The 55,961-nt window shown below is 62.9% G+C and carries 53 protein-coding genes (2 of these 53 only partly in view); 23 read left to right on the top strand and 30 right to left on the bottom strand.

All coding sequences use genetic code 11. The features are described from left to right. On the top strand, positions 1-1,432 hold the 3' portion of the coding sequence (locus JMY24_RS13305; protein WP_128594259.1) for an ABCB family ABC transporter ATP-binding protein/permease. 458 nt of this gene lie to the left of the window's left edge; only the last 1,432 of its 1,890 coding nucleotides appear in the window; its start codon lies beyond the left edge, outside the window; its stop codon occupies positions 1,430-1,432. A 58-nt stretch (positions 1,433-1,490) separates the two neighbouring features. On the opposite strand, the gene murU is transcribed toward JMY24_RS13305, so the two are convergent. Both murU and JMY24_RS13295 read right to left on the bottom strand, forming a co-directional pair. After that, complete coding sequence (gene murU, locus JMY24_RS13300) at positions 1,491-2,198, bottom strand: N-acetylmuramate alpha-1-phosphate uridylyltransferase MurU (protein WP_193424953.1); 708 nt, start codon at positions 2,196-2,198, stop codon at positions 1,491-1,493. A gap of 9 nt (positions 2,199-2,207) precedes the next feature. Beyond that, positions 2,208-3,329 carry an aminoglycoside phosphotransferase family protein gene (locus tag JMY24_RS13295; RefSeq protein ID WP_128594261.1) on the bottom strand — a complete coding sequence of 374 codons (1,122 nt, stop codon included), beginning with the start codon at positions 3,327-3,329 and terminating at the stop codon, positions 2,208-2,210. Between the two features lie 221 nt (positions 3,330-3,550). Between JMY24_RS13295 and JMY24_RS13290 the strand changes: the two genes are divergently transcribed. The 4 genes from JMY24_RS13290 to rsmA all read left to right on the top strand — a co-directional run bounded on the left by JMY24_RS13290 (position 3,551) and on the right by rsmA (position 9,265). Beyond that, positions 3,551-5,917, top strand: coding sequence for an LPS-assembly protein LptD (locus JMY24_RS13290; RefSeq protein ID WP_128594262.1), 2,367 nt, complete (start codon positions 3,551-3,553; stop codon positions 5,915-5,917). A 67-nt stretch (positions 5,918-5,984) separates the two neighbouring features. Next, a complete protein-coding gene (locus JMY24_RS13285; protein ID WP_193424956.1) occupies positions 5,985-7,349 on the top strand; it encodes a peptidylprolyl isomerase in 1,365 nt (454 codons plus the stop codon). Positions 7,350-7,354: 5 nt separating this feature from the next. Next, positions 7,355-8,365 carry a 4-hydroxythreonine-4-phosphate dehydrogenase PdxA gene (gene pdxA, locus JMY24_RS13280; protein ID WP_201702209.1) on the top strand — a complete coding sequence of 337 codons (1,011 nt, stop codon included), beginning with the start codon at positions 7,355-7,357 and terminating at the stop codon, positions 8,363-8,365. A gap of 69 nt (positions 8,366-8,434) precedes the next feature. Next, positions 8,435-9,265, top strand: a complete 831-nt coding sequence (rsmA, locus tag JMY24_RS13275) for a 16S rRNA (adenine(1518)-N(6)/adenine(1519)-N(6))-dimethyltransferase RsmA (protein WP_128594265.1) — start codon at positions 8,435-8,437, stop codon at positions 9,263-9,265. 140 nt (positions 9,266-9,405) lie between these two features. Here rsmA and JMY24_RS13270 read toward each other — a convergent pair whose 3' ends face one another. Continuing rightward, positions 9,406-10,332: a DMT family transporter gene (locus tag JMY24_RS13270; RefSeq protein WP_201702207.1), complete on the bottom strand. Its 927-nt coding sequence runs from the start codon at positions 10,330-10,332 to the stop codon at positions 9,406-9,408. Positions 10,333-10,668: 336 nt separating this feature from the next. Between JMY24_RS13270 and JMY24_RS13265 the strand changes: the two genes are divergently transcribed. The 3 genes from JMY24_RS13265 (at position 10,669) to JMY24_RS13255 (ending at position 12,726) form a co-directional block, all read left to right on the top strand. Then, positions 10,669-11,781, top strand: coding sequence for a porin (locus tag JMY24_RS13265; protein WP_128589394.1), 1,113 nt, complete (start codon positions 10,669-10,671; stop codon positions 11,779-11,781). A 122-nt stretch (positions 11,782-11,903) separates the two neighbouring features. Next, positions 11,904-12,290, top strand: coding sequence for a lactoylglutathione lyase (gene gloA, locus JMY24_RS13260; RefSeq protein WP_020069654.1), 387 nt, complete (start codon positions 11,904-11,906; stop codon positions 12,288-12,290). A gap of 40 nt (positions 12,291-12,330) precedes the next feature. Further along, a complete protein-coding gene (locus tag JMY24_RS13255; protein WP_128594266.1) occupies positions 12,331-12,726 on the top strand; it encodes a DUF4440 domain-containing protein in 396 nt (131 codons plus the stop codon). A 76-nt stretch (positions 12,727-12,802) separates the two neighbouring features. On the opposite strand, the gene JMY24_RS13250 is transcribed toward JMY24_RS13255, so the two are convergent. The 11 genes from JMY24_RS13250 to JMY24_RS13200 form a co-directional block, all read right to left on the bottom strand. Further along, the gene (locus JMY24_RS13250) at positions 12,803-13,690 is read right to left on the bottom strand and encodes a M48 family metallopeptidase (RefSeq protein ID WP_128594267.1); all 888 of its coding nucleotides are present in this window, start codon (positions 13,688-13,690) and stop codon (positions 12,803-12,805) included. Between the two features lie 44 nt (positions 13,691-13,734). Then, positions 13,735-14,493, bottom strand: a complete 759-nt coding sequence (locus JMY24_RS13245) for a lysophospholipid acyltransferase family protein (RefSeq protein WP_128594268.1) — start codon at positions 14,491-14,493, stop codon at positions 13,735-13,737. Between the two features lie 40 nt (positions 14,494-14,533). Continuing rightward, positions 14,534-15,088 (bottom strand): D-glycero-beta-D-manno-heptose 1,7-bisphosphate 7-phosphatase, encoded by a 555-nt coding sequence (gmhB, locus tag JMY24_RS13240; RefSeq protein WP_027777871.1) that lies wholly within the window; start codon positions 15,086-15,088, stop codon positions 14,534-14,536. Positions 15,089-15,098: 10 nt separating this feature from the next. After that, complete coding sequence (gene glyS, locus JMY24_RS13235) at positions 15,099-17,201, bottom strand: glycine--tRNA ligase subunit beta (protein ID WP_128594269.1); 2,103 nt, start codon at positions 17,199-17,201, stop codon at positions 15,099-15,101. Positions 17,202-17,216: 15 nt separating this feature from the next. Then, positions 17,217-18,224 (bottom strand): glycine--tRNA ligase subunit alpha, encoded by a 1,008-nt coding sequence (gene glyQ / locus JMY24_RS13230; protein WP_084690169.1) that lies wholly within the window; start codon positions 18,222-18,224, stop codon positions 17,217-17,219. 246 nt (positions 18,225-18,470) lie between these two features. Then, positions 18,471-18,758: a hypothetical protein gene (locus JMY24_RS13225; RefSeq protein WP_236597397.1), complete on the bottom strand. Its 288-nt coding sequence runs from the start codon at positions 18,756-18,758 to the stop codon at positions 18,471-18,473. A gap of 26 nt (positions 18,759-18,784) precedes the next feature. Next, entirely contained in the window at positions 18,785-19,507 is a 723-nt protein-coding gene (locus JMY24_RS13220; protein WP_128594270.1) for a peptidoglycan recognition protein family protein, read from the bottom strand. A 2-nt stretch (positions 19,508-19,509) separates the two neighbouring features. Next, positions 19,510-20,145 carry a PAAR domain-containing protein gene (locus JMY24_RS13215; RefSeq protein ID WP_236597396.1) on the bottom strand — a complete coding sequence of 212 codons (636 nt, stop codon included), beginning with the start codon at positions 20,143-20,145 and terminating at the stop codon, positions 19,510-19,512. A gap of 133 nt (positions 20,146-20,278) precedes the next feature. Continuing rightward, positions 20,279-21,889 (bottom strand): FMN-binding glutamate synthase family protein, encoded by a 1,611-nt coding sequence (locus JMY24_RS13210; protein WP_128594271.1) that lies wholly within the window; start codon positions 21,887-21,889, stop codon positions 20,279-20,281. A gap of 129 nt (positions 21,890-22,018) precedes the next feature. Then, positions 22,019-23,164, bottom strand: a complete 1,146-nt coding sequence (gene mnmA / locus JMY24_RS13205) for a tRNA 2-thiouridine(34) synthase MnmA (RefSeq protein ID WP_128594272.1) — start codon at positions 23,162-23,164, stop codon at positions 22,019-22,021. A 58-nt stretch (positions 23,165-23,222) separates the two neighbouring features. Continuing rightward, positions 23,223-23,702, bottom strand: a complete 480-nt coding sequence (locus JMY24_RS13200; RefSeq protein ID WP_128587377.1) for an NUDIX hydrolase — start codon at positions 23,700-23,702, stop codon at positions 23,223-23,225. Between the two features lie 399 nt (positions 23,703-24,101). Here JMY24_RS13200 and JMY24_RS13195 point away from each other — a divergent pair, with 399 nt between their 5' ends. Genes JMY24_RS13195 through JMY24_RS13185 form a run of 3 tightly spaced genes read left to right on the top strand, consistent with a single transcriptional unit; the run spans position 24,102 to position 27,054 of the window. Further along, positions 24,102-25,244 (top strand): Re/Si-specific NAD(P)(+) transhydrogenase subunit alpha, encoded by a 1,143-nt coding sequence (locus JMY24_RS13195; protein WP_128594291.1) that lies wholly within the window; start codon positions 24,102-24,104, stop codon positions 25,242-25,244. Between the two features lie 26 nt (positions 25,245-25,270). Further along, entirely contained in the window at positions 25,271-25,600 is a 330-nt protein-coding gene (locus JMY24_RS13190) for an NAD(P) transhydrogenase subunit alpha part 2 (RefSeq protein WP_128587374.1), read from the top strand. Next, entirely contained in the window at positions 25,600-27,054 is a 1,455-nt protein-coding gene (locus tag JMY24_RS13185) for an NAD(P)(+) transhydrogenase (Re/Si-specific) subunit beta (RefSeq protein WP_128594290.1), read from the top strand. The genes JMY24_RS13190 and JMY24_RS13185 overlap by 1 nt, the downstream gene beginning before the upstream one ends. A gap of 124 nt (positions 27,055-27,178) precedes the next feature. On the opposite strand, the gene JMY24_RS13180 is transcribed toward JMY24_RS13185, so the two are convergent. The 3 genes from JMY24_RS13180 to JMY24_RS13170 form a co-directional block, all read right to left on the bottom strand. Continuing rightward, on the bottom strand, positions 27,179-27,919 hold the full coding sequence (locus tag JMY24_RS13180; protein WP_201702205.1) for a helix-turn-helix transcriptional regulator: 741 nt from the start codon (positions 27,917-27,919) through the stop codon (positions 27,179-27,181). 87 nt (positions 27,920-28,006) lie between these two features. Next, entirely contained in the window at positions 28,007-28,390 is a 384-nt protein-coding gene (locus JMY24_RS13175; RefSeq protein WP_128594287.1) for a VOC family protein, read from the bottom strand. Between the two features lie 340 nt (positions 28,391-28,730). Further along, positions 28,731-30,020, bottom strand: a complete 1,290-nt coding sequence (locus JMY24_RS13170) for a THUMP domain-containing class I SAM-dependent RNA methyltransferase (protein WP_128594286.1) — start codon at positions 30,018-30,020, stop codon at positions 28,731-28,733. Positions 30,021-30,414: 394 nt separating this feature from the next. On the opposite strand from JMY24_RS13170, the gene JMY24_RS13165 reads away from it, so the two are divergent. After that, entirely contained in the window at positions 30,415-30,777 is a 363-nt protein-coding gene (locus JMY24_RS13165) for an immunity 8 family protein (protein WP_128594285.1), read from the top strand. A 164-nt stretch (positions 30,778-30,941) separates the two neighbouring features. On the opposite strand, the gene JMY24_RS13160 is transcribed toward JMY24_RS13165, so the two are convergent. From JMY24_RS13160 to JMY24_RS13145, 4 genes are read right to left on the bottom strand one after another with little or no spacing between them, the layout of a single operon-like run. Further along, positions 30,942-31,694 carry a PqiC family protein gene (locus JMY24_RS13160; protein ID WP_128594284.1) on the bottom strand — a complete coding sequence of 251 codons (753 nt, stop codon included), beginning with the start codon at positions 31,692-31,694 and terminating at the stop codon, positions 30,942-30,944. Further along, positions 31,691-33,349 (bottom strand): PqiB family protein, encoded by a 1,659-nt coding sequence (locus JMY24_RS13155; protein ID WP_128594283.1) that lies wholly within the window; start codon positions 33,347-33,349, stop codon positions 31,691-31,693. Before JMY24_RS13155 ends, JMY24_RS13160 begins: the two co-directional genes overlap by 4 nt. After that, positions 33,342-33,992, bottom strand: coding sequence for a paraquat-inducible protein A (locus JMY24_RS13150; RefSeq protein ID WP_020069671.1), 651 nt, complete (start codon positions 33,990-33,992; stop codon positions 33,342-33,344). Before JMY24_RS13150 ends, JMY24_RS13155 begins: the two co-directional genes overlap by 8 nt. 7 nt (positions 33,993-33,999) lie before the next feature. Further along, positions 34,000-34,779 (bottom strand): paraquat-inducible protein A, encoded by a 780-nt coding sequence (locus tag JMY24_RS13145; protein WP_201702203.1) that lies wholly within the window; start codon positions 34,777-34,779, stop codon positions 34,000-34,002. 375 nt (positions 34,780-35,154) lie between these two features. Here JMY24_RS13145 and JMY24_RS13140 point away from each other — a divergent pair, with 375 nt between their 5' ends. The 4 genes from JMY24_RS13140 (at position 35,155) to JMY24_RS13125 (ending at position 38,510) form a co-directional block, all read left to right on the top strand. Continuing rightward, complete coding sequence (locus JMY24_RS13140; protein ID WP_201702201.1) at positions 35,155-35,715, top strand: cytochrome b; 561 nt, start codon at positions 35,155-35,157, stop codon at positions 35,713-35,715. 8 nt (positions 35,716-35,723) lie between these two features. Next, positions 35,724-36,287, top strand: a complete 564-nt coding sequence (locus JMY24_RS13135; RefSeq protein WP_128594280.1) for a YceI family protein — start codon at positions 35,724-35,726, stop codon at positions 36,285-36,287. 63 nt (positions 36,288-36,350) lie between these two features. After that, positions 36,351-36,923 (top strand): YceI family protein, encoded by a 573-nt coding sequence (locus tag JMY24_RS13130; RefSeq protein WP_128594282.1) that lies wholly within the window; start codon positions 36,351-36,353, stop codon positions 36,921-36,923. A gap of 309 nt (positions 36,924-37,232) precedes the next feature. Beyond that, the gene (locus JMY24_RS13125; protein ID WP_201702200.1) at positions 37,233-38,510 is read left to right on the top strand and encodes an MFS transporter; all 1,278 of its coding nucleotides are present in this window, start codon (positions 37,233-37,235) and stop codon (positions 38,508-38,510) included. Between the two features lie 164 nt (positions 38,511-38,674). On the opposite strand, the gene secF is transcribed toward JMY24_RS13125, so the two are convergent. From secF to queA, 5 genes are all read right to left on the bottom strand, one after another. After that, the gene (gene secF, locus JMY24_RS13120; protein ID WP_110402672.1) at positions 38,675-39,625 is read right to left on the bottom strand and encodes a protein translocase subunit SecF; all 951 of its coding nucleotides are present in this window, start codon (positions 39,623-39,625) and stop codon (positions 38,675-38,677) included. Between the two features lie 18 nt (positions 39,626-39,643). Next, complete coding sequence (secD, locus tag JMY24_RS13115; RefSeq protein WP_201702199.1) at positions 39,644-41,704, bottom strand: protein translocase subunit SecD; 2,061 nt, start codon at positions 41,702-41,704, stop codon at positions 39,644-39,646. A gap of 116 nt (positions 41,705-41,820) precedes the next feature. Continuing rightward, on the bottom strand, positions 41,821-42,150 hold the full coding sequence (yajC, locus tag JMY24_RS13110; protein ID WP_007179286.1) for a preprotein translocase subunit YajC: 330 nt from the start codon (positions 42,148-42,150) through the stop codon (positions 41,821-41,823). Between the two features lie 197 nt (positions 42,151-42,347). Further along, a complete protein-coding gene (gene tgt, locus JMY24_RS13105; RefSeq protein WP_128594278.1) occupies positions 42,348-43,538 on the bottom strand; it encodes a tRNA guanosine(34) transglycosylase Tgt in 1,191 nt (396 codons plus the stop codon). 103 nt (positions 43,539-43,641) lie between these two features. Next, entirely contained in the window at positions 43,642-44,709 is a 1,068-nt protein-coding gene (gene queA, locus JMY24_RS13100; RefSeq protein ID WP_201702198.1) for a tRNA preQ1(34) S-adenosylmethionine ribosyltransferase-isomerase QueA, read from the bottom strand. 167 nt (positions 44,710-44,876) lie between these two features. Here queA and recG point away from each other — a divergent pair, with 167 nt between their 5' ends. From recG to ubiA, 7 genes are all read left to right on the top strand, one after another. After that, positions 44,877-47,228, top strand: a complete 2,352-nt coding sequence (gene recG, locus JMY24_RS13095; protein WP_128594275.1) for an ATP-dependent DNA helicase RecG — start codon at positions 44,877-44,879, stop codon at positions 47,226-47,228. A gap of 146 nt (positions 47,229-47,374) precedes the next feature. Continuing rightward, complete coding sequence (locus tag JMY24_RS13090) at positions 47,375-48,334, top strand: LysR substrate-binding domain-containing protein (RefSeq protein ID WP_128588319.1); 960 nt, start codon at positions 47,375-47,377, stop codon at positions 48,332-48,334. A 173-nt stretch (positions 48,335-48,507) separates the two neighbouring features. Then, the gene (locus JMY24_RS13085; RefSeq protein WP_164853394.1) at positions 48,508-48,645 is read left to right on the top strand and encodes a hypothetical protein; all 138 of its coding nucleotides are present in this window, start codon (positions 48,508-48,510) and stop codon (positions 48,643-48,645) included. 82 nt (positions 48,646-48,727) lie between these two features. Next, positions 48,728-50,182: a catalase gene (locus tag JMY24_RS13080; RefSeq protein WP_201702197.1), complete on the top strand. Its 1,455-nt coding sequence runs from the start codon at positions 48,728-48,730 to the stop codon at positions 50,180-50,182. Between the two features lie 74 nt (positions 50,183-50,256). Next, on the top strand, positions 50,257-50,418 hold the full coding sequence (locus tag JMY24_RS13075) for a hypothetical protein (protein ID WP_164853396.1): 162 nt from the start codon (positions 50,257-50,259) through the stop codon (positions 50,416-50,418). Between the two features lie 240 nt (positions 50,419-50,658). Next, a complete protein-coding gene (locus tag JMY24_RS13070; protein ID WP_027777895.1) occupies positions 50,659-51,147 on the top strand; it encodes a Dps family protein in 489 nt (162 codons plus the stop codon). 283 nt (positions 51,148-51,430) lie between these two features. Next, entirely contained in the window at positions 51,431-52,294 is an 864-nt protein-coding gene (gene ubiA, locus JMY24_RS13065; RefSeq protein WP_128594294.1) for a 4-hydroxybenzoate octaprenyltransferase, read from the top strand. 138 nt (positions 52,295-52,432) lie between these two features. Here the strand turns inward: ubiA and proC are convergent, their stop codons facing one another. From proC to glcE, 4 genes are all read right to left on the bottom strand, one after another. Next, positions 52,433-53,248 (bottom strand): pyrroline-5-carboxylate reductase, encoded by an 816-nt coding sequence (gene proC, locus JMY24_RS13060; RefSeq protein WP_128594295.1) that lies wholly within the window; start codon positions 53,246-53,248, stop codon positions 52,433-52,435. A gap of 108 nt (positions 53,249-53,356) precedes the next feature. Beyond that, positions 53,357-54,055 carry a YggS family pyridoxal phosphate-dependent enzyme gene (locus tag JMY24_RS13055; RefSeq protein ID WP_128594296.1) on the bottom strand — a complete coding sequence of 233 codons (699 nt, stop codon included), beginning with the start codon at positions 54,053-54,055 and terminating at the stop codon, positions 53,357-53,359. A 36-nt stretch (positions 54,056-54,091) separates the two neighbouring features. Further along, positions 54,092-55,318 carry a glycolate oxidase subunit GlcF gene (gene glcF / locus JMY24_RS13050; protein WP_201702196.1) on the bottom strand — a complete coding sequence of 409 codons (1,227 nt, stop codon included), beginning with the start codon at positions 55,316-55,318 and terminating at the stop codon, positions 54,092-54,094. 7 nt (positions 55,319-55,325) lie between these two features. Then, positions 55,326-55,961, bottom strand: partial view of a glycolate oxidase subunit GlcE gene (gene glcE / locus JMY24_RS13045; protein ID WP_201702195.1) — the 3' portion only. Its footprint extends 453 nt past the window's final position; the window shows 636 of its 1,089 coding nt (coding positions 454-1,089); the start codon falls outside the window, past its right edge; the stop codon is at positions 55,326-55,328.

Genomic DNA, 55,961 nt, shown 5'->3' with positions numbered 1-55,961 from the left:
CGAACGCGGTACGCGCGGCATCACGCAGCTCATTTCCTATTCGCTGTACAGCATTCTGCCGACGCTCGTTGAAGTCGGGCTGGTGCTCGGGTTTTTCGTCGTCAAATACGAAGCCTATTACGCGGTGGTCACGTTCGTGGCTCTCGCGGTGTATATCGTCTTCACGGTGAAAGTGACTGAGTGGCGCACGCATTTTCGCCGCACGATGAACGAGCTCGATTCGAAGGCGAACTCTCGCGCAATCGATTCGCTGCTCAACTATGAGACCGTCAAATACTTCGGCAATGAAGAGTGGGAAGCGAGCCGCTACGACGAAAATCTGAAGCGCTATCGCACGGCGGCCATCAAGTCGCAGCGTTCGCTGTCGGCGCTGAATTTTGGACAGCAGGCGATTATCGGCACGGGGCTCGTGTTCATTCTGTGGCGCGCGACCGAAGGCGTGATGGCCGGTCGCCTCACGCTCGGCGATCTCGTGCTGATCAACACGTTCATGCTGCAGCTTTATATTCCGCTGAATTTTCTTGGCGTGGTGTATCGGGAACTGAAGCAAAGTCTCACGGACATGGACCGCATGTTCACGCTACTCGGGGCCGCGCAGGAAGTGCCGGATCTGCCCGACGCGCCCGCGTTGCAAGTGAGCGGCGCGCAGGTGCGCTTTGACCGTGTGAACTTCTCCTACGAACCGGCGCGCCAGATTCTGCACGACGTGAGCTTTACGATTCCGGCCGGCACCACGACGGCGGTGGTAGGCCATAGCGGCTCGGGCAAGTCGACGCTCGCGCGGCTCATGTTCCGCTTCTACGACCTGGAGCGCGCGACGGGCGGCGCGATCACCATCGACGGTCAGGACATTCGTGACGTGGCGCAGGCTTCGCTGCGTGCTTCGATCGGCATCGTGCCACAGGACACGGTGCTATTCAACGATTCGATCTATTACAACATCGCTTATGGACGGCCGTCCGCGACGCGCGACGAAGTGATCGCGGCGGCGCGCGCCGCGCACATTCACGAGTTCATCGAAGGACTGCCGAAAGGATATGACACGCCCGTCGGCGAGCGTGGGCTGAAGCTCTCGGGCGGCGAGAAGCAGCGTGTCGCGATTGCGCGGACCATCCTGAAGAACCCGCCGATCCTGTTGTTCGACGAAGCCACGTCGGCGCTCGACTCGCGTTCCGAGCGCGCCATCCAGCACGAGCTCGATCAGATCGCACGCGAACGCACGACGCTGATCATCGCGCACAGGCTTTCGACGGTGGTGCACGCACAGCAGATCATCGTGATGGACAAGGGGCGCATCGTCGAGCGCGGCACGCACGCCGAACTGCTGCGCGCGAATGGCCTCTTCGCTCAGATGTGGGCGTTGCAGCAGCAACGCGCGGCCGAGGCACCGGAGTCGGCGGAGATTGTGGGCGCGGGGAATGGCGAGCCGTGACGCGGCTGACGGCGCGCGTATGGCGCCGCGCTTGGGGCGTGCCCTGGCGCGGCGTCGCTCAGCGCTCGACCAGCCGCTGATCGAGCGCCTGAAGCTGCGCCGGTGTCCCGACGTTTTCCCACAAGCCTTCGTATAGCTCGCCAGTCGCGAGACCGCGTGCAATCGTCTCGCGATAGTACGGCGTGAGCGCGCGCCGTGTACCGCGCGGCAGATCGCGGAACATGCGCGTGTCATAGAGCCCGATATTGCCGAACGTGAAACGCGGCTCGGCGTCGAGCGACAACACGCCGCCCGTGAGCGCAAAGTCTCCGTTCGGATGAAACGCCGGATTCGGCACCATCACCAGATGTATGCCCGGCTCCGCCAGCGACTTCATTGCCTGCGCACGCGCATTCAAGGCGCGGTAATCGAAATCCGCGTACACGTCGCCGCTTACGGCAAGGAACACCTCGCTCACGCCGTTATCTTCGATAAGCGGCAGCGCGTTGACAATGCCGCCCGCCGTCTCGAGTGCTTCATGCTCGGGCGAATAACGCAACTGCACTTGCCAGCGCGAACCGTCGCCGAGCACGGCTTCGATCTGCTCGCCGAGCCACGCGTGATTGATGACAATCGTCTCGAAGCCCGCGCGAGCGAGCCGCTCGATCTGCCACACGATCAGCGGCTTGCCGCCTACTTCGAGCAAAGGCTTGGGGCACGCGTCGGTCAACGGACGCATGCGCTCGCCGCGACCCGCGGCGAAAATCATCGCTTTCTTCAGGGACATTGTGATGGATCAGAACGTGTAGCCGACTTCGTTCGCGCGGCCTTCGAGATCGTCGAGCAGCTTCGCGAACGGACGCAGCGGCGCATAACGCTCGGCCACCTTGCGCGCATAGCCGATGAAGCGCGGCAGATCCTTCATGTAGTGCGGTTTGCTGTCGCGGTAATTGATGCGGCAGAAAAGACCCAGCACCTTGATATGCCGTTGCAGTCCCATCCACTCGATCTGGCGGTAGAACTCGCCGAAATCGGGATCGACGGGCAGGCCGGCTTTCTTTGCGCGCTCCCAGTAGTACACGAAGCAATCGAGCTCGAACTCCTCGTCCCAACTGAGGAACGCGTCGCGCAGCAACGACGCGACGTCGTAGGTAATCGGGCCATACACCGCGTCCTGGAAGTCGAGCACGCCGGGGTTAGCCTTGGGGCTCGATTCGCTCGCTTCGCTCGCCGCGTTCGGCGCGGCGCAGACCATCAGATTGCGCGGCATGAAATCGCGCAGCATGAACGCTTGCGGCTGCGCCCGCGCGCTCGCTATCAGCAATGCGAACGTGCGGTCGAGCAGGCCGCGGGTCTTGTCGTCGACCTCGCGACCAAGGTGCCGGCCGATGAACCACTCGGGCATTAGCTCCATCTCGCGGCGCAGGAAGGCTTCGTCGAACGGCGGCAGCACGTCTTCGCGCGACGTGAGCTGCCAGCGGATCAGCGCGTCGAGTGCGTCGCGCATCAGCGTGCGGGCGCGGCGCGGGTCGTTGCCGTTTTGCGCGGCGGTGAGCGCGCCGAGGTACGACGCGGTGCCCAGATCGGTGACGAGCATGAACCCGGCGTCGAAGTCGACCTCCAGCACGCGCGGCACGTGCACGCCGGCGTCGACGAGCAACTGCGCGATCTGCACGAATTCGCGGCACTTTTCAGGCGGAGGGGCGTCGACGGCGATCAGCGTAGCGGCGCTTTCGCCTTCCGCCGCCTTACCGGCGAGCCGGAAATAGCGGCGAAAACTGGCGTCGGACGAGGCCGGCGCGAGCGTGCTTATGTCGAGCGCATAGCGCGTTGCATGGCCTTGCAGCCAGGCCTCGAGCAGTTCGAGGCGGCGGTCGGCGGGGTGGTGTGTGAAGTCTTGGGAAGGGGGCAGCGTCATGAAAACCGGCGGCAAATTCAGGGGGGCAACGTCTTGCCATATAATACCCCACGACTTTTTTGACGCGACTCACGCCAGCTTTCGCGTATTCCGCTTTACCGCCCGCCTCACCGTTCGAAGATTGTAAATATTGATGTGCAGCCGACTGTCACGGTCGTGGTGTGCAGGCGGTGGATCGTGACTGCAGAAGCTGACGGACGGGCCGATTCGCCAAACGATACATGCCGCCTAGACAGCTTTCCCAAACGATTCCCTCTTGTGCCGCGGCGCCGCGCAAAAGGCGGCTCGTCGCGGCGTTGATCGCCGTTCCGGGTCTCATGCCCGCGCTCGCTCACGCCCAACTGGTCGGCGAGGCCGCGCAGCCGCAGCCCATCGACCCGCCCTGGGGCATGCAACTCGCCCCGCAACTCGAAGATCATGCGCTGCAGCCGGGACAGAAGCCGGCCACGTTCGTCCTCGGCGATTCGACCAACGGCACTACTGACCAGGACATGGCCGTCAAGGGCTCGGCTGAGGTGCGCCGCAGTACGGTCGTGATCAAGGCCGACGCGCTCCATTACGATCAGGACACGGACATGGCCGACGCGTACGGCCAGGTCCGCATGAACAACAACGGCACCACGTTCGCCGGACCGGAAGCGCACATGCGCGTGGATTCGAGCGAAGGCTTCATGACCGCTCCGAAGTATCACTTCAACGTGACGGGCGGCTCGGGCAGTGCGGAGCGGGTCGACCTGCTCGATAACGAGCGCTCGGTGTTCACGAGGGGCACCTACACCGCCTGCGCGTGCGCGGACGATCCGGCGTGGTACATCAAGGGCAGCGAGTTCGACTTCGACACCGGCGCCGACGAAGGCGTGGCCCACAACGGCGTGCTGTTCTTCCAGGGCGTGCCGGTTTTCGCGTCGCCGTGGCTGTCGTTTCCGCTGTCCGGCGAGCGGCGCAGCGGTATCCTGCCGCCCACCTTCTCGCTCAGTTCGACGAACGGCTTCGAACTGTCGGTGCCGTATTACTTCAACATCGCGCCAAATCGCGATCTGACGGTCACGCCGCGCATCATCTCGAAGCGCGGTGTGCAGTTGCAGAGCACGTTCCGCTATCTTTCGCCCACGTATTCCGGGTCGATCAGCGGCGAGTTCCTGCCGGACGACCGGCTGACCAAGACGAACCGCTACGCGCTGTACATCCAGCACAACCAGAACTTCGGCAACGGGTTCGGCGGCTACATCTACTACAACAAGGTTTCGGACAACACGTATCCGGAAGACCTGTCGTCGTCGGTCAATCAGTTCATGAACGGCACCCAGCTCCTGTATCAACAGGAAGCCGGGTTGACGTACAACAACGGCCCGTGGTCGGTGCTCGCACGCGAGCAGCACTGGCAGACGCTGACGCCGTCGGTCGCGCCGTATGGCCGCGAGCCGCAGTTGAACGTGAAGTACGCGAAGTACAACGTGGGCGGCTTCGACTTCGGCGCCGAAGCGGACTACACGAACTTCCGCATCACGACCGCGGACATGACCGAAGGTCAGCGGGTGGTGTTCAACCCGTACATTTCGTACTCGGTCGTGGGGCCCGGCTACTTCGTCACGCCGAAGGTGCAGTGGCATTTCGCGTCGTATAACCTGCACAACATCAGCAGCGACGTGCCGGTCGGCACGCCGAAGAATTTCACTGAATCCATCCCGACGCTGAGCTTCGACACCGGGCTCATTTTCGACCGCTCGGTCCGGCTCTTCGGCGAGGATTACATCCAGACGCTCGAGCCGCGCCTGTACTACGTGTACACGCCGTTTCGCAATCAGGAGTCGGCGCCGCTCTTCGATACCGCCGAATCCGACTTCGGGCTCGCGGAAATCTTCACGCCGAACACGTTCGTCGGCAATGACCGCATTGCGGACGCGAACCGTCTGACCGCGGCCATCACCACGCGCTTCATCAACCCGGCAACGGGCGACGAACGCGCGCGTTTCGTGATCGCGCAGCAGTACTACTTCCAGGATCAGCGTGTCACGCTGCTGCCGAATCAGACCAGCACGCAAGCCACGCATTCGGACCTGATCGTGGGCGCGTCGCTCAAGCTCGGGGCTGGTTTCGCGTCGGAAACCGCGTTCCAATATAATGCCGACAACAATCAGCTGGTCAAGACGAGCGTCGGTTTCGGGTTCAGTCCGGCGACAGGCAAGGTGCTCAACGTCGGGTATCGCTACACGCGTGCGAACACCACGCTGGAAAACCAGCCTATCAATCAGGTGCTGGTGTCGGGGCAATGGCCGCTCACGCATCGGGTGTTCGGGGTTGGGCGGTTCAATTACGATCTCGGCGGGCATCGGATCGTCGACGGGCTCGTGGGTTTGCAATACGACGCGGACTGCTGGACGCTAGGCGCGGGTATTCAGCGCTACGCAAACGGCCTGAATACGTCGGGGCAGCATCAATCGAGCACGCGCTTTCTCGCGCAGTTGACGTTCAAGGGCTTGTCGAGCGTCGACAACGGGCTGATTTCCGCGTTCCGCAGCAGCGTGGCGGGCTACACGCCGCTGCCGCCACCGCCGCCGCCCGAGTCGCGGTTCATCAATTACGAATGACGCTCGCCCGGTCGTTCATCGAATGCGAAAAGACGGGCCAGGCGTGCCCGACATCATTGGAGTATCTGTGGCAATCATGAAAAAGCTTCGCTTGGCAACGCTCGCGGCAGGTCTTGCCGCCGCGGCGTCTTTCCTGTCGGTTGCGCCGGTTCAGGCGCAGGCGCTGGGCGGCAACCGCGGCGGCCAGACCGTCGACACAATCGCCGCAGTGGTCAACAACGGTGTCATCACGCGGCGCGAGCTCGAAGAGCGCGTGGGCCTGATTACCCGCCGCCTGAACCAGCAGAACGCCCCGATTCCGCCGGCCGATCAGTTGCGTCAGCAGGTGCTCAACCAGATGGTGCTGGAGCGCATCCAGTTGCAGAAGGCGAAGGAAGACGGCATCAATATCGACGACGCAGCGGTGCAGAAAACGCTCGAGCGGCTCGCTCAGGCGAACAACCTGTCGCTCGACGTGTACCGCTCGCGGATCGAGGCGCAAGGCGTGCCTTGGGCCACGTTCACGAGCGACGCACGCACCGAGCTCACGCTTTCGCGTCTGCGTGAAAAGGAAGTGGACAGCAAGGTCACGGTGTCGGACGCGGAAGTCGCGAACTACATTGCCAGTCAGCGCGGCCCCAATGCCGGCGCGACGAGCGACCTGCACATGCAGCACATCTTGCTGAAGGCGCCGCTGAACGCGCCGCAAACGGATATCGAAGCGGCTCAGAAGAAGGCCGAGGCATTGCTCGCCGAAGCCAAGGGCGGCGCCAACTTCGAGAAGCTCGCGAAGTCGAATTCGCAGGCGCCGGATGCATCGAAGGGCGGCGACATGGGCTTTGCCGCACCGTCGAAGCTGCCGCCGGAATTCGTCAAGGCGGCCTCGGCATTGCGTCCGGGCCAGGTTAATCCGGAAGTGATCCGCACCAACGACGGCTTTGAAGTCGTGCGCCTCGTCGACCGCCGCAGCGGTCAGGGCACGAGTTCGGACGCGCCGAAGCTCGTGCAAACGCACGTGCGCCACATCCTGCTGCGCGTGGGCGACGGCATGTCGGAACCGCAAGCGCGCCAGAAGCTGCTCGAAATCAAGAAGGAAATCGCCGCGGGCGGCGACTTCTCGAAGTTTGCCCACACGTATTCGCAAGACGGTTCGTCGTCGCAAGGCGGCGACCTGGGCTGGATCAGCCCCGGCGAGACGGTGCCCGAATTCGAGCGCGCCATGAACACTTTGCAGGACGGTCAGATCAGCGACCCGGTGCGCAGCGAATACGGCTATCACCTGATTCAGGTGCTGGAACGCCGCGAGTCTGAAGGCTCCGTCGCGCAGCAAATGGATCTCGCTCGCCAGGCCATCGGTCAGCGCAAGGCGGAGCAGGCTTACGCCGACTGGCTGCGCGAACTGCGCGACACCGCGTACGTCGAAGTAAAACCCGATCTGTCTCGCGTTCAATAAACCTCATGAGTTCTGCCGCCCAGTCAGCCAGCTTGCCCTTGCACATTGCGATCACCACGGGCGAGCCGGCCGGCGTCGGTCCCGAGCTGACCGCGCAGGCGCTCGCGGGCGCGACGGCACACTGGCCCGGCGCGCGGTTCACCGTGCTGGGCGACGCCGCTCTTGTCGCCGAACGGGCGCGGGCGGTCGGTGTAGATTGGCAGGCGCTCGTGGCCGACGCGCCGCGCATTCAGGTGCAGCATCGGCCGCTCGGTGCGCCGGCGGTTGCCGGTAAGCTCAACGCGGCCAATGGACGCTACGTGCTCGATCTGCTGGACAGCGCAATCGACGGCGCAATGGCCGGCACATTCGACGCGATCGTGACCGCGCCGCTGCAAAAGAGCACCATCAACGACGCGGGCGTGCCCTTCACCGGCCACACCGAATATCTCGCCGAGCGCACGCGCACGCCGCGCGTGGTCATGATGCTGGCGGGCACCGGCAAGCGTCCGTTGCGGGTTGCGCTCGCAACCACGCATCTGCCGCTGAAGGACGTCTCGGCCGCGCTCTCGGTCGAGGGCATCGTCCAAACGCTGCGCATTATCGATCACGATTTGCGGCATCACTTTGGCTTGCCGGCGCCGCGCATTCTCGTCACAGGTCTGAACCCGCATGCGGGCGAGAACGGTTATCTCGGTCGCGAGGAAATCGACGTGATCTCGCCGGCGCTCAAGCTCGCGAACGGTGAAGGTATCGACGCGCGCGGTCCCTATCCGGCGGACACGCTGTTTCAGCCGCGTTATCTGGAAGAAGCCGACTGCGTGCTGGCGATGTTCCACGATCAGGGCTTGCCGGTGCTCAAGTATGCGACGTTCGGCGAAGGCATTAACGTCACGCTTGGCTTGCCGATCATCCGCACGTCGGTCGATCACGGTACTGCGCTCGATCTCGCCGGCACGGGCCGCGCGGACGCGGGCAGCCTGATCGCCGCCATCGACACGGCGGTTCTAATGGCGCAACATCGCCGCGCGGGCTGATTCAACGTCGCATCGGCGCCTCGCGCGTAGTCATTTCTCAAGCAGTTTTCTTTCTTTAGCGTTTCTTCGATGTCCACCAGCAGACAGCAGCAGGGCCGGCACCAAGGCCATATCGCGCGCAAGCGTTTCGGGCAGAACTTCCTGGTCGACATGGGCGTGATCGATTCGATCGTCAATGTGATCGGGCCGCAGCGCGGCCAGCGCATGGTCGAAATCGGGCCGGGGCTCGGCGCGCTGACCGAACCGTTGATCGAGCGTCTGGCGACGCCCGAGGCGCCCTTGCACGCTGTCGAGCTGGACCGCGATCTGATCGGGCGTCTGAAGACCAAGTTCGGCGAGCTGCTCCAACTGCACGCCGGCGACGCACTCGCGTTCGACTTCGGCTCGCTCGCCGCGCCCGGCGACGAGCCGTCGCTGCGCATTGTCGGCAACTTGCCGTACAACATTTCGAGCCCGCTGTTGTTTCATCTGACTGCGTTCGCGCATCGTGTGATCGATCAACACTTCATGCTGCAGAACGAAGTGGTCGAGCGGATGGTGGCCGAGCCGGGCACCAAGGCCTTCAGCCGTCTCTCGGTGATGCTGCAATATCGCTACGTGATCGACAAGCAGCTGGACGTGCCGCCCGAGGCATTCCAGCCGCCGCCGAAAGTCGATTCGGCAATTGTGCGAATGATCCCGTATGCGCCGCACGAACTGACGCCCGTGGACGAGCGCGTACTCGGCGAAGTGGTGACGGCGGCCTTCTCGCAGCGTCGCAAGATGTTGCGCAACACGTTGGCCGCGTTGCGCGATACCGTCGACTTCGACGCAATCGGCTTCGACCTGCAGCGCCGCGCCGAAGACGTGCCGGTGGCCGAATATGTGCGCGTCGCGCAGATCGTGGCGGGTAAGCGTTAAGGGTTAAGCGGTGGGCGTTGGGTTTGGAGCGCTGAAGTTCGTGGGCTAAAGCGTCGGCAGGAGTTCCGAGCCGTTAAGCCAGGAGCACCAGGAGCGCCAGGCGTTCAGGCGCAATGGCTCTGAGCGAAAGCTCAAGCCACTCACCGCTTGCCCGGCGCATTGACCAGCGCGATGCCGGTCAGCACGAGCGCCGCGGCCATCAGAAACCTCAAGCTGAATGACTCGCCGAGCAGCAGCACTCCGAAGGTCACCCCAAACATCGGCGTGAGAAACGAGAACACCGACAGGCGCGACGCGACATAGCGCGTGAGCAGCCAGAACCACACCAGGTAGCTGACGAACGCGACCACCACCGCCTGATACGCGAGGCTCGCGAGTGCTATCGGCGTGACCGTGTCGACGTGCGCCTCGCCGAACGCAAGCGCCAGCGCCAGCAGCACCACCGCGGACACCGCCAGTTGATAGAAGAGCGTCTTGCTCGCGCTCGAGTGCGCCAGCCGCGTCGCGCGCACCACGACGGTCGTCGCCGCCCAGGCGATGCCTGCGAGCACGCCGAGCGCGTCGCCGGCCACGGCGGCCAGCGACGAACTGCGCGCCGCTGCGCCATGCAGGAAGCCATCGGCGAAAGCCAGCGTCATGCCGGCAAACGCCACGAAAATGCCGAGCCACTGAATGCGCCGCATCCGCTCGCCTTCGACGAACCAGTGCAGGCCCAGCGCCGTAAAGCAGGGCGCGGTGTACAGAAAAACCGCCATGCGCGACGCGCTCGTCAGTGTGAGTCCGAGAAAGATGCACACGAACTCGGCCGCGAACAGCATGCCCGCCAGCAGACCGGCGCCGAGCGTGCCGTCGTCGCGGAAGAGCGGCGTGCCGCGCGAGCGCGCCCAGCCCCAGACCAGCAGCGTGGCGATGGCGGAACGCAAGCCCGCCTGAAAAAACGGTGGCAACGCGGCGTTGGCGCTTTTGATCGCCACTTGCTGGAATCCCCAGATCGCGCACAAGCCGACCATCAGCAGGATGGCGAAGCCATCGGGGGCGCGGCGCGTGCGAAGTGCGGTGGTGCTCATGGCGATGTGGTGACGATAGGGGCAAGACGGGGTTGTCCGGCGCAGCGCGTACGATACCAAACCCGCTCACGCGTCCATTCGATGACCCCACCGCCTACGCGTGCTTCCGACAAGTCGCAAGTCATTTGCGAATTCAAGGACACCTGCGCAACTCCCGCGCAACACCTATTTCTTACCATCCTGATTTCGCGCTAAGGTTCGACGACATGTTCTGTCGGTACGTTCGTACGCGCTGCGTCGCCGAAGCGGGATTCAGACAAGCCGGCCACCGGGCGAGGCGCCGCGTAAACAAACAAACTCTATCCGCGCAAAGCGGAGCCTGTACGAGGAAACGGCATGAAGACCCTCAGCAGAGGCGCGGCGGTCGTGGCGTTGGTATCGTTCGGTTGTCCAGTTGCGCAGGCCCAATCGAGCGTGACGCTTTACGGCGTGGTCGACGAGAGCGTGCGCTACCTGACCCATGTAAACAAAGCGGGCGACTCTTCACTCGGACTGGGCACGGGCGGCATGACGCAAAGCCGCTGGGGGCTCAAAGGCGTCGAGGACCTTGGCGGCGGCTGGTCCACCTTTTTCAAACTCGAAAATCGCCTTTACATCAACAGCGGACAGAGCGATCCGACCTTGCCGTTCTTCAACGAAGCGCAGGTCGGTGTGCGCTCCACTTCCTACGGGCAGGTGATTTTGGGCCGTCAGTACAACGTGATGATAGAAGGCATCACGGTAGGCGGTTACGGCAGCAATCCGTGGATTCCGTACGACTTCAGCTTCCAGCCTGAGGTGACGATGACGGGCGGCATCTGGACCAGTAACCAGGTGCAGTATCAGGCAAAGTACAACGGCTTGAGCTTCGCGGCGGGCTACGCGTTCGGCGGCAACGCCGGCAATTCGTACGGCAGTCAGATCGGCGCGGCGGCCGCTTACGCGCCCCCGGGAGGACCATTTACCGTCGGCGGCGCGTACGAGGAGTCGAAAGATTCGGTCAACGGAGCCTCGGCCAAAGCGTGGACGTTCGGCGGCTCGTACACGTGGGACAAAACGCGCTTTTCGCTGGGTTACATCGTCAATCGGGCCGACGCCGGTTTCTCCACTTTCGCCAACGGACCGTTTACGGCCGCCGCGCTGACAGCGTTGAAATACACGGACTTTTCGCGCCGTCGCATGTTCATGGGTGGCATCACACAGCAGGTGGGCAACGCCTGGCACCTGGCGGCAAACGTCTGGCGCACGCTGCAGGACGGCAAGACCGCCGCGAAGGACGGTTCCGCATGGCAATACCAGCTCGTCGCGGACTACAACCTCTCAAAGCGCACTGACGTCTATGTGGAAGGCGACTATTCGCTGTATCGCGGCGATCTGATCGGCGCGCAACTGCAAGGCGTGAATGGCGTCGGGCTCGCGCAGAAAGGCTCGCAAATCGGCCTGATGGCGGGGCTGCGGCATCAGTTCTGACATCGAGGTTACATGGCAGCGCGGCGTGCGCTTCACGCCGCCCGCTGCGCGGCGCGTCCCTGCAACGACGGTCGATTCCGGGTACATTTACGCTCTCGACATCAAGCAACAGGGAGTACACGATGCGCCTGCTTCACACCATGCTCCGGGTCGGTGACCTGGACCGTTCGATCGCGTTCTACACTGAACTGCTCGGCATGAAGTTACTGCGCCGCGAAGATTATCCGGACGGGAAGTTCACGCTGGCGTTTGTCGGCTACACGGACGAGCGCGACGGCACTGTCATCGAACTGACGCACAACTGGGACACGCCGGCCTATGACCTCGGCAACGGCTTCGGGCATCTCGCCGTCGAAGTGGAAGACGCCTATGCCGCATGCGACAAAATCAAGGCGCAAGGCGGCACGGTTGTGCGTGAAGCCGGGCCTATGAAACACGGCACCACCGTGATCGCATTCGTCACCGATCCGGACGGCTACAAGATCGAGTTCATCCAGAAGAAGAAATAAACGTCGGCGCCGGCGAGCCGGGGTCTCATCCGATCACGTAATGAACAACAATCCCTACTTCAACGAACTCGACGCGATCCACGTCGAAATCGAGGCCTTGTTCGACGGTTCCGCGGACGACCTCGCGCTCGAACGGATCATGGCGCGCTTCGCGCCGCAGTTTACGTTGATCATGCCGTCCGGCGCCGTGCTCGATCACGCCGCGTTGCGCGAAACGTTCGCGAGGCTGCGCGGCACGCGGCCGGGCTCGCAGATCGACATTCGCCACAGGGAGATCGTCGTCGAATATCCGTCGGGCGCGGTCGTGAAATATCGCGAGTATCAGCGGGACAATGCGGGCAATGCGAACGTGCGGCGCTCAACCGCAGTGATGGACGTCGACGCGCAAGGCAAGGTGACGTGGCGTCACCTGCATGAGACGTTTTGCACGGAATAGGGCGGGCGGCGTCAATCACTATCGACGCCGCGTAAGCCTTTCACGGCACTGCGGGGAAGCAGGAGAAACGCCGGCTCTAAAGCGTCGGCAGCAATTCCGGCGGATGCGACTTCAGCGTCTGCCGCGCTTCGCGGAATTCCGGAAAAATCGATTCGACCGTTTGCCAGAAGCGCGGGCTGTGATTCATTTCCCGCAGATGCGCCAACTCATGCGCGACGACGTAATCGATAATGGAAAGCGGAAAGTGAATCAGCCGCCAGTTCAGGCGAATCTTGCCGTCACTCGAACAACTGCCCCAGCGCGTGGCCGCTGAAGAAAGCGCATACGCGCGATAGTTGACGCCCAGCTTTTCCGCGTAAATAGCGAGGCGCTCGCCGAACACACGCTTCGCTTCGCTCTGCAACCAGCCTTGCACGCGGTCCTTGATCTGCTGCGGATCTGCTTGCAGAGGCAGCGGCACTTGCAGGGCGGAGTCGGCCGCGCTAAACGCGAGCGTGCCTTGCGGCGCGCCGAGCTTCACGCGCACCGGCTGCCCGAGATAGGGCACCTCGGCGCCGTCTTTCCAGTCGACCTTCGGCAACGCGCGCTGCTCGACGCGCGTTTGCCATTCAATCAGCTTCGTGAAAATCCAGCGCTGTTTTTCGGTGATCGCGGTTTCGATATCGGCGAGCGTGACCCAGCGCGGAGCGGTGATCGTGAGGCCAGTGCTGTCGATCGCAAAGCCGATCGAGCGGCGCGCCGAACGCTTGAGCGCGTAATGCAGCGTGCGCGAGCCGATGACGAGACTGCGCAGCTTGCTGCCGTCCGGTGCAAGCGGCACGGCAGGCTGCTGACCGTGAGGCGTTGCCGAAGGCGCGGACGGTGAAGGGGACGACGAAGTCGACCCCGGCTCTGCGAAGAGCGGGAGATCGAGTTGCCGGTTATCGAGCGCCGCAGCGGGCTGCGGCGTAGGAGACTTCTGCATCGGATTCGGCTTCGCGCAAGTACGCCTTCGAGGGCGTGGGCGCGTCAGATAGGTGCGGCGGCGGAACTGCTTCCCGCCGCGCGATACGCAGTAGGATCGATGCGACGCATTTCAGCTTCGATCCACTGTTCGACGCGCGTGTTCACTTCATCGGGCGTGAGCCCCGTCGTCTCGATCGGCTTGCCGATCGACACTGTGACTATACCCGCATATTTGAGAAACGAGTTGCGAGGCCACACACGTCCGGCGTTGTGCGCGATTGGCACGACCGGCGCGCCGGTTGCAATCGCAAAGCGCGCACCGCCGGTTTTGTACTTGCCCTGCTTGCCGGTCGGCGTGCGTGTGCCTTCCGGAAACATGATCACCCAGGCGCCTTCCGCCATGCGCGCCTTACCCTGTCTGATCACCGATGCGAACGCGTACTTGCCTTCTTTACGGTCGATATGAACCATCTTCAGGAGGCCGAGCGCCCAGCCGAAAAACGGCACGTACAGCAACTCGCGTTTGAACACGTAGCACAGCGGCCGCGGCATCAAGGCGGGAAACGCCAGCGTCTCCCATGCCGACTGATGCTTCGACAACAACACCGCCGGACCGTTGGGCAGGTTCTCCATGCCCTCGATCGTGTAGCGGATGCCGTTGAGCCAGCGCACCGCGGTGAGCGTTGCGCGGCACCAGCCGGCCGCCATCCAGTAGCGGCTATCGGCGCGCATGAACGGGAACGCAATGAAGCACGCGGTCGCGTACGGCACCGTGAACACGATGAAGTAAATCAGCAGCAGCAAAGAACGAATGAAGCGCATCGGCGTGGTCAGTAAGGGGTGGGGACGCGCGTGGTGCGCGTCACTCTTGAGCGTCGGCGAGAAAGTCGAGCGCGAACGCTCGCAGGTCGTCGTGGACGACCGTGCCATCCGGCAGGCCGCCGGCCGTGAGCGTTTTGCGGCCCTTGCCTGTGAGCACCAGATGAACCGGATGGCCGAGCGCCGCGCCCGCTTGCAGGTCGCGCATCGCGTCGCCGACCACCGGTGTGTTCTCGGGGTCGACCTCGAAACGCTCGTTGATCATTTTCAGCATGCCGGGCTTCGGCTTGCGGCATTCGCAGTGGTCTTCCGCCGTGTGCGGGCAAAAGAATACCGCGTCGATGCGCCCGCCCACGGACGCCGCCATGCGATGCATCTTGAGGTGCATCGCGTTGAGCGCGTTCATGTCGAAGAGGCCCCGGCCGATGCCCGACTGGTTCGTTGCGACGGCCACGCGATAGCCCGCCTGGCTCAGGCGCGCAATCGCTTCGAGCGAACCCGGCAACGCGACCCACTCGTCCGGCGACTTGATGAACGCGTCGGAATCGGCGTTGATCACGCCGTCGCGGTCGAGGATCACCACTTTTTTGGTCGGCATGGTGTGCGGCTCAGGCGGCGAGTCGGGAAATGTCGGCGACGCAATTCATCTGCTGATGCAGCGCGCCGAGCAAGGCCAGACGGTTTGCGCGCAGAGCCGGATCTTCAGCGTTGACCATCACGTCGTTGAAGAACGTGTCGACCGGTTCGCGCAACGCGGCGAGCGCGGTGAGTGCGCCCGTGTAATCGCGTGCGGCGAGTTGCGACTGCACACGCGGCGCTACCTGTTCCAACTGCGCATGCAAGGCCTTTTCCGCCGCCTCGACGAGCAGCGTGACCTGCACGCCGCCCGTAGCGGTAGCGCCTTCCGACTTCTTCAGGATGTTCGAGATGCGCTTGTTGGCTGCCGCGAGCGCTGCCGCTTCCGGCAACGCCGCGAACTCGCGCACTGCATCCAGGCGCGCGACGATATCGTCGAGACGCGTCGGGTTGAGCGCCAGCACCGCGTCGATTTCGCCAGGCGCGTGACCGCGTTCGCGCAGCAGACCACGCAGACGATCCATGCTGAATTCGTAGATGGCTTGCGTCGAATCCGCGACGTTCGGCACTGCGGCGAATTGCGCGTAAGCGGTGCGCAGCAGTTCGACGAAATCAACGGCCAGTTGCTTCTCGACCAGAATACGCAGCACGCCGAGCGCGTGACGGCGCAGCGCGAACGGGTCTTTCTCGCCGGTGGGTTGCAGGCCGATGCCCCAGATGCCGACCAGCGTTTCGAGCTTGTCGGCCAGCGCGACGACCGTGCCGGTTGCCGTGCCCGGCAACGCGTCGCCGGAGAAACGCGGTTGATAATGCTCCGAGCATGCGAGCGCGACTTCTTCCGGCTCGCCGTCGTGGCGCGCGTAGTACGTGCCCATCGTGCCTTGCAGCTCGGGGAATTCGCCGACCATGTCGGTGATCAGATCCGCCTTGGCCAGACGCGCGGCGCGCTTCGCGAGCGCCACGTCCGCGCCGATCAGGCCGGCGATCGCGCCGGCCAGCGCTTCGACGCGCTCCACGCGTTGCAGCGCCGAGCCGAGCTTATTGTGATACACGACGTTCGCAAGCAAGGGCACGCGATCGGCGAGCGGCTTCTTCATGTCCTGCTCGAAGAAGAATTTCGCGTCGGCCAAACGCGGGCGCACCACCCGCTCATTGCCTTCGACGATATCGCCGGGCGTCGACGTTTCGATGTTCGACACGATCAGGAAGCGCGAGCGCAGCTTGCCGTTCTCGTCCGTCAGCGCGAAGTATTTCTGGTTCGTCTGCATGGTGAGGATCAGACATTCCTGCGGCACTTGCAGGAATTCGTCCTCGAAACGGCATGCGTAGACTACCGGCCATTCGACCAGCGACGTCACTTCGTCCAGCAGCGATTCGGGCATCACGACCTGATCGCCGTCCGCGTGCGCGAGCAGATGCGTGCGGATGGTTTCCTTGCGGTCGGCGAAGTTCGGCACCACACGGCCCTTGTGCATCAGCGTGTCGGCGTACGAATCCGCGTGCTGGATCTGTACGAAACCTTCGGACAGGAAGCGGTGGCCGAGCGTGGTGTCGTCGGCGTCGATGCCGAGCGCGCTGACCGGTACGATCTGCTCGCCATGCAGCGCGGTCAGGCGATGCGCCGGCCGCACGAACTGCACGTTCGTGCCGTCCGGGCGCTGATAGGTCATCACCTTAGGAATGGGCAGCTTGGCGAGCGTTTCGTCGAGCGCGGCTTGCAGGCCTTCCGCGAGCGTGGCGCCCGGCGCGGCGTAGCGCAGGAAGAAGGCTTCGGCCTTACCGTCCTGCGCGCGCTCCAGGTCGTTCACCGAAAAATCGGGGAAGCCGAGGGCGGCGAGTTTTTTCGCGAGCGGCGCGGTGGGCTGGCCGTCTTTATCGAGCGCGACGGAAACCGGCAGCACTTTTTCGCGCACATGCTTTTCCGGCGCAACCGTGCGTACGTTTTTGATCGTGACAGCGAGGCGGCGCGGCGTCGCATAACGCTCGAATGACAGCTCGCCTTCGATCAGATCGCGCGCCGCGAGGCGCTCCGCAATGCCTTCGGCGAAGGCGTCGCCTAGACGGGCGAGCGCTTTAGGCGGCAGTTCCTCGGTCAGCAGTTCGACCAGCAGGGTAGCTTGATGGGATTGAGTCATTTCTTGATGTTCTCGTCAGTCCGGGTCGATCTTGCGTTCGACTTTCAGCGGCGGCGCCCACGCGGGCATGGCGGCGTCCTGCTCGTCGGTGGTGAGGCCGGGCACGGCGTGCACCGGATTGCCGAGCATCGGGAAGCCGAGCTTCTCGCGTGAATCGTAGTAGGCCTGCGCGACCAGACGCGACAGCGCGCGAATCCGGCCGATGTAGGCCGCGCGCTCGGTGACCGAGATCGCGCCGCGCGCGTCGAGCAGATTGAATGTGTGGCCGGCCTTCAGCACGAGTTCATAGGCGGGCAGCGCGATCTGCGCTTCGATCATGCGCTTCGCTTCGGCTTCGTAGCTGTTGAAGAACGTGAACAGAAGATCGACGTTCGCGTGCTCGAAGTTATACGTGGACTGTTCGACTTCGTTCTGGTGATACACGTCGCCATAAGTGAGGCGGCGCGTTTCCGGGCCGTTCGGGCCTTGCTCCTCCCACTCGGTCCAGACGAGGTCGTAGACGTTTTCGACTTTTTGCAGATACATCGCGAGGCGTTCGAGACCGTACGTGATTTCGCCGAGCACCGGCTTGCAGTCCAGGCCGCCGACCTGCTGGAAATACGTGAACTGGGTCACTTCCATGCCGTTCAGCCACACTTCCCAGCCGAGCCCCCAAGCGCCGAGCGTGGGATTTTCCCAGTCGTCTTCGACGAAGCGCACGTCGTTCTGTTTCAGGTCGAAGCCGAGCGCTTCGAGCGAGCCGAGATACAGATCGAGGATGTTTTCCGGCGCGGGCTTCAGCACCACCTGGTACTGATAGTAGTGCTGCAGACGGTTCGGGTTCTCGCCATAGCGGCCGTCTTTCGGGCGGCGCGACGGCTGCACGTAGGCGGCGCGCCACGGTTCCGGGCCGACCGCGCGCAGGAAAGTGTGGACGTGCGAGGTGCCCGCGCCGACTTCCATGTCGATCGGCTGGAGCAACGCGCAACCCTGCTTATCCCAATAGGATTGCAGTGTCAGGATGATTTGCTGAAACGTGAGCATGAAGTGCCTTTCGGGCATGAGGCCGCGCCGCGAGCGCGTGTGCGCGCGGGGCGGCCGTGGAGCGAAGTGCTAAACCTGCGATTTTAACGGAAAGGCGGGGGGGTGTCCGGTTTTGGGGAGGGCGGGGGCCGACATGCCTCGCGTGAGCCTGCGCAATGCGCGGACGGCGGCTTCACCGCAATTGTCATGTGATGACGTAATCTGCGCTGCGGCAGCTCCGTGCGTCTTCGTCTGCAGTGACTTCGCTTACAGGTAGCCCGGAATTCTCGCCTTGCATGCCTCAAGCGCTTCCGTACTTGAATCGGTTACGCCAAATCGGTATTTGCAGTAGTCAGCAAAATGCGAGCGGTCGGACGGAGGTAACCGGTCAATCGGTATATCGTCGCCTTCGTTCGCAAACGGATCATCGAACTCTATCTGCAGCGTCGGATGTCGCTTTATAAAGAATGTTGTTTGGATTTCGTGGTCGAGATAGGAGTGAACGTAACCGGAATACGCGACCGCCACCAGAGCTATGCCAGCGCCGATAGCCACTCCCAGCCATCTCCTGGAGATTACCTTCACGGCGCTCTAAGTCCGGTCGATTTCCGCATTTCATTCACAAGCGCCAAGCCGGCGTTGCCCGGACAGATTTTGCCTTCACCCAGTTGACCGGGAAATTCCCGGTGGCCGCCCAAGGTGGTGATATAGAAGAAATCCTGCAAGATGGCGATGAATGTCGCGAGCGACGACTTCTGGTTTTCGGGGACTTGCGGTTTCTGTTTCAGCCCCATCAGGTCAAGAAGTTTTGTCACCTTCGCCACGCCATCATGACCCTCACCGGGATCCGTCATGTTTTCCAACAGGACGATGCCGACGACTCCTGTGTTGTAGTTGTGGACGTGCTCGCCTTTGAAACGTATGTCCCGGCCCTCAAAGACATTCCCAAAACAGTCGAGCGCGTAGTGATAGCCGATATCGTCGCTTGAAGCGGCTACTCGACCCATCTGCATTTCCTGGATGTCCTGCAACTGCAGTGCGCCCGGCCCGCAGGTGAAGCTGCGCCCTGCGTGATGCAGAGCAATCTTCGTGTAGTTCCAGTCGTCGTGCATTCGGGACGCGCGGTTCTTGTGCGCAGCCCAATCTGACCGTTCGACAAAATTCATGCTGGCGTGGCGTACGCGATTAATGATCGCCTGACGTGTCGCCGCTCGGTTATTGACCGAGATGTAGATAGCCTCGGCTTCTTCGCTGTCCAACCTGGTTTGCCCGGAAGTCCAGTGCTGAATCGTATAGTCCGCCATTTCTACACTCCGGGGTGCGGTGACAGCTCGCGCTTCGGTGACGAAAAAACAATGTGGATTCGAAATGCTTGCGAACTGTTGGTCGCAAGCTCCGCGTACCCATCCCCATCCGTCTCGCCTGATCGTTGCTCGCCTTCGACATCGACAATGAAGGACCGATTTCTCAACGGCTCGCCCGTCACGCTATCGGCAATAAAAATGCGCTGGGAATACTTGTGAGACGACATAGACGAGGGTGCAGTGTGCGGCCACGCTGATTCATTCGCTAGAGGCGACAGCGCTAGTGCACCAGGATTCACTTGCTGATATGAGTTGTTTTGAGAAGCGCTCATGACAGGGGGCGGCTCACAGTTACACACGCAGATGTCGCCGTCCAACGCCGCTTCCTTGCCCATCATTGTGTCAGACAGGCGCGGCCCTTTTCCGGCGATTACGCCGACGGTCTTACAGGTTGGGCAATAGACCTTCGCACCAAGATAGGTCATTGCTGTCCCGAAGTGTGTACAGGTCTCCTCGCCTTCCAGAACAATCCCGCCAGCCGAAGAGTGGTCTCCCTGCTTCAAGTGGTACCGCCGCATGCGCTCCCCAGTGGACATATTGAACAGACCGTGGCTTGTCGCAGCGTTGGTGAGCAGCACCGACATTCCGCAGCACGACGGTCCGTCAATGTACGTTTCATCGCAGCACTTGTATATGAGACCGATTCTTAGCAATTCCTGTCTTTTCGCGGGCTGGCCTTCGCCTAGACTCAACGAGCATCCGTGTCGCCCCTCACGCCACCGCCAACTCCACCTTCGGCGAAAACGAATCGCTTTGCGCGACCGGCCACCACTTCTCATACAACGAGTAGCGGTATTTCCCGTTGAGCAGATCATCCGGCTCGAGATACTTCAGCAACTCGGACATCAACTGCACCTCATGCGACGACACTCGCCGCACGATGTGATGCGCGCGCAACTCGGCGGGATGCTTCAACCCGGCAGCCTGAATGATTTCCTTCAGCGCATGCAGCGTGTTGTGGTGGAAGCTGAACACGCGGTCGGCCTTGTCCGGCACGACGAGCGCACGCTGGCGCACCGGGTCTTGCGTCGCGACGCCGGTCGGGCAGCGTCCGGTGTGGCAGGTTTGCGCCTGAATGCAGCCCACCGCGAACATGAAGCCGCGCGCCGCGTTGACCCAGTCCGCGCCGATCGCGAGTGTCCTGGTGATGTCGAACGCGGTGATCATCTTGCCGCTCGCGCCGATGCGAATGCGTTGCCGCAAGCCGATGCCAACCAGCGTGTTGTGCACGAGCAGCAGGCCTTCCTGCAACGGCACGCCGACGTGATCGGTGAACTCGAGCGGGGCTGCGCCCGTGCCGCCTTCCGCACCGTCCACGACGATGAAGTCCGGCAGGATGCCCGTTTCCAGCATCGCTTTCGCGATGCCGAAAAACTCCCATGGATGCCCGATGCACAGCTTGAACCCAGTCGGCTTGCCGCCCGACAACGTGCGCAAGCGGTCGACGAATTCGAGCAGGCCGCGCGGCGTCGAAAACTCCGAGTGCGTGGCCGGCGAAATGCAGTCGCGGCCCATCGGCACGCCGCGTGTCTCCGCGATTTCAGGCGTGATCTTCGCGGCCGGCAACACGCCGCCATGACCCGGCTTCGCGCCTTGCGACAGCTTCACCTCGATCATTTTCACTTGCGGTTCGGCCGCCTGCTTCGCAAATTTTTCCGCGCTGAACGTGCCGTCGTCGTTACGGCAGCCGAAATAGCCCGACGCGATTTCCCAGATGATGTCGCCGCCGTGCTCGCGGTGATACTTCGACATCGAGCCTTCGCCGGTGTCGTGCGCGAAGTTGCCTTTCTTCGCGCCGAGGTTCAGCGCCATGATCGCGTTTGCGGACAGCGAGCCGAAGCTCATTGCCGAGACGTTGAAGATCGACATCGAGTAAGGCTGCGCGCGCCCGGCGCCGACTACGATGCGGAAGTCGTGGCTATCGAGCGTGGTCGGCGCAAGCGAATGGCTGATCCATTCGTGCGCGACGGCTTTGACGTCGACCTCGGTTCCATACGGGCGGCTATCGACGTCGTTCTTTGCACGCTGATAGACGATGCTGCGTTGAGCGCGCGAAAACGGCTTTTCGTCGGTATCGCCTTCGACGAAATATTGGCGGATTTCCGGGCGAATGAACTCGAACAGAAAGCGAAGATGGCCCCACAGCGGATAGTTGCGAAGAATTGCGTGCCGCTGCTGACCGAGATCGAACAGACCGAGCGCGACGAGCGCGAGCGGCACGACGATCCACAGCCACGACATGTGATGCGTCGCGGCGAGCGCCGCGCAAACGGCGAGGAGCGCGACCGCGCTCCACATGGCCAGATAACGTCGAGAAAACATTGGGACTCCGGTGCAGTGAAGATCGTCGCGGAGGGATCGCCGGCGCCGGCGGCGCGGACGGATCCGCCGCGAAGGAAAACGAGCGACTGCCCGTCGGGAAAAAGCGGACTGCCAGGGAGGCGAGCGGCTTTAACGCGCGCTCAGCAACGCCGCTTTTTGCGGCTCGCGCGCGGTTGGCTGCGCAGTAGCAGCATGTTCGATGATGCCGCCGCCGAGGCACACGTCGCCATCGTAGAGCACCGCGGATTGCCCCGGTGTGACAGCCCATTGCGCATCGTCGAAATTGAGTTCGAAGAGACTTTCGCCGTAGTTCGCTGTCGTGAACGTGCAGCGTGCATCCGCCTGCCGGTAGCGGGTCTTCGCGCCGCAGGCGAAGCCTTCCGCCGGCGGCTCGCCCGCGACCCAGCTCGTGTTGCCCGCGCTGAGCGTATGGCTCAGGAGCCACGGATGATCGTGACCTTGCGCGACGTACAGCGTATTCGACGCAATGTCCTTGCCCGCCACGAACCACGGCTCGCCGCTGCCTTCCTTGCTGCCGCCCAGACCGATGCCCTTGCGCTGCCCGAACGTGTAGAACGCGAGTCCGATGTGCTCGCCGACCGTTTTGCCGTCGGTGGTTTTCATCGGGCCTGGCTTTGTCGGCAGATAGCGGTTCAGGAAGTCGCGGAACGGCCGTTCGCCGATAAAGCAGATGCCGGTCGAATCCTTCTTCTTCGCATTGGGCAGCGCGATCTGTTCGGCGATTTCGCGCACCTTCGTTTTGGGAATTTCGCCGAGCGGAAACAGCGTTTTTGACAACTGCGCCTGGTTCAACCTATGTAGAAAGTACGACTGATCTTTCGTATGGTCGAACGCCTTCAGCAGTTCGAAGCGGCCATTGTTCTCACGCACGCGCGCATAGTGGCCGGTCGCGATGGTTTCCGCGCCGAGCGACATTGCGTGATCGAGGAAGGCCTTGAACTTGATTTCGGCGTTGCACAGCACGTCCGGGTTGGGCGTGCGGCCCGCCGAATATTCGCGCAAGAACTCGGCGAATACGCGGTCTTTGTATTCGGACGCGAAGTTGACCGCTTCCACGTCGATGCCGATCAGGTCCGCGACCGACACCACGTCGATCCAGTCCTGGCGCGTCGAGCAGTATTCGCTGTCGTCGTCGTCTTCCCAGTTCTTCATGAACAGGCCGACCACGTCGTAGCCCTGTTCCTTCAGCAGCCACGCGGTAACCGACGAATCGACGCCGCCCGACATGCCTACTACGACTTTCTGCTTGCTCATAAGATGCTCACTGGGTACTGCGTGACTTCATGGATCGTGGGTCGCTGCCGCCGCGCGGTTATCTTTTCGGCCCGACCGAATGCGTATGCACGAAGTCGAGCGGGAAACGCCGGCCTGCCAGGTAATCGTCGATGCATTGCATGACGAGCGGCGTGCGGTGCCGTTCGGGGCAGGCGCGCAATTCGTCGGCGCTCATCCACAACGTTCGCACAATGTCGGGGTCGAGCGCGCGTGCCGCCTCGCGTTCGCCGCCGGTGCCGCAGTAAGTGAAGCGCAAATACGTCACACCTTCGCTGTCCGGCCGCTCGAAATGCGTCATGTACATGCCGACCAGCGCCTCGGGCGTGAACGGGTACGCGGTTTCCTCGAGCGTTTCGCGGATCACTGCTTCCAGCAGCGTTTCGCCGGCTTCCAGATGGCCGGCCGGCTGATTCAGGCGCAGACCGGCCGCCGTGTGTTCCTCGACCACGAGAAAGCGCCCGTCACGCTCGACGATGGCCGCGACAGTCACGTGCGGCAGCCAGGTTTCCGGTTTCATGGGTGCGCATTTTACCGTTTATAGGCACTCGCTGCCGGGAAGCGGGCGGCCGGCTTCAGGGGCGGCAGGGCCGGCGGCTGCGGGGCACGCCGTTTTTTTTCCCGACCGGAATCGCAACGCTCGATGCCGGCTGACCGGCTGACCGGCTGACCGGCTTTCAGGCGCCCAGCAAAGAACGGCGGACTTCGGCGCGCGCGGCTCGGGCGCGATCCGTATTGGCCGCCGAACCCGGAACGCACGGCCCCGAGCGCGCGCCAGCCCACCGGCACCCCCGGATTGTCCCCGATTTCTGCCGCCCCCCATGTTTCGGGTAAAGTGAGGCGTTAGCCGTTGCACTTGCAAGCCGGCGTGCCTCGTCGGCCGATCTGTCGTCAAACAGTAAGTCGAGGAGGAAGCACGATGCACATCGGAGTGCCAGCTGAGACGCGCGCGCACGAAACCCGCGTCGCCGCGACGCCCGAAACGGTCAAGAAGTACGTGGGCCAGGGCCATCGGGTCACCATCCAGAGCGGCGCCGGAGCTGGCGCGAGCTTTCCCGACGACGCCTTCACAGCCGCCGGCGCGGAAATTGTCGACGCCGCCAGCGCGTTTGGCGCCGAACTCGTCCTCAAAGTGCAGTCTCCAACCGAAGCCGAACTCCCGCTGCTCAAGCGCGGCGCAGTGCTGGTCGGCATGCTCGATCCGTTTAACGCAGAGAATGCGCTGAAACTGGCTGCGGCCGGCGTCACCGCCTTCGCGCTCGAAGCCGCGCCGAGAACTACCCGCGCGCAGAGCCTCGACGTGCTGTCGTCGCAGGCAAACATCGCCGGATACAAGGCGGTGCTGCTGGCGGCGACGCTGTACCCGCGCTTCATGCCGATGCTGATGACCGCCGCCGGCACCGTGAAAGCCGCGCGCGTGCTGATTCTGGGCGCGGGCGTGGCGGGCTTGCAGGCAATCGCGACGGCCAAACGGCTCGGTGCCGTGATCGAAGCGTCCGACGTCCGTCCGGCCGTGAAAGAGCAGATCGAATCGCTCGGCGCGAAGTTTCTCGACGTGCCTTATGAAACCGACGAAGAACGCGAAGCCGCCCAAGGCGTCGGCGGCTATGCGCGGCCCATGCCGCCGTCGTGGCTGCAGCGGCAGTCGGCGCTCGTCCACGAGCGCGCGAAGCAGGCCGACGTGGTGATCTCCACCGCCTTGATTCCCGGCCGCGCGGCGCCGACGCTGATCTCCGTCGATACCGTGCAGGCAATGAAACCCGGCTCCGTGCTGGTCGACCTTGCCGCGGGCCGCGGCGCGGACTATGAAGGGCAGCGCGGCGGCAACTGTCCGCTCACCGAAGCCGACAAGGTGGTCGTCAAGCATGGCGTGACGATTGTCGGCTACACGAATCTGGCCTCGATGGTGCCCGCCGACGCTTCGTCGCTCTATGCGCGCAATCTGCTCGACTTCCTGAAGCTGATCGTGACGAAGGAAGGCGCGCTGAACATCGACCTCGCCGACGACATCGTCGCCGCCACGCTGCTTGCCCGCGACGGCGAAGTCGCGCGCAAGGCATAAAACGAATCCACCGAGGAGAAACGGCGATGGAAGTGCTCAACCACACCGTCATCAACCTGATCATTTTCGTGCTGGCGATCTACGTCGGCTACCACGTGGTCTGGAACGTCACGCCCGCCTTGCACACGCCGCTGATGGCCGTGACCAATGCCATTTCGGCGATCGTGATTGTCGGCGCGATGCTGGCTACCGGTCTCACGGTCGGCACGCCGGGCAAGTTCTTCGGAACGCTCGCCGTCGCGCTCGCGGCGGTCAATGTGTTCGGCGGCTTTCTCGTCACCAGGCGAATGCTGGAGATGTTCCGCAAGAAAGAGCCGAAGAAGCTGATCGCCGACAAGAGCAAGGAGAACGCGTAATGAGTCTGAACGTCGTCACGCTGCTTTATCTGGTCGCGTCGGTCTGCTTCATTCAGGCGCTCAAGGGGCTGTCGAATCCGAAGACCGCGCGCATCGGCAATACGTTCGGCATGGTCGGGATGGCGATTGCGATTGTCACGACCATCGCATTGATCGCCAAGCAGGCCACCGCGCTCGGATCGAATCTCGGCTTGGGGCTTGGTCTGCTGCTGGTCGCGCTGATTATCGGCGGCGCTATCGGCGCGTTTGTCGCCGCGCGCGTCGAGATGACCAAGATGCCGGAGCTCGTCGCGGCCATGCACTCGCTGATCGGTCTCGCGGCGGTCTGCATTGCGTATGCGGTGGTGTCGGAGCCGGCCGCGTTCGGCCTCGTCGATCCCGAGTATCCGGTGCCGGGTTTCCTGCCTTACGGCAATCGCGTCGAGCTGTTTATCGGCACGTTCGTCGGCGCGATTACTTTTAGCGGTTCGGTGATCGCGTTCGGCAAGCTCTCGGGCAAATACAAGTTTCGCCTGTTTCAGGGCGCGCCGGTGGTGTATGCAGGCCAGCACCTGATCAACCTGATGCTCGCCATCGCGATGCTCGGCTTCGGCATCATCTTCTTTTTCACGCAGTCGTGGCTGCCGTTCATCATCATGACGGCGATCGCGTTCGTGCTCGGCGTGCTGATCATCATTCCGATCGGCGGCGCGGATATGCCGGTCGTCGTGTCCATGCTCAACTCGTACTCGGGCTGGGCGGCGGCGGGTATCGGATTCTCGTTGAACAATCCGATGCTGATCATCGCGGGCTCGCTCGTCGGCTCGTCGGGTGCGATTCTGTCGTACATCATGTGCCGCGCGATGAACCGCTCGTTCTTCAACGTGATTCTCGGCGGCTTCGGCAACGAGCCAGGCGCGGCGGCGGCGGGCGGCTCGGCGGAGCAGCGTCCGGTGAAATCCGGTTCCGCCGACGATGCGTCGTTCATGCTCGGCAACGCCGAAACGGTCGTGATCGTGCCGGGTTATGGCCTTGCCGTGGCGCGCGCGCAGCATGCGTTGAAAGAGCTGACCGACAAGCTCGTCGAGAAGGGCATCGAGGTCAAGTACGCGATTCACCCGGTGGCGGGGCGGATGCCTGGCCATATGAACGTGCTGCTCGCCGAAGCCGAAGTACCTTACGACATGGTGTTCGAGATGGACGACATCAACGGCGAGTTCGGTCAGGTCGACGTGGTGCTGGTGCTCGGCGCAAACGACGTGGTGAATCCGGCGGCGAAGAACGATCCGAAGTCGCCGATTGCGGGCATGCCGATTATCGAGGCTTATAAGGCGCGCACGGTCATTGTGAATAAGCGCTCGATGGCCGCAGGCTACGCCGGGCTCGACAACGACCTCTTCTACATGGACAAGACGATGATGGTCTTCGGCGACGCCAAGAAGGTGATCGAGGATATGGTGAAGTCGGTCGACTAGGCGTGTGTGGGAGTCTCGCGGATTGCTTTGCCGCTGTCCGCGGGACTCCAAACGGGAAGCCTGTATTTCAATCCGGCAGCCGCGGCGCGTTTCTCGCATTGCTCGCGTTACCCGCGTTGTCGCTCTAACGCGGCTTGGCGTTGACATGCCGCAACAGGTCCGCGAGCCGCCTGCCTTGCTGATCCGGATACGGTTCGCGCACTTCCAGCTCCCGAATCCGCTCGAGTCCAAAGTTGCGGAAATCGCCGCGCAATTCACACCACGCACCTAGCGTCCAGCGCGCGCCCCAGTAGGCGAGCGCGAGCGGCCACACACGGCGCTCGGTTGCCGCGCCGTTTGCATCGGTGTACGAAAAGCTCACCACTTGCCGTGCGTCGATCGCGCGATGCAGCGTGTCAAGCTGTGCCGAGAAATCACTCCTGATATGAAACGACGGCGCGAAGACAGCGAGTCTTTCGAGCGACGCGCGCTTGTCCGCCGGCATTGCCGAGGCAATCTTGGCGAGCGCGCCGCGCGCTCCGCTTGCAAAGTCGGCGCCGCCCCAGGACTCCAGCATGCGCGCGCCGGCGGCGAGCGCCGCGAGTTCGTCGGCGGTGAAGGTGAGCGGCGGCAGGCTCGCGGCGCGGCTCAGCCGGTAGCCAATGCCGGCCTCGCCCTCGATCGGTACGCCCGACAATTGCAGATCGCGCACGTCGCGATAGACGGTGCGCAGCGAGATGTTGAGCCAGTCAGCGAGTTGTTGCGCGGTGGTCAGACGCCGGCCGCGCAGCAGTTCGGCTATCTGGAACAGGCGGTCGGCGCGGCGCGTCATCGTGGGCGTCTTGTAGAAAAGGACCGGGACAGTCCCGCGATGATAGCGCCGCATGCCGCGCTCCGGTCAGCGTTCAGGCGGCGGCCGCGTGGCGCTTCGTGCTGTTGTGCATTGCGCGCGCTTCGCTCGCCGCTTTGCGCTCTAGCCGTTGGTGCGCGAGTGCAGGCCGAGGCGGTTGCCTTCCGTGTCGGTGAAGAACGCGATATAGCCGATATCCTGCGGCAGTTTGACGACTGGGCCGTCGGTCTTGCCGCCGGCTTCTTCGATACGGGCGAGGGTGGCGTCCACGGTCGGCTGCGCGTTCAGATAGACGAGCACGCCGTCGCCGTTCGGGGTCGCCGACGGATTGTGGACGATCGCGCCGCCAGTGGCCGGTTCTTCGTACGCGAACACGGCAATCGGCTGCCCGCCGATTTCCTGGCGATTCAGTTGGACATCGAGCGCGGCTTCATAGAAACGGACGGCGCGGTCGAAATCGACGGACGGGATCTCAAACCATGCAACAACTTTCGACGATGCAGACATGACACTCTCCTGTTGACCCGAGTTAGTGCTTCAGCGCTTGCTCTGGTCCCATGCAAGATGGTTTCGGTGGATGGACGGCGGATAAAGCCGTGTAAAGCGCCGGATGGCGTGAGGGGAAGTGTGCGGGGGTGCTGCTGACAGCGTGGTGTCAGTAGGGTACGAGAAGGACGGTTCGGGCGAGCGGTTTCAGCGACGCGAAAAAAAACCGCGGGAGTCGGTGTCCGCGGTTTCTTTGGGCCTGCTGCTACTTCTGCTTCTGCTTCTTCTGTTCGTGCTCCGGTTCGTGAGGTGCGCAAGCCGCACCTCTACGCCGGAAACGGCGTGTGGCGACCGGCTAGGGTCAATCGGCGGGCGTGTCGCTTTGCGGCCGCTGGCGGACGCTGCCCGCGATCAGATCGAAGCGAAACAGTCGGCATTCGAGAGCGCCGTTGAAAAGCGGCGTCTTGGTCGATTCGCGCAGGCGCAACTGGCCTGGCAGCTTGCGATCCGAAGTCAGGATGAATGCGTGCCAGCCGGTGAAGCGCTGCTTGAGCGCGTCGCCGAGCGACTGGAAAAATTCGCTGTCGGGCGTTTCTTCCTGGGCGCGGCGAAAGCCGTCGTCTTCGCGGTTGTCGCGGTTGCGTCCCTCGCGGACTTCGCCGCGCGCGTTGCGCCCGCGCACTTCGATCCGCTCGCCGTACGGCGGATTCGCGACGAGAATGCCCGGCTCGGAGCTTGGCGGCGTCATACCGCGAGCGTCGACCTGTTTAAGCGGGATCGACGGCAAGCCTGCGCGCTGGAAATTCGCACGCGCTTTGTCGAGCATGTCGCCGGAAATATCGCTGCCGAATATCTGCAGATCGGCGCGCGACGTGCGGGCGGCGTGCTTGGCGTCGAGCGCGGCGGCCTTCAGTGTTTGCCAGGTTTTGCTGTCGTATTGCTTGAGCTTTTCGAAGCCGAAGCGGCGCTCCGCGCCAGGCGCGATGTTCAGCGCGACTTGCGCGGCTTCGGCGAGGAACGTGCCGCTGCCGCACATCGGATCGTACAGCGGCGTGCCCGCGCTCCAGCCCGTCAGACGCAGGATGCCCGCCGCGAGATTTTCGCGCAGCGGCGCCGCGCCCTTGTCGAGCCGCCAGCCGCGCTTGAAGAGCGGGTCGCCCGAGGTGTCGAGGTAGAGCGTGCAGTCGGTCGCGGTGAGAAACGCGAACACGCGGACGTCGGGCGTCGCGGTGTCGACGTTCGGGCGCGCGCCGCTGACTTCGCGCAGACGATCGCAGATGGCGTCCTTCACGCGCAACGTCGTGAATTCGAGGCTTCGCAGCGGCGACTTGATCGCGGTGACGTCGACGCGCAGCGTTTCGTTTGCGGAGAACCATTGCTCCCAACGCTGCTCGACGGCGAGCGCGTAGATGTCCTGTTCGCTGCGATACGGACGATGCGCGATTTTCAGCAGCACGCGGCTCGCGATCCGCGAATGCAGATTGGCCGCCATGCCGGCTGCCCAGCCGCCGCGGAAATGCACACCGCCGGGGACTTGCGAGCCCGCCGTGAATGGCGCGCCGTTCAGATGTTTCGCGGCGATTTCGGCGAGTTCGGACGCAAGCGAGGCTTCGAGGCCGCGCGGGCAGGGGAGGAAGAAATCAAAGGACATGGGGTGGGGCGAGCCGGTGGGCGTTGGGTAAGGGCGTATTGTACGCGGTTGGCTGGTGCCTTTTTTCGCTTACGGGGGTTGGGGGTTTTGAGCCGTAGGCCTTCGTTGATATCGCGATGGTCTATTGGCGTTGCCCGTGCGGGGGCGGCACTTACCTTTTTTGTATGCCGGAAAGGAAGTCAGCGAAGAAAGCGGCTTCAACCCGCCAGCTCATAAGTGCTCGCGAGACAAGCGATGGTTCTGGCTTGGTCAGCGCCGACGGCTGGCGCGTTTACCGCTATCCTTCTTCAAAACCTAACAGTCCGTACGCGACGACAGGTGTTCAGGCGAATTTTGAATCGAAAATGTCGCCGACCGGTCGTCCCTACGCGAATGGACACCTGAACATAGCACCATGAACGCAGAAATCAGGAAACTCTATTCTCTCGAAGTAGAAGACGAGCTGATCCGCTATCAACCTGCCGAGTGGGACAATTTCGGAACGTGGATCCGTCTTTCAATCGGTGTTGTTGGTCAACCCGGCACCGACAATTTCGAGCTTTTGATCTGTACGCCGCAATGGCTTTCCGAGGAACTCAAGCGAGAAGCGGGGACACGGTGGGGCCGTCATTCGCTGATCGTGAGCGAGTATGACCTTGTGGTGATCACCGGCCAGCTTCAGCGCATGGTGCAGCAATGCGCCGGACCCGACTGGCCAAGCATCGCCGTCAAGATCGCCCGGTTCGCCGCATGGGAGTTCGAGGACTATCAGATGTAAGATCGAGCACGAATCGTCTGTCCGAAGAAAGCGCGAGTATTCGCGCTTTTCTTATGGGTTCGCACTGTTGCGCCACCAGCGGCGCCTGTTGCTCGACGAAAAATCGGCCGGAGAGGAGAGGCCAAGCGGACAAAAACAAAAGCCGGCAACGCAAGCGGAAGCTGCTACCGAACAGCAACACCCGCATCTAAAGAAGGACAAGCCGGCACACCAACTCGCGCAGCAGCCTTCCCTCCCTGCGAAGCAGAAGAAAAAGGCCCGGCCGCAGCCATCGCCTGCAAAGCCACCGCCACTTGCTCAGAAACGCGCTGCAAAGCCCTTCGATGCCCATCGACGAGCGAGTCGTACCCACTCCCGACCTGCTCGCTCACGACACTGCGGCAAGTCATCACAGCAGTACTCCGAACAGCCCGCACACTCCACACCGCATCGATCAACGCATGCGACCCAGGCCACGACTCGAACCGCTGCACATTCACGCTGACCCGATACACAGGCGTCGCATCGGAATAAGCGGTGCCATACACATCGATCGTATTCAACTGCTGCGTGAGGCTCGTCGACAACGCGCGGCGCAGTTCGTCGCCGGGCAATGACGCCCAACGCTCCTCTTCCAGCACCTTCACCTGAGTCGGTCCGGTCTGCACGACCAACTGGGTCTTGGCGACTTGCGGCGGCACGTCGATCGGTGCAACTTCGATCAGCCACGCCGGCGCCGCGGCAGTCCGCACGCTCGACGCGCCAGCCGATGCCCCAGCAGCACTTACGCCGCCAAGCGTATAGAACCGGCTACTCGGCGATGCACACGCCGCCAGTGCGAGCGCGGCCACGATCGCACCGGCACGTAAAGCGCTGCGCGCGGGCCCGCCCGGCAGGCGCGAAAGCCGGGACAGTCTGGAAAGGCGGGCAAACATCATGGCTTATCTCCTGCTTTACCGCGCAACAACGATTCGGGGTGGCGCTCCAGATAATCCGACAGCGCATTGAGCGACTGCAACGTGCGCGTCAATTCCTGCAACGCCTGATGCACGTCCGACTGCAACGGCGAGTCCTGCTGCAACGTCGCCTCCGCCGAGCCGAAGGTCTGCTTCGCCGCCGCCAGCGTGTCGCGGGCTTGCGGAACGACTTCCGTGTCGAGGCGCTTGAAGAGCTGATCGGCGTTCTTCAGCGCGCTGTTCAAGTTGTTGCCGATCTGGTCGAACGGTACCTTGTCGAGCTTCTTCGCGATGTCTGCGACCTGAAGCTGCAACTCGTCGAGCGTGTTCGGAATCGTCGGCAATTCGAGCGGATCGCTTGCTACGTCGACGGTGGCCGGCGGCGCCTTCGGGAAGATATCGAGCGCAACATATAGCTGGCTCGTGATCAGATTGCCCGTACGCAACTGGCCGCGCAGACCGTGCTTGACCAGCTGTTGCAACAGGTTCTGACCGGCAAGGCTACCCGCCGCCGGAGCCGTTTCGCGGAAGCGCTTGCCGAGCCGGTCCGGATAGATGTTCATGGTCACGGGCATCGTGAAGCTGCGCGTCTTCGGATCGTAGTCGATGCCGATGTTCGTCACCTGACCTAGCACGATGCCGCGGAAGTCCACCGTCGCGCCGACCGACAGCCCGCGCAGCGACTGGTTGAAGTTCATCACGACGCGTAGCGGCTCGCCGTCCGGTTCTCGCATCGCGTCGCCCTCATCCGAACCGAGGCGGAACGTCATGTTGTTCGGCGCCTGCGCGCCCACGCCCTGGCCAGGCGGCGACTGGAACGACAAGCCGCCGACGATCACCGTCGCGAGCGACTGCGTATTCAGCTTGAAGCCGCTCGAATCGAGCCGCAGATCGACGCCGCTCGCATGCCACCAGCGTGAATTGGTGCCGACGTACTGATCGAACGGCGCGGACACGAACACCTGCATCGTCACGCCGGTGCCGTCCTTGTCGAGCGAGAAGCCGACCACCTGGCCGACCTGCACGCGACGGTAGAAAATCGGCGAGCCGATGTCGATCGAGCCCAGCGAATCGCCGTGCAGGATGAACTGGTGTCCCTTCTGGTCGCCGGTGATGGGCGGCGGCGTCTCGAGGCCGACGAAGTTCTTCTCGCTGTCCGGCGAGTGGCCGGCGTCCGCGCCGATATACGCGCCGGAAAGCAGCGTGGTGAGACCCGACACGCCGCTTGCGCCCACCCGCGGCCGCACGACCCAGAAGCGCGAATCCTTGACCGCGAAGTCTTCGCCTTCCTTCGTCAACTGCACCTGCACGAGCACGTGAGAAAGATCTTTCGACAACGTGATGGATTTCACCGCGCCGACGTCGACGTCCTTGTATTTGACCTTCGTTTTGCCGGGCTCGAGCCCTTCGGCGCTCACGAAACTGATCGTGATGGTCGGGCCTTTCTCCGTCACCGACTTGATGACGAGCGCAACGCCGATCAGCGCGGCGATCAATGGAATCACCCAGACGAGCGACGGCAGCCAGCGGCTGCGCGGCTCGATTTGAGGATCTGGGAGTTGGGGCGGCAGCTTCGGTCCGTTCGAATCGTTGCGCGGCGCATCGGAGGCGGGCGTCGGTCCTGGCGGGCTAGTCATGTTCGAGATCCTGAGGTTTTTGAGTACTGCCGTCCACGTCGTCCCAGATGAGCCGTGGATCGAATTGCATGGATGCCATCATTGTGAGGATCACCACTGAGCCGAACGCGATTGCGCCCGGTCCAGCCGTAATCACTGCAAGCGACTTGAAGCGCACCAGCGCGACGGTCAATGTGACCACGAACACGTCGAGCATCGACCAGCGGCCGATCCGTTCGACCATCCGGTAAAGCGTGGTGCGTTGTTCCGGACGCCAGCGCGAGCGGCGCTGCGCGGTGATGGTGAGCAGCGCGAGCACGCTCAGCTTGAGCATCGGCACCATGATGCTGGCGACGAAAACGATCACCGCAAGCGGCCAGTCGCCGGATGTCCAGAAGTACACGACGCCGCTCATGATGGTGTCGTCCTCTGAACCCAGCAGCGACGACGTATGCATGACCGGCAACAAATTTGCCGGAATATACAGCAAGGCCGCCGCGATCAGCAGCGCCCACGTACGCATGAGGCTATCCGGATTGCGTGAGTGCAGGCGTGAGCCGCACCGTGAGCAGTGTTGCGGCGTGATCGAGCGGATGCGCGGTTCGACGCGTCCGCACGCATGGCAGGCGACAAGGCCCGCGCGTCTTGCGGTGATGTATTTCATGCGCGGGTCATCCTCGATGCGGCGCCGGCGGCACGCCGGGACTGGCGTCGGGGGCCGAGTCACGGTCTGCGCCGGGGTCCGCATCGACTTGCGGCGCGGGCGGAGCGGGCGGGCCGGCAACAGCGCCGACGGCGAGCGCCGCGCTATCGGCCGAACTGCGCGGCAGCGGCCGCTGACTGCGTGCGCCGAGTTCGTCCGCGAGATCCCACAGAATGCGCGGGTCGAAGGTGACGACCACGGCGAACATCAGCGTCAGCACGCCGAACGCGAAAAGCGCCGCCTCGGGAATCACGCGCGCGAGACTGACCATCTTCACGATGGTAATCAGGACGCCGAGCATGAAGACTTCGATCATCCCCCAGGGACGGACGAACTGGATAGCGCGCAAAACACGGTTGAAGCCCGCAGGCACATAGCCCGAGCGCAGCGGAATCAGCACGTACAGCAGCGCGACGAGTTCGGTGAGCGGAAAGAGAATGGTCGAGCAGAACACCATGACGGCGACGATCTGCATGTCCTCGTTCCAGAGCGCGACGAGCGCGCCGAACAGGGTGGTCTGCGAGGTGATGCCATTGGTTTCCAGCTCGACGATGGGAAAGCCCTGCGCGATCAGGAATGTGATCAGCGCGGCGAGTGTCATTGCGCTGATGCCCTCCAGCTTGCGCGACACGCCGCTGTAGAGCGTCGCGCGGCAACGCGGACAGCGCGCGAGTTTGCGCCCGGCAAGCCGCGGCTTGCGGAACAGCGTATCGCACTCGTGGCACGCAATCAGGTTGTCATTTTCCATACGGCAGCGGGCCAACGATATGTGAGTAAGCGTGCAATGCCGGTCGCAAGTGTCGGTGAATAACGCAGGTCTGTAAAAAATTGTGCAGCAATAGTACCAAAGGCGTTGCAGCCGCGCGCGTGGGGCTGCGCCTCGCGAATGAAAGCTCTGACAGCCTCCGTCCCCAATTGTTCAACGGCTTGCCGAACGGCCCGCCGAGTCGCCTTTCGGTAAATTTCGCATCGCCGCAGCCAGCTTTTTCCGCTTCGGGTAGCATGGCGGCCTGGCGCGTCTCGAAGGCTGCGGCGCCTGGCCATCCGCCGATGGACTTTGCATCGGCACGGAATAGCCGGGCCTGCCGCACCGTTAACCTCTCTTAGCAAGCGTTCACCTGTCATGGCACACAATCCTTCATTCGGTGGCCGGGAGTCGTACACGCGGACTGCCATTGCCTTTCATTGGCTGATCGCATTGCTGATCGTTTGCGGCTTTGCGCTCGGCTGGGTGATGACCGACATCCCTGGCTTTACACCTACCAAACTGCGCTATTTTTCGTGGCATAAATGGATTGGCGTGACGGTATTTGCGCTGGCTATCCTGCGCATCCTCTGGCGCGCGTCGTATGGCGCCCCGGCGATGCCGCGCCGCATGCCCGCCTGGCAGCGCGGCGCCGCGCACCTCGTGCATCTGCTGCTCTATGTATTGATGATCGCGATTCCCGTCTCCGGCTATCTGTACAGCTCGGCGGCGAACGTGCCGGTCGTCTATCTCGGGCTGATTCCGCTGCCGCGTCTGATCGCGCCGGACCCGCATCTGAAGGAATTGCTCAAGAACGTCCATATCGTGCTGAATTACACGTTGCTGGTGCTGGTCGGGCTGCACGTAGCGGCGGCGCTCAAGCATCAGTGGCTGGACCGCGACGGCCTGCTGTCGCGCATGCTTCCTTTCCTCAAATAAGGACAACCATGAAGGTCTCGTTTTATCGCTATATGCTCGCCGCAGTTGCCGCGGTCTCGCTGAGCGCAACCGGCAGCGCGCTGGCCCAGGTCGATGTCGCAAAGAGTTCGGTGACGGCCACGTCGAAGCAGATGAACGTGCCGGTGGAAGGTAAGTTCGGTAAATTCAGCGCGCAGATCAAGTTCGACCCGGCCAAGCCAGCCGAGGCCAGCGCTCAACTGAACATCGACGTCGGCAGCTACGATCTCGGCGACGAGACCTATAACGATCAGGTGCGCGGCAAGGAATGGTTCGACGCGAAGACCTATCCCACCGCCACGTTCGTTTCCAGCGCGATTGCGCCGGCCGGCGGCAACCAGTACAAAGTGACGGGCAAGCTGACCATCAAGGGCAAATCGCAGACGGTGGTGGTGCCGGTCACCGTGACGCAGCAAGGCGCGACGCAAACGTTCGACGGTTCATTGCCGATCAAGCGCTCGCAATTCGACATCGGCACGGGCGAATGGAAAGACACGTCGGTTGTTGCCGATGACGTGATCATCAAGTTTCATATCGTCGCCGCACATACATAACTTGCGCTGCGCCGTTCAGTGCAGCCGTTTTTAACTGACTGGGAGCATGAATTGAAGACATCCATGTTGATCGCCGCCGCTGCATTGGCCTCCTGTGTTTCGCTCGGCGCATTCGCCGCCGCCGACACTTATCAGCTCGACCCGACTCACACCTATCCGAGCTTCGAAGCAGACCACTTCGGCGGACTGTCCGCGTGGCGCGGCAAGTTCACGAAGAGTTCTGGCTCGGTCACGCTGGACCGCGCCGCAAAAACGGGTACCGTCGAAGTGAACGTGGATCCCGCTTCCATTGCCACCGGCAACGTCAAGCTCGACGACCATCTGAAGTCGGCTGAATTCTTCGACGTGTCGAAGTTTCCCGCCGCGACCTACAAGGGCACGGACATCAAGTTCGACGGCGACAAGCCTTCGGAAGTGGTCGGCACGTTGACGCTGCACGGCGTGACGAAGCCGCTCAACCTGAAGGTCGAGTCGTTCAAGTGCATGCAGCACCCGGTGCTCAAGCGCGAAGTGTGCGGCGTGGAAGCGAGCGGTCATTTCGACCGCGCGGACTACGGCATGGATTTCGGTACAAAGTACGGCTTCAACATGGACACCAAGCTGCACATTCAGGCTGAAGGCATCAAACAACAGTAACTGCTGAGGTGCGCGCATGCGCACCCATTCGCGATGACGCCGCCATTGCGGCGCAGCACAAATAGCGCTTCGCGTCTCGCCGAATATGACCGCTTCGTTCGCTTCCGCGACGAAGCGGTTTTTTCATGGAGCGGCCGCGAATCGCGGCGTCCGAGCCTTATGCGGCGCGGGCGCGCAATTTGCCGCTCGCGTCGGTTTAATTTTTCGGGTACATAGAGCGCTGGCACCGCGTTGGTTGTGCGCGCATCCAATACGGCGAGATCGGACCTGAGTCCGCATCCATAATATTCGCGCAAACTGGAGATCTGCATGAACGCAACGACAGCAGCAAGCCTTGCGGGAAGCCGGCGAAATTCATGGCGGGCGGTGATCGCCGCGTCAATCGGCAACGCGCTGGAATGGTTCGATCTGGTCGTCTACGGCTTTTTCGCCGTGGTCATCGCCAAGCTGTTCTTTCCCGCCGGCAACGACACTGTTTCGCTGCTGCTCACGCTGGGCACGTTCGGCGTGTCGTTCTTCATGCGTCCGCTCGGCGCAATCGTGATTGGCGCATATGCGGACCGCGCCGGGCGCAAGGCCGCGCTCACGCTGTCCATTCTGCTGATGATGGCCGGCACGCTGATCATCGCGGTTTTGCCGACTTACAAAAGCATTGGCATTGCCGCGCCCGTGATTCTCGTCATCGCGCGATTGATGCAGGGTTTTTCGGCGGGCGGGGAGTTCGGCAGCGCCACCGCCTTTCTCGCGGAACATGTGCCGGGGCGGCGCGGCTTTTTCGCAAGCTGGCAGGTCGCAAGCCAGGGGCTTACTACGCTGCTTGCCGCGGGTTTCGGGGTCGCACTCACGGGCAATCTGACGCCGGACCAGATGGCGTCATGGGGATGGCGCGTGCCGTTCTTCTTCGGGCTTCTGATCGGACCAGTCGCCTGGTACATTCGCACGAAGCTTGATGAAACGCCCGAGTTTCTCGCTGCAGAAACGACGAGCACGCCGCTGCGCGACACGTTCACGAGCCAGAAACTGCGGCTGCTGATCGCGATCGGCGCGGTGGTGCTCGGCACCGTATCCACTTACCTCGTGCTGTTCATGCCGACGTTCGGCGTGAAGCAACTGGGGCTCGCGCCGTCGGTCGCGTTCTCGGCCATTGCGCTGACGGGCTTGATCCAGATGGTGTTTGCGCCGCTGGTCGGGCATCTGTCGGACCGGCATGGGCGCACCACGATCATGCTGATTTCGGCCGTGCTGCTGCTCGTCCTGATCTACCCGGCGTTCGTGTATCTCGTCGCGCACCCCACGTTTGGCACGCTGATCGCGCTGCAAGTGGTGCTCGGCTTCCTGATGACAGGCTATTTCGCGGCGCTGCCGGGTTTGCTGTCGGAGATGTTTCCGGTGCAGACACGCACGACCGGCATGTCGCTTGCCTATAACATCGCGGTGACGGTGTTCGGCGGCTTCGGGCCGTTCATCATTGCGTGGTTGATCGGCTTCACGGGTTCCAAGGCGGCACCGAGTTACTACCTGATTTTTGCTGCGCTTCTCAGCGTCGCGGCGCTGATTGGGGCGCGGCGCAAATTGGGCTTCCGGTAGATGTCGACGGTTTCAGCCAGTCGGCGGACGCGGCGTGCCGGGCAGTAAAGCGCCAAAGTCAATCCCACAAATGCAAAAGGCCGGTTCATGATGAACCGGCCTTTTGCATTGCGAAGAGCTAATGCGCGTCTTGCGCGCATTGCCAATGCCTTACTTCAACCCGATCAAACCTGAGCGCCCGCGTTCGGATCGTTCGGATCGACGCGTTCTTTCTTGTCCTTGATCAGATCGTCGCGCTTCACGCCGAACCACATGGCGAGCGCCGCGGCAACGAACACCGACGAGTAGATACCGAACAGAATACCGACCGTCAACGCCAGAGCGAAGTAGTGCAGTGTCGGACCGCCGAACAGGAACATCGACAGCACCATCATCTGCGTACAGCCGTGCGTGATGACGGTTCGCGACATGGTGCTGGTGATGGCGTGGTTGATCACTTCGATCACGGTCATCTTGCGTTCGCGGCGGAACGTTTCACGAATCCGGTCGAAGATAACCACCGATTCGTTCACCGAATAGCCGAGCACCGCGAGCACGGCGGCCAGCACCGACAGCGAGAACTCCCATTGGAAAAACGCGAAGAAGCCGAGAATGATCACGACGTCGTGCAAGTTCGCGATCACGCCTGCTACGGCGTACTTCCATTCGAAGCGGAACGACAGATAGATCACGATGCCCGCCACCACACAGGCGAGCGCAAGCAGGCCGTCGGTGGCGAGTTCCTTGCCGACCTGCGGACCGACGAACTCGACGCGCTGCAACTGCACCTGCGGCGTCTCCGTTTTCAGCGCGCTCATGACCTGATCGCTCTGCTGCGCGGACGTCAAACCCTGCTTGAGCGGCAAACGGATCAACACGTCGCGTGAGGTGCCGAAGTTCTGCACCTGCGCGTCGGCGTAGCCGAGCTTGCTCAGTGTGCCGCGCACCGGATCGAGCGGCGCGGCGCCCGGATACTGGACTTCGATCACGGTACCGCCGGTGAACTCCACCGACAGATGCAGCCCGCGGTGCACGAGAAAAAACACGGCGGCGAGGAACGTCAGCAGCGAAATTGCGTTGAAGATCAACGCACGCTGCATGAACGGAATGTCTTTACGAAAGCGGAAAAATTCCATGGTCTTGTTCTCCGGGACTCAGCGGGATGAACCCGGTTTCTGCGGCGTGTTCGGCGTGCCGGATGCGTTGCGGCGGCGCACGGTCGGCTTGCCCGCGCGCGACTGCGCGGCACCGGCCGGCGCCTTCGGCTTCGCGGCGGCTGCGGATGCGGCACGCATGGCTTGCGCCGTGTCGGTTGCTGCGTCGTCGTTACCGAGGTAAGCAGCCGACCCCGCAGGCGCCGTTTCCGGACGCCACACCTGGCCGATTGCCAGCGACTTCAGCTTCTTCTTGCCGCCGTACCAAAGGTTGACGATGCCGCGTGAGAAGAACACCGCCGAGAACATCGACGTGAGAATGCCGATACAGTGCACGATCGCAAAACCGCGCACCGGGCCGGAGCCGAATGCGAGCAGCGCGATACCGGCGATCAGCGTGGTGACGTTCGAGTCGAGAATCGTCGCCCATGCATGCGCGTAACCGTTCTGGATGGCCAGTTGCGGCGGCGCGCCGTTGCGCAGTTCTTCACGCACGCGTTCGTTGATCAGCACGTTGGCGTCGATCGCCATACCGAGCGCGAGCGCGATTGCGGCAATGCCGGGCAACGTGAGCGTGGCCTGCAGCATCGACAGCACCGCGATCAGCAGCAGCAGGTTCACGGACAAGCCGATCATCGAAATCACGCCGAACAGCATGTAGTACGCGATCATGAAGACGGCGATGGCCGCGAAGCCCCACACGACCGAGTGGAAGCCCTTCTTGATGTTGTCGGCGCCAAGGCTCGGGCCGATCGTGCGTTCCTCGATGATGTCCATTGGCGCGGCCAGCGAACCGGCGCGCAGCAGCAGCGCGAGGTCGGCGGCGCCTTGCGGCGTGGCCTGGCCGGTGATCTGGAAGCGATCGCCCAGTTCCGACTGGATGGTCGCGACCGTCAGCACTTCGCCCTTACCCTTTTCGAACAGCACCATCGCCATCGGCTTGCCGATGTTGTCGCGCGACACGCTGCGCACCGCGCGGCCGCCGGCCGAATCGAGGCGAATGTTGACGGACGGACGCTGATGTTCGTCGAACCCCGCCGACGCGTCGATGATGCGGTCGCCGGTGAAGATGATCTGCTTCTTCAGCAGCACCGGCGTCTGGTTGCCGTGCGTGAACAGTTCGTCGCCCGGCGGCACCGGGTCGGACGGATTCGGATGCGTGTTGACCGGATCGGCGAGACGCGCTTCGAGCGTTGCCGTGCGGCCGATGATGTCCTTCGCCTTCGCCGTGTCCTGCACGCCCGGCAGTTCGACCACGATGCGGTCGGAGCCCTGTTGCTGGATCACCGGCTCGGCCACGCCGAGTTCGTTCACGCGGTTATGCAACGTGGTGATGTTCTGCTTGAGCGCGGCGTCCTGCACGGCTTTTTGCACAGCCGGCGTGAAGGTGCCGACGAGTTGCACGGAGCCATCAGTGCCGTTCTGCGATGACCACTGGAGCTCACTGATACTGCGGCTCAGTTGTTTCGCTGCGTTGTCCGCCGTGGCCTGGTCGGCGAAATTGATCACCACTGTCTGGTTGACGCGGTTCACGCCGCCGTCGCGAATGTTGTTGTCGCGCAGGAGCGTGCGCGCGTCCGACGCGTCGGAGTCGAGCTTCTTGTTCAGCGCGCCCGCCATGTCGACCTGGAGCAGGAAGTGCACACCGCCGCGCAAGTCGAGACCAAGGTACATGGGCAGCGCGTGCAATGCGGTCAGCCAGCGCGGCGACGCACTTTGCAAGTTCAGCGCCACGATGAACTGCGGGTCGGTGGGGTCGCTGTTCAGCGACTTTTGCAGCAGATCTTTTACGCGCAGTTGCGTGTCGGTGTCCGGCAGACGCACGCGAATGTTTGCGTTGGCCGACGTGTTGTCGAACGTGACGTCGTCTGCTTTGATCTGATTGGCTGCGAGCGTGGCTTCGACTGCCGACAGCGTGGTCGAGTCGAGCTTGACCGTTGCCTTGCCGCTCGACACCTGCACCGCCGGCGCTTCGCCGAACAGGTTGGGCAGCGTGTACACGAGGCCGATGACGAGAGCCACCAGCATCACGGCATATTTCCAGAGGGGGTAACGATTCATGAGTAGTCCAACGGAAGGTTGGCTTGAAAGCGATGCGCCCGGCGATGAGCGCAGGCGATCAGGCGTCTGCTTGCCTGACCGCCGGCGAGGCCGCGCCGGACGCGAGAGAGCAGGCCTTACAGCGACTTGATCGTGCCCTTCGGGAGAATCGTCGTGACCGACGCTTTCTGCACGGTGATTTCCGTGCCTTCCGAGATTTCGACGCCGACGTAAGCCTCGCCCACCTTGGTCACCTTGCCGACGATGCCGCCGTTCGTCACAACTTCGTCGCCCTTGGCCATGGCGGCGAGCATGTTGCGATGTTCCTTCTGGCGCTTCATTTGCGGGCGAATCATGATGAAGTACAGCACGCCGAACATCAGGATCAGCGGCAGGAAGCTCATCAAGTTCGATTCGATGCCACCTGTGGCTGTGCCTTGGGCGAAGGCATTGGAAATGAACGACACGTTGGTCTCTCCGTTATAGATCAATTCAATCAAAAAAATCAGCCGGTTATTCTACCACCGGCAATGCGCGCGTCGGCGCGGCGATTCGGCTTTGGGATCAACCGTTTAAAGCCGTTCTTCGCCGTCCGCGAAAGTAGATTGTAAGGTTTTCCGCTGGCGTCTGACGGATTCTTCCGCGAATCCGACGAGCCAGGTGGTCAAGGTGCCTCGTCGATGCCGCGCGCGCGGTTCTCGTGAAAGCGCTTGCGGAACGGTTCGAACATTTTCGCGTCGATGGCGTCGCGCATTTCCTGCATCAGTTCCAGGTAGTAGTGCAGGTTGTGAATCGTATTCAGTTGCGCGCCGAGAATTTCCCCCACGCGATGCAGATGATGCAGGTAGCCGCGAGTGAAATTTCGGCATGTGTAGCAACCGCATTGCTCGTCGAGCGGGCGCAGCGAATTTTTGTGCGTGGCGTTGCGGATCTTGATGTCGCCGAAGCGCGTGAAGAGCCAGCCGTTGCGCGCGTTGCGGGTAGGCATCACGCAATCGAACATATCGACGCCTGCAGCCACCCCGGCCACCAGGTCTTCCGGCGTGCCGACGCCCATCAGATAGTGCGGCTTGTCGGCCGGCAGCTTCGGGCCGATGTGGTTCAGTACGCGCATCATGTCTTCTTTCGGCTCGCCGACCGACAGGCCACCGATCGCAAGGCCGTGGAAGTCTTTCTCCGCGAGACCCGCGAGCGACTCGTCGCGCAGGTCCTCGAACATGCCGCCCTGGACGATGCCGAAGAGCGCGTTCGGATTGCCGAGCCGCTGGAATTCGTCGATCGAGCGCTGCGCCCAGCGCATCGACATTCGCATGGAGTCGGCCGCTTCCTTGTGCGAGGTTGGCACGTTATTGGTCGCGTAGGGCGTGCATTCGTCGAACTGCATGACGATGTCCGAATTGAGCACTTTCTGGATCTGCATCGACACTTCCGGCGACAGGAACAGCTTGTCGCCATTGATCGGCGACGCGAACGTGACGCCGTCTTCGGTGATCTTGCGCAGGTCGCCGAGCGAAAACACCTGGAAGCCGCCGGAGTCGGTCAGGATCGGCTTTTTCCAGCCCATGAAGCCGTGCAGGCCGCCGTGTGCGCCGATCGTTTCGAGCCCCGGGCGCAGCCAGAGGTGAAACGTATTGCCAAGGATGATCTGCGCGTGCATCTCTTCGAGCTCGCGCGGCTGGACGGCTTTCACGGTGCCGTAAGTGCCGACCGGCATGAAGATCGGAGTTTCGACGACGCCGTGATTCAGCGTGACGCGGCCGCGGCGCGCCTGGCCGTCGGTGCCGAGCAATTCGAAGTGGAGGCCGTTGGAGGGGCGCTCGGCGGTTGTCTGTTGCAATTGATGACCGGGGGTCATTGAGGTAACTCCATGGGCAACCGGAAAACAGTCCGGCGCAAACAATGAAACGCCGCCGAAGATGTTCGGCGGCTGAGGAAACTGCAAACTCGTGGGCGGCGCGTCAGACGGCCTGGGCGTCGCGCCGCGTCAACAGCATCGCGTCGCCGTAACTGAAAAAGCGGTAACGCTCTTCGATTGCATGACGATACGCGGCGCGAATCGTCTCGACGCCCGCGAACGCCGAAACCAGCATCAGCAGCGTCGACTTTGGCAAATGAAAGTTGGTCACCAGCCGGTCGACGACGCGAAACCGGTAGCCCGGCGTGATGAAAATATCCGTCTCGGTGCTTGCCGCGGCGAGCGGGCGGCCGGCCGCTTCGGCGTCGCGCGCGGCGGCTTCGAGTGCGCGCATCGACGTCGTGCCCACCGCTATCACGCGGTTGCCGCGCGCCTTCGTCGCTGCAATTTTGTCGGCGAGAGACTGCGGCAAGTGATACCACTCGCTGTGCATCTTGTGCTCGGCCAGGTTCTCGACGCGCACCGGCTGGAACGTGCCGGCGCCGACGTGCAGCGTCAGCGTGGCCCGCTGAACGCCCGCGGCGTCGAGCCGCGCGAGCAGCGCGTCGTCGAAATGAAGGCCCGCCGTGGGCGCTGCGACCGCACCGGGATTTTGCGCGAACACGGTTTGATAGCGTGTTTCGTCCGTCGAGTCGGGGTCGTGCTCGATGTACGGCGGCAGCGGCAAACGCCCGAACTGCTCGATCAGCGTCAGACAGTCGTCGGGGAAATGCAGCGTGTAGAACGGCTCGACGCGCTCGCCGACGGTCACGTCGAATGCATCGGCAAGACGGATCGTGGTGCCCGGCTGCGGGCTCTTGCTCGCGCGGATCTGCGCGAGCGCCGTGCGCTCGCCGGTGAGGCGCTCGACCAGAACTTCGATCTTTCCGCCGCTGGCCTTCTGGCCGAGGAAGCGCGCTTTCAGGACTTTGGTATCGTTGAAGACCAGCAGGTCGCCGGCCGAAATGCATTCGGGCAGTTCGGCGAAGCGGCGGTCGATCAGGCGCGCGGCGCCGTCGACATGGGCCGCGTTGTCCACCTGGAGCAGGCGACTGGCGCTGCGCTCGGGTAGTGCGACTTGCGCGATCAGCTCAGGCGGCAGATCGAAATCGAAATCGGAAAGCTTGAACATGCGAACGACTGGAAGCGAATGGAGACTGAATTGAGCCGAAGGCCGAGCCGGGCGGCTATGATTGCGGGGCGCCGCGGCGTGCCGCGAGCCCGCGCTTGCGCGCAAGCCGTATAGCGACGCACCCTTCGATACTTTTGACAGCCGATATTGTACTTGCGAAGCAGCCCATGCCTTTGTCCGACCGCCGATTGCCCTCCGCTACCGATGAAGTGAGCGCCGAACCGGCAGCCCCCGTCGCGCGAGGAGGCGCGGCGATGGATGATGCTAGCGGGCAGGCCGGCGGCAAGGCACGCGCTGCAGCGCGCGCGGATCAGGCGCCTGGCGAAGCGCCCGATGAAGCGCCAGGGCGAACACCAGAGGGAATGCCTGACCAGACACCCCAAGCTGCGGCCGGAAAAGCAAGCGCGTCGGCGAAACCGGCGGCGAAGTCATCGGCAAAATCATCCGCCAAGCCCACCGCCAAGCCCGTCGACAAGCTCGCCAAGCTCGGCCTCGCGCGCGACATCGACCTGGTGCTGCATCTGCCGATGCGCTACGAGGACGAAACCTCGTTGACGCCGATCGGCCACCTGCTGCCAGGCGGTATCGCGCAGACAGAGGGCGTCGTGTTCGACAACGAGATCGCCTATCGTCCGCGTCGGCAGCTACTCGTCAAATTGCGCGACGACGCGGGCGACGAACTCGTGCTGCGCTTTCTGAACTTCTACGGTTCGCAGGTCAAGCAGATGGCGATCGGCGCGCGGCTGCGCGTGCGCGGCGACGTGCGCGGCGGCTTCTTCGGCATGGAGATGGTGCATCCGGCGGTGCGTGTCGTCGACGAAGACACGCCCCTGCCGCAAGCGCTCACGCCGGTCTATCCCAGCACCGCCGGCGTGACGCAGGCGTATCTGCGCAAGTCGATCGACAACGCGCTGTCACGCACGTCTTTGCCTGAACTGCTGCCCGAGGCCGTCGCGCGTGAATGGCTGCAGCCGCTCGGCGTGCCGTCGCTGATGGACGCGGTGCGCACGCTGCATCATCCCGGCGCGCAGTCCGATGAAACAGCGTTGATCGACGGCACGCATCCGGCGTGGGTGCGCATTAAATTCGAGGAACTGCTCGCGCAGCAGATGTCGCTCAAGCGCGCGCATGAAGAGCGCCGCACGCGCTCGGCGCCGCCCATGCCGCGCCGCAAGCTGGGCGACGAATCCGCATTGGTCGCGCGTTTGCTGGAGGCGCTGCCGTTTTCGCTGACGAAAGCGCAGGAGCGCGTCGGCGGCGAGATCGCGCTCGATCTGACGCAGCCGCACCCAATGCAGCGGCTCTTGCAAGGCGACGTCGGCAGCGGCAAGACGATTGTCGCCGCGCTGGCCGCGGCGCAGGCTATCGACGCCGGTTATCAGGCCGCGCTGATGGCGCCGACCGAAATCCTCGCCGAGCAGCACGCGCGCAAATTGCGCGGCTGGCTGGAGCCGCTCGGCGTGAACGTCGCGTGGCTCGCGGGCAGTCTGAAGGCCAAGGAAAAACGCGCCGCGATCGAAGCCGCGGCGCTCGGCACCGCGCAACTCGTGATCGGCACGCACGCGATCATTCAGGACGCCGTGGAGTTCGCGCGCCTCGGGCTCGTGATCGTCGACGAACAGCACCGTTTCGGCGTCGCGCAGCGGCTGGCGTTGCGCGCAAAAGCGAAGAACGCCGCGGACGGCGCGCGCGATTTCCAGCCGCATCAACTGATGATGTCTGCCACGCCGATTCCGCGCACGCTCGCAATGACGTACTACGCGGACCTGGACGTGTCGACCATCGACGAATTGCCGCCCGGACGCACGCCGATCCTGACCAAGCTGGTGTCCGACGCACGCCGCGAAGAAGTGATCGGCCGGGTGCGCGAGGCCGCGCTGACAGGGCGTCAAGTCTACTGGGTCTGTCCGCTGATCGAGGAGAGCGAGACGCTGCAACTGCAGACCGCGGTCGAGACCTACGAAACGCTGGTCGCGGCGTTGCCTGAACTGAACGTCGGACTCGTGCACGGCCGCCTGGCGCCGGCTGAAAAAGCGGCTGTCATGGACGCCTTCACCCGCAACGAAGTGCAGTTGCTGGTCGCGACGACAGTGATCGAAGTGGGCGTCGACGTGCCCAATGCGTCGCTGATGGTGATCGAGCACGCCGAACGCTTCGGCCTCGCGCAGTTACACCAGTTGCGCGGACGTGTCGGGCGCGGTAGCGCGGCGTCGGTGTGCGTGCTGCTCTACACCGGACCGTTGTCGATGACGGCGCGCGCCCGCCTGCAGACCATGCGCGAAACGACGGACGGCTTCGAAATCGCGCGCCGGGATCTCGAAATTCGTGGTCCCGGCGAGTTCCTCGGCGCGCGGCAGTCCGGCGCGGCGATGCTCCGTTTTGCCGATCTGCAGAACGATCAATGGCTGATCGAGCCCGCACGCGAAGCGGCTGCGGCTTTGCTCAAGACATATCCGGAGGTCGTCACGCAACATCTGGCGCGCTGGCTGGGGGCCCGCGAGCAGTATCTGAAGGCATGAACGGACGCGCCCACGTCGGCCTTCGCCTGGTGGCGCGCCCATGGCGCGTTTCGCGGATATTGAAAGCCCGCGTACCGGGTTGGCGAACCGACCCTATGGGTGTATAACTGAAACCTATCGAATCTACCGCACTGATTGGTCCCCCAATGACGCTCACCGAATTGAAGTACATCGTCGCCGTTGCCCGCGAGCGGCATTTCGGCCGGGCCGCCGAAGCGTGTTTCGTCAGCCAGCCGACCTTGTCGGTGGCCATCAAGAAGCTCGAGGACGAGCTCAACGTACAGATTTTCGAGCGCGGCACCAGTGAAGTGAGCGTCACGCCGATCGGCGAGCAGATCGTCACGCAAGCTCAGCGAGTGCTGGAACAGACGCTCGCCATCAAGGAAATCGCGAAGCAGGGCAAGGATCCGCTCGTCGGGCCGCTGCGCCTCGGCGTGATCTATACGATCGGGCCGTACCTGCTGCCCACGCTCGTCAAGCAGATGATCAAGCGCGTTCCGCAAATGCCGCTGATGCTGCAGGAAAACTACACGCTGAAGCTGATCGAACTGCTCAAGCAGGGCGAGATCGACGTTGCGATCATGGCGCTGCCGTTTCCCGAAACCGGACTGATGCTGCGCCCGCTATACGACGAGCCGTTCGTCGTCGCGCTGCCGTCGGGTCACGCGTGGGAGAACCGTCAGAAGATCGACGCCGACGATCTCAAGCAGGAAACCATGCTGCTGCTCGGCAGCGGCCATTGCTTCCGCGATCACGTGCTGGGCGTTTGTCCGGAACTGATGCGTTTCTCGCAGAATGCCGACGGCATCCAGAAAACGTTCGAAGGATCGTCGCTCGAAACGATCCGTCATATGGTCGCGAGCGGCGTGGGCATCACGGTGTTGCCGCGCATGTCCGTGCACGAGGTGAAGCCCCACGCGGGCGGCATCGACTCCGGGCTGTTGTCCTATGTCCCGTTCGGCGAGCCGGTGCCCGACCGCCGCGTCGTGCTCGCGTGGCGCAAGAGCTTTACGCGGATGCCCGCCATCGACGCGATTTGCGACGCAATCATCGCCTGCGACCTGCCGGGCGTCAAAAAACTGGATCTGCCGGTAGCCGTGAACTAACGGCGGCGGGACGCCCGAGCGCTGACGGCTTTTCGCCGCAGCGGCGGCCTCGAGCGTCGATGGCGGCCCAAGCCGCCTCTATTGGATAGATTAAATTTATAAAAGACGCATATCCAATAGTCTTGATATAGTGTCCTCCATGGATCACACGATCCCAAAGCCCGGAGGACATCATGACGCAATCAAACTTGCCGCAAACTCAGACGTTCGCCGCTGAACCGGCTGGCGCCAATAACGGATTTGCGGCGGCCATGCTCGGCATGCGCACGGTCGCGCTTTCTTTGCTCGTCGACCGGGCTTTGTCGGCCTGATTGTTCGCATAAGCCTCCGGCATTGCTTTGCCGCGCTTCTCCACGCATTCCCTTCCAACGAAAAACCATCCAGGAGTCCCGCATGTCCGACCAGAAGCTCACCAATGCCGCCGGCGCGCCCGTCGCCGATAACCAGAATTCGATGACGGCCGGCGTGCGCGGCCCGGTTGTCCTGCAAGACGTATGGCTGCTCGAAAAGCTCGCTCACTTCGATCGCGAAGTGATTCCCGAGCGCCGCGTTCATGCTAAAGGCTCGGGCGCGTTCGGCACGCTGAAAGTGACCCACGATATCTCGCACTACACGAAGGCCAAAGTGTTCGCCGAAGTCGGCAAGGAAACGCCGCTCTTCATGCGTTTTTCGACGGTGGCCGGCGAACGCGGCGCGGCCGACGCGGAACGCGACGTGCGCGGCTTCTCGATCAAGTTCTACACCGAAGAAGGCAACTGGGACGTGGTGGGCAACAACACGCCGGTGTTCTTCATTCGCGATCCGCTGAAGTTTCCTGACTTCATCCACACGCAAAAGCGTGACCCGTACACCAACCTGCGCAATAACATTGCCGCCTGGGATTTCTGGACGCGTCATCCGGAGTCGATGCATCAGGTCACGATCCTGATGAGCGATCGCGGCATTCCGAAAAGCTACCGTCAGATGCACGGTTTCGGTTCGCACACGTACTCGTTCATCAACGCGAACAACGAGCGCTTCTGGGTGAAGTTCCATTTCAAATCGCAACAAGGCATTGAAAATTTCACCGACGGCGAAGCATCGCAAGTGGTTGCACAAGACCGCGAAAGCGCGCAGCGCGATCTGGTGGGCAACATCGACGCGGGCAACTTCCCCAAATGGCGCTTTGCGATCCAGGTAATGCCGGAGGCGGAAGCAGCAGCGTATCGCTTCAATCCGTTCGACATCACGAAGGTGTGGTCGCAGAAGGACTACCCGCTGATCGACGTCGGCACGATAGAGTTGAACCGCAACGCAGCCAACTATTTCGCGGATGTCGAGCAGGCAGCGTTCACGCCGGCCAATGTGGTGCCGGGCATCGGCTTCTCGCCCGACCGGCTGTTGCAAGGGCGTCTTTTCTCGTATGGCGACACGCAACGCTATCGTCTCGGCATCAATCACCATCAGATTCCGGTGAATGCGTCACGCGTGCCGAACCCGCATTCGTTCCATCGCGACGGGGCAATGCGCACGGACGGCAACCTGGGCGGCAACGTGAACTACGAGCCGAATCGCTTCGGCGACTTCGTGCAGGACACCAACGCATTGGAGCCCGCGCTCGCGGCAGGTGCGGTCGACCGTTACGATCATCGCGCGGACGACGACTATTACACGCAGCCGGGCATGCTGTTTGCGCTCTTTGACGCGGCGCAACGCGAGCGTTTGTTCGGCAACATTGCACGGCATATCAACGGCGTACCGCAGGAAATCGTTGCGCGCGCGGTCGAACATTTCCGCCGCATCGATCCCGCTTATGCCGAGGGCGTGATCGCTGCGATGGCCAAACTCGCGGAAGGCGGCAAGAAGTAACCAGGCAGCACAAGCGGGGCGCACACGCGTCCCGCGAGTATCGATACGAACTGAGTGAAGCGAGGAGCACGTCGATGATCGAAATGATGAAAGCCACTGCGGGCAAATCGCGGGCCGCTCATCGCGCGCAGCTGCACTACGCACTGGGATTGCGTAGAGCCGTGGGTTTCGCGATCGTAACGAGCGGGCTCGCGGTGATCGCGGCGCAGGCGCTGCAACACGCGGTAGGCGGGTAGTGGGCACCAGCGGGGGCACGTAGCCGTTTGTGATGGCGGGCAGGTCAGGTCAACTATTGATAGCCGCGCAGAACACCCCAAGCCGCCCGCGCGCGCACCGTAGTGACCATGCGCCACACGAGCCTTGGCACTTTTCTAAGATAAACTGTCGAGCGCTCGTTCTGCCGGCTTCGCCGTCAGCAAGTCCATAGCACGCCGTTACTTTGCCACCGGTTCGTATCACTCTTCAAAGGAGTCATCATGGCCAAAAAAGAAGCTGTACAACACGTCAATATCGGGATCAGCGACAAGGACCGCAAGAAGATCGCGGAAGGTCTGTCGCGTCTGCTCGCTGACACCTATACGCTGTACCTGAAGACCCACAACTTCCACTGGAACGTGACGGGTCCGATGTTCAACACGCTGCACCTGATGTTCGAAACGCAATACAACGAACTGGCGCTCGCCGTCGATTCGATCGCTGAACGGATTCGCGCGCTCGGCGTGCATGCGCCGGGCAGCTATAAGGAGTTCGCGAAGCTGTCGTCGATTCCCGAAGCGGACGGCGTGCCGGCTGCGGAGGAAATGATCCGCCAACTGGTGGAAGGCCAGGAAGCCGTGGTGCGTACTGCGCGCGCAATTTTCCCGTCGACGGAAGCCGCGAACGACGAGCCGACCGCCGACCTGCTGACGCAGCGCATGCAGACGCACGAAAAGACCGCGTGGATGTTGCGCTCGATGCTGGCCTGATTTCGCGCTGCGGCTGTTCTGTTGCCGGCTCGGGCACGATCTCCTTGCGGTTCGCAGGAAGCGGAATCGACCGGTACGAGCGGAAACAGCCAGACGCGGCCAGATACAGCCGGACACGCTAAAGCCTCCCTCGCGGGAGGCTTTGTTTTTTGCGGCGTGGCTTTCGCGAGCGCTGTTGCGTCATGAGACTTCAACGCGCGGGTCGCGCGACGCTCGACGTCGGCGGCATCCCGTAAAATAGCGGCACTGTTTCCGCACTTCGCCCGCCATTACAGAGTCCGCCATGTTCGCCCGACTTCCGCTCTATCTGCGCCTTGTGCGTATGGACAAGCCTATCGGCAGTCTGCTGCTGCTGTGGCCGACGCTCAACGCGCTGTGGATCGCGTCCGACGGTCGTCCGTCGTGGCCGCTTCTCGTTATCTTCACGGTAGGCACGGTGCTGATGCGCTCGGCGGGTTGCGCGATCAACGACTACGCCGATCGCGATTTCGACCGCTATGTAAAGCGCACCGAGAATCGTCCGATCACCTCAGGTAAGGTCAAGGCGTGGGAAGCAGTGGCGCTCGCCGCCGGTTTGTCCTTGCTGGCTTTTCTGCTGATTCTGCCGCTCAATGCGTTGACGAAAGAGTTGTCGGTGGCCGCGCTGTTCGTAGCCGGCTCGTATCCGTTCACGAAGCGTTTCTTCGCGATTCCGCAGGCGTACCTGGGGATCGCATTTGGATTCGGCATTCCGATGGCGTTCGCGGCCGTGCAGAACCACGTGCCGATGCTCGCCTGGGTCATGCTGCTCGCGAACGTATTCTGGTCGGTCGCTTACGACACCGAATATGCAATGGTCGATCGCGACGACGACATCAGGATCGGTATCCGCACTTCGGCGCTCACCTTTGGCCGTTTCGACGTGGCCGCGATCATGCTCTGCTATGCGGTCACACTCGGAATCTACGCGGGCATCGGCGTGATGCTGGGTTTCGGCGTTCTGTACTGGTTGGGGTGGGTTGCTGCGGCGGGCTGCGCGGTCTATCACTACACGCTCATTCGCGACCGTGAGCGGATGGCGTGCTTCGCGGCGTTCCGGCATAACAACTGGCTGGGCGGCGCGTTGTTCGTCGGCATTGCCGCGCATTACGCGGTGGCCTTGTCCTGAGTCTCCGGCGCGGTCTGTTCATTTCCCGCGTGTCTCTTTTGCACTGAACGCGGAGCGAGTCGAATAGGCTCCGCGTTTTACGGCTTATCCCCTCACAGCCGGTACCAGGCGATAGACAGTAACCGGCGATGGCCGCGCTTACTGCTTGCCGAACTCGTCGCCCATTTCTTTCGCGCGCGCATCGGCGGCGAGCGCCCCGCGAACGATTGCCTCCTTCACGCCGCTTGCATCGAACGAGGCAAGCGCCGCCGCCGTCGTGCCGCCCTTCGATGTCACGCGTTCGCGCAACACGCCCGGCGGCTCGTCGGAATTCGCCGCCAGTTGCGCGGCTCCCGTGAACGTCGCCACGGCAAGCGCGCGGCCTTGCGCTTCATCCATACCGAGCTGGCGCGCGGCTTCCTGCAGTGCTTCGATGAAGTAAAACACGTAGGCCGGGCCGCTTCCCGAAATGGCGGTGACGGCGTCGATCTTCGCTTCGTCGTCGAACCATACCGTTTCGCCGACTGCGCCCAACACCTGCGACGCAAGCGCACGGCCCGCTTCGTCGACGCTTGCGGTTGCGGCCAATCCGGCGACGCCCATGCCGATCAGCGCCGGCGTATTCGGCATGACGCGCACGATCCGCGTGTGGCCGTTCAGCCAGCGCGACATGTCGTCCATACGAATGCCGGCGACTATGCTGATTGCCAGTTGCGACGCCTTCAGATGCGGCGCGAGCGATTCAGCGACGCTCTTCAGGATCTGCGGCTTCACTGCGAGCACGACGGCGTCATACGCAGCGAGCGCCGCGTCGGCGGCGGCGCCGGTTTGGATGCCAAACTGCTCTTCGTTGCGCTTGCGCGCGTCTTCGTTGGGATCTATCGCATACAGATCGGCGGGCGCGACGCCACGCTTGATAAGGCCGCCGATCAACGCCGCAGCCATGTTGCCGCCGCCGATAAAAGCAATTTTCATGATGTTCCGGAAGGTTTGATTGAGCGTCTGAATCCGCGCTTGCAACCGCAATTGCAGCCCCAGTTGAAACCGCGCTTGCAGCCGCGCTTGAAACCGCGCTTGCAACCGCTAGTTCGAATAATCGCGCGCGCCGAAGATCGCGGTGCCCACGCGCACGATGGTCGCGCCTTCGAGTACCGCGGCCTCGAGGTCGTTAGACATGCCCATTGAGAGCGTATCGAGCTGGAGGCCTTCGTCGCGCAGACGTTCGAACAGTTCGCGCAACCGGCGATGCGGCACGCGCTGTTCGTCGATGCTGCCGACCGGTTCGGGAATTGCCATCAGGCCGCGCAATTTCAGCTTGGGCAGCGTGGCGATCTCTCTCGCGACTTCGACGGCTTCCGCGATGCTCACGCCGCTTTTCGACGTCTCGCCGCTGATGTTGACCTGCAGGCACACATTCAGCGCCGGCAGATTATCGGGCCGCTGTTCGGAAAGGCGCTGCGCGATCTTAAGGCGATCGACCGAATGCACCCAGTCGAACTGCTCAGCCACCGGACGCGTTTTGTTCGACTGCAACGGCCCGATGAAATGCCATTCGAGCGAGCCGCGCAAATCGGCGAGCGCTTCGATCTTCGTGATGGCTTCCTGCACGTAGTTTTCGCCGAACGCGCATTGACCGGCGACGTGCGCCGCGCGCACGTCTTCGGCAGGGAAAGTTTTCGAGACCGCGAGTAGGGCGATGGAACGGGCGTCGCGCCCGGCCACGTGTGCGGCCATTGCGATGCGCTGCTGTACCGCTTCGAGGTTATGAATCAGATCGGGCATGGAACGAACGGGAACGGACGGAAGTCGATGCCCCGATTATACGGACAGCATGTGCTCGACCAGTTCGATCCAGTGCGCGACCGGTGTGGACGTGCCGCTCTGCAGGTGCGAAATGCAGCCCACATTCGCAGACACGATCATTTGCGGCTCCTGCGCCTGCAGCCGCTCGAGCTTCTGATCGCGCAACGCATACGAGAGCCTCGGCTGCGTGAGCGAGTACGTGCCGGCCGAGCCGCAGCAGAGGTGGCTGTCGGCGGGCAGGCGCACTTCCACGCCGAGTCGGGTCAGCAGATGTTCCACTGTGCCGCGCACCTGCTGCCCGTGCTGCAACGTGCAGGGCGGATGAAATGCCACCGTGTGGATCGCACGGCGGCGCGAGATCGACGCGAGTTGTTCCTCGAAGTCCGGCAGGATCTCGGCAATGTCGCGTGTCAATTCGACGATGCGGCGCGCCTTCTCCGCATACGCCGCATCATGGCGCAACAGGTGCGCGTATTCCTTCACGGTCGCGCCGCAGCCCGACGCGTTCATCACGATCGCCTCGACGCCCTGTTCGACATACGGCCACCATGCGTCGATGTTGGCGCGCATGTCGACGAGCGCTTCGTCGTTATAGCCGAGATGCAGGCGCACGGCACCGCAGCAGCCCGCCTCGGGCGCGACCAGCGTTTCCACACCGAGGGCATCGAGCACGCGCGCGGTGGCGACGTTGACGTTGGGCATCATCGACGGTTGCACGCAGCCCGCGAGCATCAGCATCTTGCGCGTATGTCTTGCGGTCGGCCATTCGAGCGGACGCTGCCGCGCGGGCACCTTGTCGCGTAACTTTCGCGGCAGCAACGCGCGGAAATGCTGGCCGAGACGCATGGCCGGCGTGAATAGCGCGCTGTTCGGCACGAAGCTCGCGAGGAATCGGCGCGTGAGACGCTGGCCGAGCGGGCGCGTTACCTTTTTCTCGGTGATCTTGCGGCCGATTTCCACCAGCTTGCCGTACTGCACGCCGGACGGGCAGGTCGATTCGCAATTTCGGCAAGTGAGGCAGCGGTCGAGGTGAACCTGCGTGCTGCGCGTGACTTCGGCGCCTTCCACCATCTGCTTGATCAGATAGATGCGGCCGCGCGGGCCGTCGAGTTCGTCGCCGAGCAACTGGTAGGTCGGGCACGTGGCCGTGCAGAAGCCGCAGTGCACGCAATTGCGCAGGATGGCGTCGGCCTCGTCGCCGTCGGGCGTGTTGCGAATGAAGTCCGCGAGATTGGTTTGCATCGCGCGCTCAGAAGTCGGGGTAGAGACGGCCGCGATTGAAGATGCGGGCCGGGTCGAAAGCGGTTTTCAGGCCGCGATGGATTTTCATCAGCGGCGCGGGCAGCGGCGTGAACACGCCAGCTCCGCGGTCATAGCCGTGGCCGGTGCGGAAGATCGTCGCGTGACCGCCGGCTTGCTTTGCGCTGATGCGCACGGTTTGCGCGTCGGTGTCCGTGATCCACCAGCGCTGCGCGCCGCCCCATTCCATCAATTGAGCGCCTGGCAATTGCAGCGGCTCGGTGATGGACGGCAGCGCGAGCCGCCACAGCGCGGCTTTCGGCGGAATCGCGGCGAAGAACGTGTCGGTCTGCTCGCGCAGGCCCGCCCAGAAGCGTTCTGCCTCGACCGCATCGACAACCTCGCCGCCCAGCGACGCACGCGCCGACTTGACCGCGCTCTCGGCGCCCGCGAGACGCACGGCAAGCGTGCCGTGGCGCCACGCGCTCGCGGTAATCGGCAACGGGCGGCCGCCCCATTCGTTGAGCTTACGGACAGCGTCCGTGCCGTTCACGTCGAACTTGAGCGTGGCTTCGGCCTGCGGCTGCGGCAGCACCTTGACCGAGAGTTCGAGGATGAGCCCAAGCGTGCCGAGCGAGCCCGCCAT

This window comes from Paraburkholderia kirstenboschensis, from assembly GCF_904848585.1.
GTDB classification, from domain to species: domain Bacteria; phylum Pseudomonadota; class Gammaproteobacteria; order Burkholderiales; family Burkholderiaceae; genus Paraburkholderia; species Paraburkholderia kirstenboschensis.
This window is presented reverse-complemented; position numbering and strand designations above follow the sequence as displayed.

What these genes read in the sequence shown, in the direction of transcription:
- murU (WP_193424953.1), bottom strand. Translation starts at nt 2,198, where the DNA reads ATGTCCCTGAAGAAAGCGATGATTTTCGCCGCGGGTCGCGGCGAGCGC.
- JMY24_RS13295 (WP_128594261.1), bottom strand. Translation starts at nt 3,329, where the DNA reads ATGACGCTGCCCCCTTCCCAAGACTTCACACACCACCCCGCCGACCGC.
- JMY24_RS13290 (WP_128594262.1), top strand. Translation starts at nt 3,551, where the DNA reads ATGCCGCCTAGACAGCTTTCCCAAACGATTCCCTCTTGTGCCGCGGCG.
- pdxA (WP_201702209.1), top strand. Translation starts at nt 7,355, where the DNA reads ATGAGTTCTGCCGCCCAGTCAGCCAGCTTGCCCTTGCACATTGCGATC.
- rsmA (WP_128594265.1), top strand. Translation starts at nt 8,435, where the DNA reads ATGTCCACCAGCAGACAGCAGCAGGGCCGGCACCAAGGCCATATCGCG.
- JMY24_RS13270 (WP_201702207.1), bottom strand. Translation starts at nt 10,332, where the DNA reads ATGAGCACCACCGCACTTCGCACGCGCCGCGCCCCCGATGGCTTCGCC.
- JMY24_RS13265 (WP_128589394.1), top strand. Translation starts at nt 10,669, where the DNA reads ATGAAGACCCTCAGCAGAGGCGCGGCGGTCGTGGCGTTGGTATCGTTC.
- gloA (WP_020069654.1), top strand. Translation starts at nt 11,904, where the DNA reads ATGCGCCTGCTTCACACCATGCTCCGGGTCGGTGACCTGGACCGTTCG.
- JMY24_RS13255 (WP_128594266.1), top strand. Translation starts at nt 12,331, where the DNA reads ATGAACAACAATCCCTACTTCAACGAACTCGACGCGATCCACGTCGAA.
- JMY24_RS13250 (WP_128594267.1), bottom strand. Translation starts at nt 13,690, where the DNA reads ATGCAGAAGTCTCCTACGCCGCAGCCCGCTGCGGCGCTCGATAACCGG.
- JMY24_RS13245 (WP_128594268.1), bottom strand. Translation starts at nt 14,493, where the DNA reads ATGCGCTTCATTCGTTCTTTGCTGCTGCTGATTTACTTCATCGTGTTC.
- gmhB (WP_027777871.1), bottom strand. Translation starts at nt 15,088, where the DNA reads ATGCCGACCAAAAAAGTGGTGATCCTCGACCGCGACGGCGTGATCAAC.
- glyS (WP_128594269.1), bottom strand. Translation starts at nt 17,201, where the DNA reads ATGACTCAATCCCATCAAGCTACCCTGCTGGTCGAACTGCTGACCGAG.
- glyQ (WP_084690169.1), bottom strand. Translation starts at nt 18,224, where the DNA reads ATGCTCACGTTTCAGCAAATCATCCTGACACTGCAATCCTATTGGGAT.
- JMY24_RS13220 (WP_128594270.1), bottom strand. Translation starts at nt 19,507, where the DNA reads ATGGCGGACTATACGATTCAGCACTGGACTTCCGGGCAAACCAGGTTG.
- JMY24_RS13210 (WP_128594271.1), bottom strand. Translation starts at nt 21,889, where the DNA reads ATGTTTTCTCGACGTTATCTGGCCATGTGGAGCGCGGTCGCGCTCCTC.
- mnmA (WP_128594272.1), bottom strand. Translation starts at nt 23,164, where the DNA reads ATGAGCAAGCAGAAAGTCGTAGTAGGCATGTCGGGCGGCGTCGATTCG.
- JMY24_RS13200 (WP_128587377.1), bottom strand. Translation starts at nt 23,702, where the DNA reads ATGAAACCGGAAACCTGGCTGCCGCACGTGACTGTCGCGGCCATCGTC.
- JMY24_RS13195 (WP_128594291.1), top strand. Translation starts at nt 24,102, where the DNA reads ATGCACATCGGAGTGCCAGCTGAGACGCGCGCGCACGAAACCCGCGTC.
- JMY24_RS13190 (WP_128587374.1), top strand. Translation starts at nt 25,271, where the DNA reads ATGGAAGTGCTCAACCACACCGTCATCAACCTGATCATTTTCGTGCTG.
- JMY24_RS13185 (WP_128594290.1), top strand. Translation starts at nt 25,600, where the DNA reads ATGAGTCTGAACGTCGTCACGCTGCTTTATCTGGTCGCGTCGGTCTGC.
- JMY24_RS13180 (WP_201702205.1), bottom strand. Translation starts at nt 27,919, where the DNA reads ATGCGGCGCTATCATCGCGGGACTGTCCCGGTCCTTTTCTACAAGACG.
- JMY24_RS13175 (WP_128594287.1), bottom strand. Translation starts at nt 28,390, where the DNA reads ATGTCTGCATCGTCGAAAGTTGTTGCATGGTTTGAGATCCCGTCCGTC.
- JMY24_RS13170 (WP_128594286.1), bottom strand. Translation starts at nt 30,020, where the DNA reads ATGTCCTTTGATTTCTTCCTCCCCTGCCCGCGCGGCCTCGAAGCCTCG.
- JMY24_RS13165 (WP_128594285.1), top strand. Translation starts at nt 30,415, where the DNA reads ATGAACGCAGAAATCAGGAAACTCTATTCTCTCGAAGTAGAAGACGAG.
- JMY24_RS13160 (WP_128594284.1), bottom strand. Translation starts at nt 31,694, where the DNA reads ATGATGTTTGCCCGCCTTTCCAGACTGTCCCGGCTTTCGCGCCTGCCG.
- JMY24_RS13155 (WP_128594283.1), bottom strand. Translation starts at nt 33,349, where the DNA reads ATGACTAGCCCGCCAGGACCGACGCCCGCCTCCGATGCGCCGCGCAAC.
- JMY24_RS13150 (WP_020069671.1), bottom strand. Translation starts at nt 33,992, where the DNA reads ATGAAATACATCACCGCAAGACGCGCGGGCCTTGTCGCCTGCCATGCG.
- JMY24_RS13145 (WP_201702203.1), bottom strand. Translation starts at nt 34,779, where the DNA reads ATGGAAAATGACAACCTGATTGCGTGCCACGAGTGCGATACGCTGTTC.
- JMY24_RS13140 (WP_201702201.1), top strand. Translation starts at nt 35,155, where the DNA reads ATGGCACACAATCCTTCATTCGGTGGCCGGGAGTCGTACACGCGGACT.
- JMY24_RS13135 (WP_128594280.1), top strand. Translation starts at nt 35,724, where the DNA reads ATGAAGGTCTCGTTTTATCGCTATATGCTCGCCGCAGTTGCCGCGGTC.
- JMY24_RS13130 (WP_128594282.1), top strand. Translation starts at nt 36,351, where the DNA reads ATGTTGATCGCCGCCGCTGCATTGGCCTCCTGTGTTTCGCTCGGCGCA.
- JMY24_RS13125 (WP_201702200.1), top strand. Translation starts at nt 37,233, where the DNA reads ATGAACGCAACGACAGCAGCAAGCCTTGCGGGAAGCCGGCGAAATTCA.
- secF (WP_110402672.1), bottom strand. Translation starts at nt 39,625, where the DNA reads ATGGAATTTTTCCGCTTTCGTAAAGACATTCCGTTCATGCAGCGTGCG.
- secD (WP_201702199.1), bottom strand. Translation starts at nt 41,704, where the DNA reads ATGAATCGTTACCCCCTCTGGAAATATGCCGTGATGCTGGTGGCTCTC.
- tgt (WP_128594278.1), bottom strand. Translation starts at nt 43,538, where the DNA reads ATGACCCCCGGTCATCAATTGCAACAGACAACCGCCGAGCGCCCCTCC.
- queA (WP_201702198.1), bottom strand. Translation starts at nt 44,709, where the DNA reads ATGTTCAAGCTTTCCGATTTCGATTTCGATCTGCCGCCTGAGCTGATC.
- recG (WP_128594275.1), top strand. Translation starts at nt 44,877, where the DNA reads ATGCCTTTGTCCGACCGCCGATTGCCCTCCGCTACCGATGAAGTGAGC.
- JMY24_RS13090 (WP_128588319.1), top strand. Translation starts at nt 47,375, where the DNA reads ATGACGCTCACCGAATTGAAGTACATCGTCGCCGTTGCCCGCGAGCGG.
- JMY24_RS13085 (WP_164853394.1), top strand. Translation starts at nt 48,508, where the DNA reads ATGACGCAATCAAACTTGCCGCAAACTCAGACGTTCGCCGCTGAACCG.
- JMY24_RS13080 (WP_201702197.1), top strand. Translation starts at nt 48,728, where the DNA reads ATGTCCGACCAGAAGCTCACCAATGCCGCCGGCGCGCCCGTCGCCGAT.
- JMY24_RS13075 (WP_164853396.1), top strand. Translation starts at nt 50,257, where the DNA reads ATGATCGAAATGATGAAAGCCACTGCGGGCAAATCGCGGGCCGCTCAT.
- JMY24_RS13070 (WP_027777895.1), top strand. Translation starts at nt 50,659, where the DNA reads ATGGCCAAAAAAGAAGCTGTACAACACGTCAATATCGGGATCAGCGAC.
- ubiA (WP_128594294.1), top strand. Translation starts at nt 51,431, where the DNA reads ATGTTCGCCCGACTTCCGCTCTATCTGCGCCTTGTGCGTATGGACAAG.
- proC (WP_128594295.1), bottom strand. Translation starts at nt 53,248, where the DNA reads ATGAAAATTGCTTTTATCGGCGGCGGCAACATGGCTGCGGCGTTGATC.
- JMY24_RS13055 (WP_128594296.1), bottom strand. Translation starts at nt 54,055, where the DNA reads ATGCCCGATCTGATTCATAACCTCGAAGCGGTACAGCAGCGCATCGCA.
- glcF (WP_201702196.1), bottom strand. Translation starts at nt 55,318, where the DNA reads ATGCAAACCAATCTCGCGGACTTCATTCGCAACACGCCCGACGGCGAC.